Annotated in this window: 58 protein-coding genes and 2 tRNA genes (1 of these 60 only partly in view); 24 read left to right on the plus strand and 36 right to left on the minus strand. The window is 66.9% G+C overall.

Going from position 1 to position 55,131, the window contains the following annotated elements; genetic code table 11:
• The 7 genes from ELY12_RS00680 to ELY12_RS00710 all read left to right on the plus strand — a co-directional run.
• On the plus strand, positions 1–1,250 hold a 1,250-nt coding region (locus ELY12_RS00680), incomplete at its 5' end, for a UdgX family uracil-DNA binding protein (protein WP_126174785.1).
• A gap of 9 nt (positions 1,251–1,259) precedes the next feature.
• A complete protein-coding gene (locus ELY12_RS00685) occupies positions 1,260–4,865 on the plus strand; it encodes an error-prone DNA polymerase (RefSeq protein WP_126174786.1) in 3,606 nt (1,201 codons plus the stop codon).
• Positions 4,866–4,933: 68 nt separating this feature from the next.
• Positions 4,934–5,347, plus strand: coding sequence for a hypothetical protein (locus ELY12_RS00690; protein ID WP_126174787.1), 414 nt, complete (start codon positions 4,934–4,936; stop codon positions 5,345–5,347).
• Between the two features lie 39 nt (positions 5,348–5,386).
• Entirely contained in the window at positions 5,387–6,013 is a 627-nt protein-coding gene (locus ELY12_RS00695) for a LysE family translocator (protein ID WP_126174788.1), read from the plus strand.
• A gap of 61 nt (positions 6,014–6,074) precedes the next feature.
• A complete protein-coding gene (locus tag ELY12_RS00700) occupies positions 6,075–6,749 on the plus strand; it encodes an extensin-like domain-containing protein (RefSeq protein WP_241229664.1) in 675 nt (224 codons plus the stop codon).
• A 46-nt stretch (positions 6,750–6,795) separates the two neighbouring features.
• Positions 6,796–7,488, plus strand: a complete 693-nt coding sequence (locus ELY12_RS00705; RefSeq protein ID WP_241229665.1) for a DUF47 domain-containing protein — start codon at positions 6,796–6,798, stop codon at positions 7,486–7,488.
• 13 nt (positions 7,489–7,501) lie between these two features.
• Positions 7,502–8,500 carry an inorganic phosphate transporter gene (locus ELY12_RS00710; RefSeq protein WP_126174790.1) on the plus strand — a complete coding sequence of 333 codons (999 nt, stop codon included), beginning with the start codon at positions 7,502–7,504 and terminating at the stop codon, positions 8,498–8,500.
• Between the two features lie 34 nt (positions 8,501–8,534).
• Here the strand turns inward: ELY12_RS00710 and ELY12_RS00715 are convergent.
• From ELY12_RS00715 to recJ, 4 genes are all read right to left on the minus strand, one after another.
• Positions 8,535–8,609: transfer RNA gene (locus ELY12_RS00715), tRNA-Glu, on the minus strand.
• Between the two features lie 26 nt (positions 8,610–8,635).
• Positions 8,636–8,710, minus strand: a tRNA-Glu gene (locus tag ELY12_RS00720).
• Between the two features lie 64 nt (positions 8,711–8,774).
• A complete protein-coding gene (locus tag ELY12_RS00725) occupies positions 8,775–9,158 on the minus strand; it encodes a VOC family protein (protein ID WP_126174791.1) in 384 nt (127 codons plus the stop codon).
• 13 nt (positions 9,159–9,171) lie between these two features.
• The gene (recJ, locus tag ELY12_RS00730) at positions 9,172–10,959 is read right to left on the minus strand and encodes a single-stranded-DNA-specific exonuclease RecJ (RefSeq protein WP_126174792.1); all 1,788 of its coding nucleotides are present in this window, start codon (positions 10,957–10,959) and stop codon (positions 9,172–9,174) included.
• A 136-nt stretch (positions 10,960–11,095) separates the two neighbouring features.
• Between recJ and ELY12_RS00735 the strand changes: the two genes are divergently transcribed.
• From ELY12_RS00735 to ELY12_RS00745, 3 genes are all read left to right on the plus strand, one after another.
• Complete coding sequence (locus tag ELY12_RS00735; RefSeq protein ID WP_126175234.1) at positions 11,096–11,524, plus strand: flavodoxin family protein; 429 nt, start codon at positions 11,096–11,098, stop codon at positions 11,522–11,524.
• A 158-nt stretch (positions 11,525–11,682) separates the two neighbouring features.
• Positions 11,683–12,405 carry a hypothetical protein gene (locus ELY12_RS00740; RefSeq protein ID WP_126174793.1) on the plus strand — a complete coding sequence of 241 codons (723 nt, stop codon included), beginning with the start codon at positions 11,683–11,685 and terminating at the stop codon, positions 12,403–12,405.
• Positions 12,402–12,953 carry an AHH domain-containing protein gene (locus ELY12_RS00745; protein ID WP_277600232.1) on the plus strand — a complete coding sequence of 184 codons (552 nt, stop codon included), beginning with the start codon at positions 12,402–12,404 and terminating at the stop codon, positions 12,951–12,953. The genes ELY12_RS00740 and ELY12_RS00745 overlap by 4 nt, the downstream gene beginning before the upstream one ends.
• Here the strand turns inward: ELY12_RS00745 and ELY12_RS00750 are convergent.
• Together ELY12_RS00750 and ELY12_RS00755 are read right to left on the minus strand one after the other, a co-directional pair.
• Positions 12,914–13,888: an NAD(P)H-dependent flavin oxidoreductase gene (locus ELY12_RS00750; RefSeq protein ID WP_126174794.1), complete on the minus strand. Its 975-nt coding sequence runs from the start codon at positions 13,886–13,888 to the stop codon at positions 12,914–12,916. The genes ELY12_RS00745 and ELY12_RS00750 overlap by 40 nt on opposite strands.
• A 59-nt stretch (positions 13,889–13,947) precedes the next feature.
• Positions 13,948–14,991 (minus strand): amidohydrolase family protein, encoded by a 1,044-nt coding sequence (locus tag ELY12_RS00755; protein ID WP_126174795.1) that lies wholly within the window; start codon positions 14,989–14,991, stop codon positions 13,948–13,950.
• A gap of 214 nt (positions 14,992–15,205) precedes the next feature.
• On the opposite strand from ELY12_RS00755, the gene ELY12_RS00760 reads away from it, so the two are divergent.
• Complete coding sequence (locus ELY12_RS00760; RefSeq protein ID WP_126174796.1) at positions 15,206–16,279, plus strand: calcium:cation antiporter; 1,074 nt, start codon at positions 15,206–15,208, stop codon at positions 16,277–16,279.
• Here ELY12_RS00760 and leuA read toward each other — a convergent pair.
• The 7 genes from leuA to miaA all read right to left on the minus strand — a co-directional run bounded on the left by leuA (position 16,252) and on the right by miaA (position 24,043).
• Entirely contained in the window at positions 16,252–17,964 is a 1,713-nt protein-coding gene (gene leuA / locus ELY12_RS00765; RefSeq protein WP_126174797.1) for a 2-isopropylmalate synthase, read from the minus strand. The two genes, ELY12_RS00760 and leuA, sit on opposite strands and share 28 nt — an antisense overlap.
• Positions 17,965–18,161: 197 nt before the next feature.
• Positions 18,162–19,031: an I78 family peptidase inhibitor gene (locus tag ELY12_RS00770; RefSeq protein WP_126174798.1), complete on the minus strand. Its 870-nt coding sequence runs from the start codon at positions 19,029–19,031 to the stop codon at positions 18,162–18,164.
• A gap of 24 nt (positions 19,032–19,055) precedes the next feature.
• Positions 19,056–19,490: an I78 family peptidase inhibitor gene (locus tag ELY12_RS00775; RefSeq protein WP_126174799.1), complete on the minus strand. Its 435-nt coding sequence runs from the start codon at positions 19,488–19,490 to the stop codon at positions 19,056–19,058.
• 68 nt (positions 19,491–19,558) lie between these two features.
• On the minus strand, positions 19,559–20,578 hold the full coding sequence (ilvC, locus tag ELY12_RS00780; protein WP_126174800.1) for a ketol-acid reductoisomerase: 1,020 nt from the start codon (positions 20,576–20,578) through the stop codon (positions 19,559–19,561).
• A gap of 125 nt (positions 20,579–20,703) precedes the next feature.
• Complete coding sequence (gene ilvN / locus ELY12_RS00785; protein ID WP_126174801.1) at positions 20,704–21,219, minus strand: acetolactate synthase small subunit; 516 nt, start codon at positions 21,217–21,219, stop codon at positions 20,704–20,706.
• Positions 21,219–22,964 (minus strand): biosynthetic-type acetolactate synthase large subunit, encoded by a 1,746-nt coding sequence (gene ilvB, locus ELY12_RS00790; protein ID WP_126174802.1) that lies wholly within the window; start codon positions 22,962–22,964, stop codon positions 21,219–21,221. The genes ilvN and ilvB overlap by 1 nt, the downstream gene beginning before the upstream one ends.
• A gap of 119 nt (positions 22,965–23,083) precedes the next feature.
• Positions 23,084–24,043 (minus strand): tRNA (adenosine(37)-N6)-dimethylallyltransferase MiaA, encoded by a 960-nt coding sequence (gene miaA, locus ELY12_RS00795; protein ID WP_126174803.1) that lies wholly within the window; start codon positions 24,041–24,043, stop codon positions 23,084–23,086.
• Positions 24,044–24,077: 34 nt separating this feature from the next.
• On the opposite strand from miaA, the gene serB reads away from it, so the two are divergent.
• The gene (serB, locus tag ELY12_RS00800; protein WP_206435744.1) at positions 24,078–24,920 is read left to right on the plus strand and encodes a phosphoserine phosphatase SerB; all 843 of its coding nucleotides are present in this window, start codon (positions 24,078–24,080) and stop codon (positions 24,918–24,920) included.
• On the opposite strand, the gene ELY12_RS00805 is transcribed toward serB, so the two are convergent.
• Positions 24,917–25,516 carry a cytochrome b family protein gene (locus ELY12_RS00805; protein ID WP_126174805.1) on the minus strand — a complete coding sequence of 200 codons (600 nt, stop codon included), beginning with the start codon at positions 25,514–25,516 and terminating at the stop codon, positions 24,917–24,919. The genes serB and ELY12_RS00805 overlap by 4 nt on opposite strands.
• A gap of 72 nt (positions 25,517–25,588) precedes the next feature.
• Here ELY12_RS00805 and ELY12_RS00810 point away from each other — a divergent pair, with 72 nt between their 5' ends.
• A complete protein-coding gene (locus tag ELY12_RS00810) occupies positions 25,589–26,437 on the plus strand; it encodes a Coq4 family protein (protein ID WP_126174806.1) in 849 nt (282 codons plus the stop codon).
• Here ELY12_RS00810 and ELY12_RS00815 read toward each other — a convergent pair.
• Genes ELY12_RS00815 through ELY12_RS00830 form a run of 4 tightly spaced genes read right to left on the minus strand, consistent with a single transcriptional unit; the run spans position 26,434 to position 30,213 of the window.
• Positions 26,434–26,913, minus strand: a complete 480-nt coding sequence (locus ELY12_RS00815; protein WP_126174807.1) for a hypothetical protein — start codon at positions 26,911–26,913, stop codon at positions 26,434–26,436. The genes ELY12_RS00810 and ELY12_RS00815 overlap by 4 nt on opposite strands.
• Positions 26,914–26,937: 24 nt before the next feature.
• The gene (locus ELY12_RS00820; protein WP_126174808.1) at positions 26,938–27,342 is read right to left on the minus strand and encodes a DUF3052 family protein; all 405 of its coding nucleotides are present in this window, start codon (positions 27,340–27,342) and stop codon (positions 26,938–26,940) included.
• Positions 27,342–29,522, minus strand: a complete 2,181-nt coding sequence (gene purL / locus ELY12_RS00825; RefSeq protein WP_126174809.1) for a phosphoribosylformylglycinamidine synthase subunit PurL — start codon at positions 29,520–29,522, stop codon at positions 27,342–27,344. Before purL ends, ELY12_RS00820 begins: the two co-directional genes overlap by 1 nt.
• 34 nt (positions 29,523–29,556) lie before the next feature.
• The gene (locus ELY12_RS00830; RefSeq protein ID WP_126174810.1) at positions 29,557–30,213 is read right to left on the minus strand and encodes a hypothetical protein; all 657 of its coding nucleotides are present in this window, start codon (positions 30,211–30,213) and stop codon (positions 29,557–29,559) included.
• 68 nt (positions 30,214–30,281) lie between these two features.
• Between ELY12_RS00830 and ELY12_RS00835 the strand changes: the two genes are divergently transcribed.
• The 5 genes from ELY12_RS00835 (at position 30,282) to queA (ending at position 33,818) form a co-directional block, all read left to right on the plus strand.
• Positions 30,282–30,533: an exodeoxyribonuclease VII small subunit gene (locus ELY12_RS00835; protein ID WP_126174811.1), complete on the plus strand. Its 252-nt coding sequence runs from the start codon at positions 30,282–30,284 to the stop codon at positions 30,531–30,533.
• Positions 30,526–31,437 (plus strand): polyprenyl synthetase family protein, encoded by a 912-nt coding sequence (locus ELY12_RS00840; protein ID WP_126174812.1) that lies wholly within the window; start codon positions 30,526–30,528, stop codon positions 31,435–31,437. Before ELY12_RS00835 ends, ELY12_RS00840 begins: the two co-directional genes overlap by 8 nt.
• Positions 31,438–31,947 carry a pantetheine-phosphate adenylyltransferase gene (gene coaD / locus ELY12_RS00845; RefSeq protein ID WP_126174813.1) on the plus strand — a complete coding sequence of 170 codons (510 nt, stop codon included), beginning with the start codon at positions 31,438–31,440 and terminating at the stop codon, positions 31,945–31,947. It begins immediately after the preceding gene.
• A 72-nt stretch (positions 31,948–32,019) separates the two neighbouring features.
• Entirely contained in the window at positions 32,020–32,748 is a 729-nt protein-coding gene (locus tag ELY12_RS00850) for a peptidylprolyl isomerase (RefSeq protein ID WP_126174814.1), read from the plus strand.
• Between the two features lie 41 nt (positions 32,749–32,789).
• On the plus strand, positions 32,790–33,818 hold the full coding sequence (queA, locus tag ELY12_RS00855; protein WP_126174815.1) for a tRNA preQ1(34) S-adenosylmethionine ribosyltransferase-isomerase QueA: 1,029 nt from the start codon (positions 32,790–32,792) through the stop codon (positions 33,816–33,818).
• On the opposite strand, the gene ELY12_RS00860 is transcribed toward queA, so the two are convergent.
• Together ELY12_RS00860 and ELY12_RS00865 are read right to left on the minus strand one after the other, a co-directional pair.
• Positions 33,819–34,214, minus strand: a complete 396-nt coding sequence (locus ELY12_RS00860; protein ID WP_126174816.1) for a cupin domain-containing protein — start codon at positions 34,212–34,214, stop codon at positions 33,819–33,821.
• 25 nt (positions 34,215–34,239) lie between these two features.
• Positions 34,240–34,821, minus strand: a complete 582-nt coding sequence (locus ELY12_RS00865) for a TetR/AcrR family transcriptional regulator (RefSeq protein ID WP_241229666.1) — start codon at positions 34,819–34,821, stop codon at positions 34,240–34,242.
• Between the two features lie 57 nt (positions 34,822–34,878).
• Between ELY12_RS00865 and ELY12_RS00870 the strand changes: the two genes are divergently transcribed.
• The 3 genes from ELY12_RS00870 to ELY12_RS00880 are packed head-to-tail and all read left to right on the plus strand — an operon-like array spanning position 34,879 to position 38,054.
• Positions 34,879–36,303, plus strand: a complete 1,425-nt coding sequence (locus ELY12_RS00870) for an 8'-apo-carotenoid 13,14-cleaving dioxygenase (protein WP_126174817.1) — start codon at positions 34,879–34,881, stop codon at positions 36,301–36,303.
• 48 nt (positions 36,304–36,351) lie between these two features.
• Complete coding sequence (locus ELY12_RS00875) at positions 36,352–37,293, plus strand: ABC transporter ATP-binding protein (RefSeq protein WP_126174818.1); 942 nt, start codon at positions 36,352–36,354, stop codon at positions 37,291–37,293.
• A complete protein-coding gene (locus ELY12_RS00880) occupies positions 37,290–38,054 on the plus strand; it encodes an ABC transporter permease (RefSeq protein ID WP_126174819.1) in 765 nt (254 codons plus the stop codon). The genes ELY12_RS00875 and ELY12_RS00880 overlap by 4 nt, the downstream gene beginning before the upstream one ends.
• On the opposite strand, the gene ELY12_RS14190 is transcribed toward ELY12_RS00880, so the two are convergent.
• Positions 38,044–38,214, minus strand: a complete 171-nt coding sequence (locus ELY12_RS14190; protein ID WP_164549364.1) for a hypothetical protein — start codon at positions 38,212–38,214, stop codon at positions 38,044–38,046. The two genes, ELY12_RS00880 and ELY12_RS14190, sit on opposite strands and share 11 nt — an antisense overlap.
• A gap of 191 nt (positions 38,215–38,405) precedes the next feature.
• Between ELY12_RS14190 and ELY12_RS00885 the strand changes: the two genes are divergently transcribed.
• Together ELY12_RS00885 and tgt are read left to right on the plus strand one after the other, a co-directional pair.
• Positions 38,406–39,266 carry a DUF481 domain-containing protein gene (locus ELY12_RS00885; protein WP_241229667.1) on the plus strand — a complete coding sequence of 287 codons (861 nt, stop codon included), beginning with the start codon at positions 38,406–38,408 and terminating at the stop codon, positions 39,264–39,266.
• A 9-nt stretch (positions 39,267–39,275) separates the two neighbouring features.
• Complete coding sequence (gene tgt / locus ELY12_RS00890; protein WP_126174821.1) at positions 39,276–40,397, plus strand: tRNA guanosine(34) transglycosylase Tgt; 1,122 nt, start codon at positions 39,276–39,278, stop codon at positions 40,395–40,397.
• Here the strand turns inward: tgt and ELY12_RS00895 are convergent.
• Both ELY12_RS00895 and rpsD read right to left on the minus strand, forming a co-directional pair.
• The gene (locus ELY12_RS00895) at positions 40,394–41,155 is read right to left on the minus strand and encodes a helix-turn-helix domain-containing protein (RefSeq protein ID WP_126174822.1); all 762 of its coding nucleotides are present in this window, start codon (positions 41,153–41,155) and stop codon (positions 40,394–40,396) included. The genes tgt and ELY12_RS00895 overlap by 4 nt on opposite strands.
• A 291-nt stretch (positions 41,156–41,446) precedes the next feature.
• Positions 41,447–42,061 (minus strand): 30S ribosomal protein S4, encoded by a 615-nt coding sequence (gene rpsD, locus ELY12_RS00900; protein ID WP_126174823.1) that lies wholly within the window; start codon positions 42,059–42,061, stop codon positions 41,447–41,449.
• A 199-nt stretch (positions 42,062–42,260) separates the two neighbouring features.
• Between rpsD and ELY12_RS00905 the strand changes: the two genes are divergently transcribed.
• Positions 42,261–42,572: a chorismate mutase gene (locus tag ELY12_RS00905; RefSeq protein WP_126174824.1), complete on the plus strand. Its 312-nt coding sequence runs from the start codon at positions 42,261–42,263 to the stop codon at positions 42,570–42,572.
• Here ELY12_RS00905 and ELY12_RS00910 read toward each other — a convergent pair.
• The 13 genes from ELY12_RS00910 to ELY12_RS00970 all read right to left on the minus strand — a co-directional run.
• Positions 42,569–43,288: an RNA methyltransferase gene (locus ELY12_RS00910; protein WP_241229668.1), complete on the minus strand. Its 720-nt coding sequence runs from the start codon at positions 43,286–43,288 to the stop codon at positions 42,569–42,571. The genes ELY12_RS00905 and ELY12_RS00910 overlap by 4 nt on opposite strands.
• Positions 43,289–43,724: 436 nt before the next feature.
• Positions 43,725–43,979 carry a hypothetical protein gene (locus ELY12_RS00915; RefSeq protein ID WP_126174826.1) on the minus strand — a complete coding sequence of 85 codons (255 nt, stop codon included), beginning with the start codon at positions 43,977–43,979 and terminating at the stop codon, positions 43,725–43,727.
• A 77-nt stretch (positions 43,980–44,056) separates the two neighbouring features.
• Positions 44,057–44,521 (minus strand): transcriptional regulator NrdR, encoded by a 465-nt coding sequence (gene nrdR, locus ELY12_RS00920; protein ID WP_126174827.1) that lies wholly within the window; start codon positions 44,519–44,521, stop codon positions 44,057–44,059.
• A 12-nt stretch (positions 44,522–44,533) separates the two neighbouring features.
• A complete protein-coding gene (locus ELY12_RS00925) occupies positions 44,534–44,761 on the minus strand; it encodes a hypothetical protein (protein ID WP_126174828.1) in 228 nt (75 codons plus the stop codon).
• A 3-nt stretch (positions 44,762–44,764) separates the two neighbouring features.
• Positions 44,765–46,102 (minus strand): serine hydroxymethyltransferase, encoded by a 1,338-nt coding sequence (gene glyA, locus ELY12_RS00930; protein WP_126174829.1) that lies wholly within the window; start codon positions 46,100–46,102, stop codon positions 44,765–44,767.
• Positions 46,099–46,548 (minus strand): ribose 5-phosphate isomerase B, encoded by a 450-nt coding sequence (gene rpiB, locus ELY12_RS00935; protein WP_126174830.1) that lies wholly within the window; start codon positions 46,546–46,548, stop codon positions 46,099–46,101. Before rpiB ends, glyA begins: the two co-directional genes overlap by 4 nt.
• 50 nt (positions 46,549–46,598) lie before the next feature.
• On the minus strand, positions 46,599–46,952 hold the full coding sequence (locus tag ELY12_RS00940) for a response regulator (protein ID WP_164549365.1): 354 nt from the start codon (positions 46,950–46,952) through the stop codon (positions 46,599–46,601).
• On the minus strand, positions 46,952–48,397 hold the full coding sequence (locus tag ELY12_RS00945) for a sensor histidine kinase (protein ID WP_126174832.1): 1,446 nt from the start codon (positions 48,395–48,397) through the stop codon (positions 46,952–46,954). Before ELY12_RS00945 ends, ELY12_RS00940 begins: the two co-directional genes overlap by 1 nt.
• A gap of 42 nt (positions 48,398–48,439) precedes the next feature.
• Complete coding sequence (gene rpoD / locus ELY12_RS00950) at positions 48,440–50,482, minus strand: RNA polymerase sigma factor RpoD (protein WP_126174833.1); 2,043 nt, start codon at positions 50,480–50,482, stop codon at positions 48,440–48,442.
• Between the two features lie 11 nt (positions 50,483–50,493).
• Positions 50,494–52,383 carry a DNA primase gene (gene dnaG / locus ELY12_RS00955; protein ID WP_126174834.1) on the minus strand — a complete coding sequence of 630 codons (1,890 nt, stop codon included), beginning with the start codon at positions 52,381–52,383 and terminating at the stop codon, positions 50,494–50,496.
• Between the two features lie 135 nt (positions 52,384–52,518).
• A complete protein-coding gene (locus tag ELY12_RS00960; protein ID WP_126174835.1) occupies positions 52,519–53,244 on the minus strand; it encodes a hypothetical protein in 726 nt (241 codons plus the stop codon).
• A 124-nt stretch (positions 53,245–53,368) separates the two neighbouring features.
• A complete protein-coding gene (locus ELY12_RS00965) occupies positions 53,369–54,952 on the minus strand; it encodes a Na+/H+ antiporter (protein WP_126174836.1) in 1,584 nt (527 codons plus the stop codon).
• Positions 54,953–54,961: 9 nt separating this feature from the next.
• A protein-coding gene (locus tag ELY12_RS00970; RefSeq protein ID WP_126174837.1) for a GatB/YqeY domain-containing protein crosses the window boundary here: on the minus strand, positions 54,962–55,131 show its 3' portion. Its footprint extends 283 nt past the window's final position; 170 of the gene's 453 nt are visible here — the last part of the coding sequence; the start codon falls outside the window, past its right edge; the stop codon is at positions 54,962–54,964.

Genomic DNA, 55,131 nt, shown 5'->3' on the forward strand with positions numbered 1-55,131 from the left:
CGCCGCCCGCCGATGCCGCGCCGGTGCGCGCGAGCCGCGCGTTTGTGCAACTCGCCAAAAGCGCGATCTGCCACTCCGATCCGGAGCGGTTCTCGCTGCTCTACTGCCTGTTGTGGCGGCTGCAGGCGAACCCGCGGCTGCTGGAGGATGGCGCCGATCCCGACGTGCGCCGGCTGGAGGACTTGGCCAAGGCCGTGCGCCGCGACATCCACAAGATGCGCGCGTTCGTTCGCTTCCGGCTCGTCGAGGGCGAGGCGGATGGCGAGGAACACTACGTCGCGTGGTTCGAGCCCGAGCATCACATCCTGCGCGCCAACGCTGGGTTTTTCGTGCGCCGCTTCGCCAACATGAAGTGGTCGATCCTGACCCCCAAGGGCTCGCTTCACTGGGATCGCACCACGCTGGAGGAAGGTCCGCCCGCCCAGCGCTCCGATGCGCCGTCGGGCGATCCGACCGAGGACTTGTGGCGCAAATACTATGCATCGATCTTCAATCCCGCGCGTTTGAAGATCGGGGCCATGCTCAAGGAGATGCCCCGCAAGTATTGGAAGAACATGCCCGAGGCGGCGCTCATTCCCGAGCTGGTCGCTGGGGCGCAGGCGCGGGAGTCGCAGATGGTCGCCGCCGGCACGCTGGATATGGGCGAGCGCCCCAAGTCATTGAGCGGCATCGACAAGGCGATCCACGCCTGCCGGATGTGCCCAATCGGCTTGCTCGACAACCAGGCGGTGATGGGCGAGGGCCCACAGGATGCCGCGCTGATGATTGTCGGCGAGCAGCCCGGAGACCAGGAAGACATTGCCGGTCGCCCGTTCGTGGGACCCGCCGGACAATTGCTCGACCGGCACCTCGAACGCGTGGGGATCGATCGGCGCAGCGCGTACGTCACCAACGCCGTCAAGCACTTCAAGTTCGTCCAGCGGGGCAAGCGGCGGCTGCACCAGTCGCCAACCTCGAAGGAAATCGACATCTGCCGTTTCTGGGTGGAAGGCGAGCGCGAACTGGTCCAGCCCAAGCTGATCCTGGCGATGGGCGCCAGCGCGGCGCGTGGGATGCTCGGCAAGACGGTCAGCATCTCCAAGGCGCGTGGGCAGGCCCACATGCTGGAAGACGGCAGCGAGCTGTGGGTGACCGCGCACCCATCCTACCTCCTCCGTCTCGACGGCCCCGCCCGCGAGGAACAAGCCCGCCTGTTCGACGCCGACCTCGCCGCGGTGAAGGAGCGGCTCGAGGAACTGGCCCAAGCCTAGGCCCGTGATGTGCCCGAAAACGATCTTCAAGTCCCTCGGCGAAGGATTGATCTCGATCCCGACCTGATCCCGCCGCCGGCGTGGTCCCCGTTCGTCGAATTGGGATTGGTCAGCTGCTTTTCGTTCCTGCGCGGAGCGTCGGACGCGGTCGATCTCGTCATTACTGCCCGCACGCTCGGCTACGACACCATCGCGGTCGCCGACGTGAATTCAATGGCGGGAGTGGTGCGCATCCACACCGAAGCCAAGAAGCTCCGCCTGCGTCCCTTGATCGGGTGCCGGATCGAGACGGTCGAGGGGCTCGCTTTCCTCGCCTACCCGGTCGATCGCGCCGCTTATGGCCGACTGTGCCAACTCATCTCGGCCGGCCGGATGAACACGCCCGAAGGCAAATGGCAGGAAAAGGGTGCGTGCGACATCACGCTGGCGATGCTCGCTGCGCATGCGGAGGGGGTGCAACTGATCCTCGTTCCGCCGCGCGACCTCGATCAGCAACTGACCATTGCGGTGCCGAGCAACGTGATCCCCTTTCCGGGCGCCGTGCAGGATCAGGCGCACACGGCCGAGATGGCGGTGACCCGCCCATTCCCCGACCTGCTCCCCTACCTCGCAGACCGGTTGCCCACGCTGCGCCACCTCGCGGCGAGCTATCTCTACAGCGAGGACGACATCGCCCTGATCGACCGGTTGGACGCCTTGGCCAAGGCCAACGGCCTGAAGCTGCTGGCCACTAACGATGTTCTCTATCATCTCCCGGAACGGCGCCCGTTGCAGGATGTGATGACCGCGATCCGGCACAAGACTACCGTCGCCGACGCTGGCCTGCTGCTCAATCCCAACGCCGAGCGGCATCTGAAGTCACCGCGCGAGATGATCGCGCTGTTCGCACGCTGGCCGCACGCGATCGAGGCAGCGCGCGAAGTCGCCAACAAGTGCCGGTTCAGCCTCGACCAGCTGAAGTACGAGTATCCGGAAAAGAAGTATCCCGACGGCCTGACGCCGCAGGCCTACCTGCGCCGCCTCACCTGGCAGGAAGCAAAGCAGCGCTATCCCGTCCGCCTGCCGCCGAGCGTCAAGAAAACGCTCAAGCGCGAACTGCGGCTGATCGGGCAACTGCAGCTCGCGCCCTATTTCCTCACCATCAAGGAGATCGTCGACTTCGCGCGCGGGGAGGGCATCCTGTGCCAGGGGCGCGGTTCGGCGGCCAATTCGGCGGTCTGCTATTGCCTTGGCATCACCGCGGTCGATCCCGCCAAGCACCAGGTCCTGTTCGAACGTTTCATCACCAAGGAGCGCCGCGAGCCGCCCGACATCGACGTCGATTTCGAGCACGAGCGGCGTGAGGAGGTGATCCAGTGGATCTACCAGACCTACGGCCGTCAGCATGCCGGCCTGTGCGCCACCGTGATCCACTACCGCCCGCGCATGGCGATCCGCGAGGTCGGCAAGGCGATGGGCCTGTCGGAAGACGTCACCTCAGCGCTCGCCCGCACGGTGTGGGGAGGACACGGCCGCGCGATCGACGAAGAGCATGTGCGGCGCGAGACCGGGCTGGACCTGTCCGATCCCCAGCTCACCCGCGTGCTCAAGCTGACCGAGCAGATGATCGATATGCCGCGTCACCTGAGCCAGCACGTCGGCGGCTTCATCCTCACCGACAAGCTGCTCACCGAGACGGTCCCGATCGGCAACGGTGCGATGCCCGATCGCACCTTCATCGAGTGGGACAAGGACGACATCGACGATCTCGGCATCTTCAAGATCGACGTGCTGGCGCTGGGCATGCTGACCTGCATCAGCAAGACGCTGAAGATGCTGCGCGACAGCCATGGGCAGGGTTACGAGCTGGCGACGATCCCCAAGGAGGAGCCGGCGGTCTACGACATGCTATGCCAGGGCGATTCGCTTGGCGTGTTCCAGGTCGAAAGCCGGGCGCAGATGAACATGCTGCCGCGCCTGCAGCCGCGGGAATTCTACGACCTGGTGGTGCAGGTGGCGATCGTCCGCCCGGGACCGATTCAGGGTGACATGGTCCACCCGTACCTCAAGGCGCGGCGCGAGTACCGGGCGGGGCGGCGTGATTTCAACCTGCCGTCCCCCGCGCCAGAACACGGCCCACCGGACGAGCTATCATCGATCCTCAGGCGCACCTTCGGGGTGCCGATCTTCCAGGAACAGGCGATGAAGATCGCGCTCGACGCGGCCAAGTTCTCGCCCGCCGAGGCCGATCGGTTGCGCAAGGCGATGGCGACCTTCCGCAGCCGCGGGATGGTGCACGAGCATCAGGACATGATGGTCGGCAACATGATCGCGCGCGGCTACGATGCCGAGTTCGCGCATCGCTGTTTCAACCAGATCAAGGGCTTCGGCGAATATGGCTTTCCCGAGAGCCACGCGGCCAGCTTCGCGCACCTCGTTTACGTTTCAAGCTGGCTCAAATGCCATTACCCAGTCGCCTTCGCCGCAGGGCTACTCAACTCGCAACCGATGGGATTCTATGCCCCGGCGCAGATCGTGCGCGATGCGGAGGAGCATGGCGTCGTGGTGCTGCCGATCGACGTCAATCACTCGGATTGGGACTGCACGCTTGAGCAGGTGGAACACGATCACCCCACTCGGCGCGGTGACGACGAATGGCGTTCGGACACAGGCTGGGCGCTGCGCCTCGGCTTGCGGCAAGTCGATGGGTTTCCCAAGGCCGTCGCGGAGCATCTCGTGCAAGTCCGCCGGAAAGAGGGACCGTTTGCCGATGTGCTCAGCTTGCGCGATCGGGCGAAGCTGCAGCCTTCGCATATCGAGCTTCTCGCCGCCGCAGATTGCTTCTCGTCGCTGTCGCTGAAGCGCCGGCAAGCGCTGTGGCAGGCGCGCACGCTGGTGGGTGGCGAAGACCTGCCGCTGTTCACCGCCGCGCGCGAGCGGGAAGAGGGGGCGGAGCGGGAGACTACTCGGTTGCCGGCGATGGCGCTCGCCGAGGAAGTGGTCGCCGATTATCAGACCCACCGTCTCAGCCTGAAGGCGCATCCGTTGAGCTTCCTGCGACCCTCGCTCGCCGCGCGCGGATTTGTCCGGGCGGACGAGCTGCGGCAGCGCAAGTTCCGCTCGCAGGTGCAGGTCGCGGGGGTCGTGCTGATCCGCCAGCGGCCGGGCAGCGCCAAGGGTGTGTGCTTCATCACGCTCGAGGACGAGAGCGGGGTGATCAACCTCGTCATCTGGCCCGACACGATGGAGAAGTACCGCAAGGTCATCATGGGCGCGCGGCTGATGGAGGTGCGCGGGCGGGTCGAATACGACGAAGAGGTTATCCACGTGATCGTCCATCACCTGGCCGACGCGACCAGCGAGCTTCACCGCCTGTCGGACGACCTGATGCCGATCACCATCGCTCGTGCGGACCACTGCAACAATCCGCTGCCCAGCCGCTGGGGGCCGCACGGGGTGCTGCTCAAGGACAATGACGAAGAGACCAAGCCCGCCGGCGAGCCTCAGCCATGGCAACCGCCGGGGCCGGGCAATCGCGACTGCGGCTTCCACGGTCCGGTCTCGGGCGGCCATCCGCGCGATGTGCGAATTGTGCCCAGGTTGTTGCCGCTGCCGCCCAGCCGGGACTTCCATTGATGTCCCGATCCGGTGCGCCCCGCCGATTGCCGCGTGCCCCACCGACCATGCAGGAGTAGACTTCCCCGATGCGCACTCTGCTCACTGCCGCCATGCTCGTCTTCGCCGCCAGCGCGGCGGCTGCGTACGATCCGATTGTCCTCAAGCGCGGGTGGTACCGGGTCGATTCATTCGACAACGGCGAGTGCGCGGGCGAGGTTGGCACGAATGGCCAGTTCTACGTGATCTCGGTCAGCGGCCTCGCTCACAGTGAGCCGGCGTTCCTCACGATCACCAACGGCGACATGCGCCCGATCGGACGCGCCGTGCAGGCCGATGGCGCGGGGCGCTGGCAGGAGTATTACATCCCGTTCCGGTACAATCGCGGGGAGGGCGATCTCGTCACCGTAACCGTCACAGGCGAGCGTTGCACTGTGCCGCTCGACTTCAAATGGCGCCGCGCCAAGGGGTGGGACGAGCCCGCGCCGCTGCGCCCGCGCTGACCGTTTCGCGAATCCCCCGGCGCGGCTAGCGCGTCCCGGATGCTCGATCCCGAACGCCTCGCCGCCTTCGCGCTGATGACCGCCGCCACGAGCATCGTCCCTGGGGTGTCGATGCTGTTCGTCGTCGGCCGCACGATCCGACACGGCGTAAAGAGCGGCGCCGCGGCGCTGGCGGGGATGCAGGTCGGCTACATAGGCTGGTGGCTGCTCGCGGGCCTTGGCCTCGGGACGCTCGCGCTCGCGTTTCCGCTCGGCTTCCGCGTGCTGACCGTGATCGGCGCGCTCTATCTTGCATGGCTGGGCATGCTGTCGATTCGCGACGCGGGGCAGCATGCCAAGCTCGATGCGTCGTCGGCTGGGCGGTCGGGCAACGCCTTTCGCGACGGCGTGCTGGTGGCGCTCTCCAACCCCAAGTCGCTGATCTATATCGTCGCCCTGCTCCCGCCGTTCGTGGACCCCCGGCAGCCAGTCGGACCACAACTCGTTGTCCTCGCGGTGGTGGCGATGGTGATCGATGTCGTGGTCGGCGCGGTTTACATTGCCGCGGGCTCGCGGTTGGCTGCCGCCATGGCGCGTCCGACGACACGCAAGCGGTTCGACCTCGCAGTGGGCATTCTCTTCATCGCCATCGCGGCCGGAATCCTGATCGATATCGCATCGCGGTGAGCCGATCGCGCGACCGGATCGTTATGTGAAGATGCGAGCGTCTCTCTTCGATCACCTCGCAATGTTCGCGCTGATCCTGCTCGCGCTCGGCCTGACCGCCAAAGGCTGGCTCGACGCTCATCCAGAGCACAACCCGTGGGCGCCGCTCGACCTGCGCGATCCCCCGGGCTGGGCCACCGAACGGAAGCTTGCAGCGCTTCGCGACGATCCAGCAGGATGCCGAGCCGTTCTCGCGCGCAGCGGAGTGCAGTTCACGACGCTTGAGCCGGCGGGCGAGGGCACGTGCCTGCGGCCGGACCGGACGATCCTGCCTGAATATCCGCTCAGCCCCAAGGCACCGCTGACCACCTGCGCGCTCGCTGCCGGGCTGGAGCTCTGGCTGCGCGACGGCGTGCGCCCGGCGGCGACGGAGTTGCTCGGAACCAAGGTGGTGCGGATCGAGCACTTCGGCGCCTTCTCGTGCCGCCGCCTCTACGGCCGCGCCGGAGGTCGCTGGAGCGAACATTCGACAGGAAATGCGATCGACATCGCCGCGTTCGTGCTCGCGGATGGCCGCCGCATATCGGTCCTTCAGGATTGGAAAGGCGCCGGGCCGGAAGCCGCGTTCCTGCACCGTGTGCGCGACAACGGCTGCAAAGTGTTCGGCACCGTGCTGAGCCCCGACTACAATACCGCCCACCGCGACCACCTGCACCTCGATCAGCAAGCGCGCGGGTTTGGCAGCGTCTGCCGATAACGGCTTGCCCACAGCGCCAGCTTGCGCGGCGGACGCGGATGGGGCAGTGGCCCTCGCCGATACGCACCGCCGATCATACGGAGTAATGCTGGTGTTCGACTGGTTCCGCCGCCTGGTGCCGAAATCCGCGGATTTCTTCATTTTGTTCGAACGGCATTCCGCCTCGACCGTGGCCGCCGCCGAAGCGCTGTCGAAGCTGGTACGCGGCGAGGGTGAGCATGCCGCGCTGGTCGCCGCCATTCGCGACCATGAACATGACGCCGACGACGTCACTCGTGAGGTGCTTACGCAGGTCAGGCAGACCTTCCTGACGCCCTTCGACCGGGGTGCGATCATCGGTCTGATCGCCGCGATGGATGACGTGACGGATGAAATCCAGTCATGCGCCTCGGCTATCGAAACCTACGATTTCAAAGACTTCGCCCCCGATATGCAGGAAATGGCTGCGCATATCTGCCGCGCCCTGCACAAGATCGACGAGGCGCTGCCGCTACTGCGCGATGTGCCGCGCAACGGCTCGAAACTGCACGACCTCACGGGCGAGATCGTCCGCGCCGAAGGAGAGGTGGATATCGTCCACGAACGCGGGCTCAAGGCCAACTTCGCCGCCGCGAATGCCAACGGCAATACGGTGCAGTTCATCGTCAACCGCGAAATCTTCAAGCACCTCGAAAAGGTCGCCGACGCGTTCGAGGATGTCGCCAACCAGATCGACGGCATCGTGATCGATTACGCCTGAGGGGCGACAGGACATGCACGACCTCGCGCTCCCGCTGCTCGTCGCGCTGATCGCGCTGGCGTTGATGTTCGATTTCCTCAACGGGCTGCACGATGCGGCCAACTCGATCGCCACCGTGGTGTCGACGCAGCTCCTATCGCCGGTGATGGCGGTGCTGTTCGCCGCGGTCGGCAACTTCCTCGCTTACTGGATCGTCGGGCTGCATGTGGCAGAGACGGTCGGCAAGGGGATCATCAACAAGGATGTTGTGACCCCCGCGGTGGTCTTTGGGGCATTGGTCGGGGCGATGTTCTGGAACATTGTCACCTGGATCAAGGGCATCCCGTCATCGTCCAGCCACGCGCTGATCGGCGGCCTGCTAGGCGCCGGCATCGCCGCCAGCGGGCTAGGAGCGGTGGAGAGTTCGGGCACGCTCAAGACGCTGTTCGCGATCTTCCTGTCGCCGATGCTCGGCTTCGTTATCGCGATGGCGCTGATGCTGCTGACCAGCGTGATCTTCCAGGCCTCAACCCCGCGCAAGGCGAACAACACCTTCAAGGTGCTGCATCTGTTCTCCTCGGCGGCCTATTCGATCAGCCACGGCGGCAACGACGCGCAGAAGACGATGGGGATCATCGCGGTGCTGCTCTATTCGACCGGGCATCTACGCGGCGAGTTCCATGTGCCCGAGTGGGTCGTGCTGAGCTGCTATGCGGCGATTTCCCTCGGCACGTTGTCGGGTGGCTGGCGCATCATTCGCACGATGGGCACCGGTCTCACCAAGCTCAATCATCACTCGGGGTTTTGTGCCTCGACCGCAGGCTCGATCGTGGTGTTTGGCGCCAGTGCGCTCGGCATCCCGGTTTCGACCACGCACGCGATCACTGGGAGCGTCGTTGGCACCGGCGCCGCCCGCCGCACCAGCGCGGTCCGCTGGACGGTGGCCGCGCGGGTCGTCACCGCGTGGTTCATCACCATCCCCGCCAGCGCCGTGGTCGGTGCCGCGTTCTACCTGATCACCCGATTGTTCTGAGAGTTCGCAGCTCGGCCATGGGCCGGCGCGAAGTTGGTGACCCCTACGGGAATCGAACCCGTGTTTCAGCCGTGAGAGGGCCGCGTCCTGACCGCTAGACGAAGGGGCCATCCTTGCCAGATGGCGCGCAGAAGTTGGTGACCCCTACGGGAATCGAACCCGTGTTTCAGCCGTGAAAGGGCCGCGTCCTAACCGCTAGACGAAGGGGCCACGCCCGAAAGCGTGGCGGGCGCCTTAGGGGGGCAAAATTGCCCGGTCAACCCCGTCCCGCCCGCTATCCGTTCGCCGAGTGACAGACCGCCTGCAGCTTGTTACCGTCGGGGTCGCGTACGTAGGCGCCGTAGTAGTTCGGATGGTAGTGCGCGCGCAGTCCGGGTGCTCCTTCGTCGCTGCCGCCATGCGCGAGTGCGGCGGCGTGGAAGGCATCGACGGTTGCGCGATCGGGAAGGAGGTAGGCGATATGCACGCCGTTGCCGGCTCGCGCTTCATGGCCGTCGAACGGGGGGCCGATGAAGGTCTTGGGGCCTGTCGGCAGACCGAATGCGATCTCGCCGTCGCGCTCGAACATCACCGGGTGGCCAAGCACGTCCATCACCGCGATCCAGAACGGCCGTGCGCGCTGCCAGTCGTTGGTGCCCAGGGTAACGTGGCTGAACATGCGTGAAGCCCTCCTAATCGGCCCAGGCGGCATCTTCGAGATGAAGCTCGGCCTGCGGGCGGTCGCCCCAATCGTCGATCTTCGCGCGTCCCGCTAGCCACAGACTGCGTCCGCGCGATCCGTGGAGCAGGGCCTGGCCCAGCGCGCTTTCGGCGGCGCGGAAGGCGATCGCCTTGAAGCTCTTGCCGTCCATCCCGCTCGCCACAAGCCGCACGTGATCGGTGCCGACCACCTCCGCGCGGACCAACCGCACAGGGCCGACTGCGAGCCGCGGACCGGGCCAGCCCATGCCGTAGGGACCGGCGCCATCGAGTGCTTCCACTAGCTCCGGCGTCAGGCCGCCAGGGGCGAGCGCGAGGTCCATCGGCATCGCGCCGCCTTCCATCGCCCGCGCGACTTGCGCACCGAGCCGCTCGTCCAGCCAATCGGCGAGCGCACCGAGCTGCGCGGCATCGATCGTGAGACCGGCGGCCATGGCGTGCCCGCCGCCCGCGACGAGGAGCCCGCTCTCGCGCGCGGCGATGATCGCAGCGCCGAGGTCGATACCGGCGATCGAACGCCCGGAGCCCTTGCCGGTCTCGCCATCGAGCGCGATGACCACCGCGGGCTTGCCGGTCTTCTCCTTGATCCGCCCCGCGACGATCCCGATTACACCGGGGTGCCAGCCGCGCCCCGCCAAGACGTGGACCGCGCGGTTGTGCTGGCCCTCGAGCATCGCCTCGGCGGCAGCCTGCACTTCGGCTTCGATTGCCCGGCGTTCCTCGTTGAGAGCCGAAAGCTGCTGGGCGATTGCGGCGGCTTCGTCGGGGTCCTCAGTCGTCAGCAACCGCACGCCGAGCGTCGATTCGCCGACGCGTCCACCAGCATTGATGCGGGGCCCAAGTGCAAAGCCGAGATCGCTGCACGCGGGCGCGCGCTTTAGGCGGCTTGCGTCGATCAGCGCCGCCATCCCGACGTTGGCGCGGCGCGCCATGACCTTGAGCCCCTGCGCGACGAACGCGCGGTTGAGCCCGCGGATTTGCGCGACGTCGGCGACGGTGCCGAGTGCGACCAGATCGAGCAGGCTCATCAGGTCGGGCTCGGCGCGGTCTGTGAAATAGCCATGGGCGCGCAAGGTGCGGACCAGCGCAACCGCTAGGACGAACGCGACGCCGACCGCCGCCAGGTGCCCATGCTCGGCGCCGATCTCGCTTTCATCGAGCCGGTTGGGGTTCACCAGCGCAGCGGCGAGCGGCAACTCGTGCGCGCATTTGTGATGGTCGACCACAATCACATCGACCCCGGCGGCATGCGCCTGCGCCAAGGCGTCGTGCGCCATGGCCCCGCAATCGACCGTGACGATCAGGCTGGAGCCTTCCTCCGCCAGCCGCACCAACGCCTCGCCGCTGGGGCCGTAGCCCTCGAGCAGACGATCGGGGATGTAGTAGCGGGCGTCGTGGCCGAGCATGCGCAGGAGGCGGATCATCAGCGCCGCACTGGTCGCGCCGTCGACGTCGTAATCGCCGTAGATCGTCACCGTCTCGCCGGTCATGACCGCCTGCGCGAGGCGCTCGGCAGCGGCGTCCATGTCGCGGAAATGCGAGGGATCGGGAAGGAAGGCGCGCATCGTGGGGACGCGATGACGATCGAGATCGTCCCGCGCCACGCCGCGCGAGAGCAGAAGCTGGGTCACCACGTCGTCGAGCGCGCCGGTGCTTTCGCCCCACGAGGCGCTGACGTCCATGTTGCCGCCGCGCCAGTGCCAGGCCTTGCCAGACAGCGAGCGGTCGACGCCGAAGACGGTGCTGATGGTGGAAGCCATGGCGCGGGTTCTAGAGCAGCGCGGACTCGGCGGCAAATCCGCCGGCGTTGACAATCGACAGCGGTGCGCGATTCTCGCTCGCGTGAATGCGCAGCTCCTGATTGCTTGGCACAGCCGCACCGGCGCGGCGGAAGCGATGGCGCGTGCGGCGTTCGACGGAGCGGGCGAAAGCGCGCTTCTGCTCACCGCACAAGAGGTTCAACCTGATCATTTGCTCGCCGCGGCAGGCTACCTGTTCGTGTGCCCCGAGAACCTCGCGAGCATGAGCGGCGCGATGAAGGAGATGTTCGACCGCTGCTACTATCCGGTGCTCGGCCGGATCGAAGGGCGGCCTTATTCTACTGCCATCGCCGCCGGCTCCGATGGCACCGGAGCGCAGCGGCAGATCGATCGGATCGCGACCGGCTGGCGTTTGCGGCGCGTGGCGGAGCCGGTCATCGTGAACCTTGCGGCGCAGACTCCGGAGGCGATCTTGGCGCCCAAGACTGTCGGCGATGCGGAGCTGCAAGTCTGCCGCGAGCTGGGCGCGGCGCTGGCCCAGGGCCTGGCGGAAGGCATCTTCTAACCGGATTACCGCCGAATCGCGTCGGAAACGGATGGAACTGCCCGTGGAAGACTCGACTAGGCGCTTGTTTCACGTCACAAAATCACAGCAGAGGCGATCGCGGGACTATTTCGATTTCGGGCGGAAACGACAAAGCTGTTCGCGCGGGGAAGGGGGCCTTGCTGCTGCTGTTCCCGCGCGGGGATCGGCCCGATGTCACCACGCTGCGTGCGACGGTAACCGGAACCGAGCGGATCGCCGTCACCAACACCTTGGGTGAAGAAGACCCCGCGCTGCCACAAGGCATTGAGCTGCTGCGCGACGGGATGACCTATGACCTCGTCGGCGCCGCTCCTGGTCCCGGGATCGCGCTGCCGACGCTCGAATACCGCCTCGGTGTGTCGCACGAGATGGCGGACGGGGCGCATGAAGCGCTCGCGCTCCAGCCCGGGCCCCACCTGGCTCCGGGGGCGCGGACGATGCCGGTGGTGCGCACGATGATGGGGGGCGCTGCGATGATCGTGGCGCACCTGCCGGGCTTGCGCGCGGTGGCCTGGCCCGCCGCCGGGACGGTGATCGGGCCCGACTTCTTCGTGTCGAGCATGACCGCGTGGCTCGCCGGAGGGGCGTTTCCCGCGCTCGGCCTGACCGCCTTTTCGCCGGTGGCGGGTGGCGGCTTGCGGAGCGAGGGGCTGGCGTTCTTCACCGGGCAGGAGCTCCAGCTCGCGACCGAACTGGCGGAGGACCGCGCGGCGGGCACGCGCCTTGGGGTGCGGCTGGTCAACCAGTTGGTCGGGCAGGGCCAGGTGACCGCAGCGGAAGCGATCATCGGGCCCGAGGGCGAGCGGCTGACTCTCGAGCCTTCGCCAGATGCCCGCACGGTCCGCGTCCGCCGGGGGTGACGGGCGCGAGGGTTGAGCGGGCGCGGCTGCCATTCCGCGCGGTCAATCGCGCCGGTACGCCGGGGCACGATCCGGAGCTGCAACGGCACCACCTGCTCCCCTGCCAACTGCGATCGCGCGCCTGTTTCCGGCGTATGTTCGGGGGCATCGACCCAGTGCGGCTGGGGTTCGGCGACTTCCGCCGCAACGGCCTGCTGCTGCCTGCCGGGAGCGCGGCGGCCCGGCGGCTGGGCCTTCCGCTCCACCGCGGGCCGCACCGCGACTACAACGCGATGGTGATCGAGCGGGTAGGGCAGATCGAGCACCGCTGGGCGAGCCGCCACCCGCGCCGGCCGGAGGAGGCGGGAGAGGAGGCCCTGTTCCGGCTCGCGCTGCTCCAGCGCACCCTGCGCCGGCGACTGCTCGACCCGCCGGGAAAGCCGCTCCGCCTCAACCGCAACGATCCGCTCGGCGCCGGGTTCGACTTTACCGAGCTCGATGCGATGGCGGCGTCCCTGTGGGACGATACTCAGACGGTCTTCGCGGCAAGCTCCGCCTTGGCCTGCTGATATTCGGCCTCAAGCCGGTCGACCCGCGCCGCCACGCTCTCGACCGCGCCCACCATGCCGACACCCTGGCCCGAGCCCCAGATGTCTTTCCACGCCTTCGCCTCGGTGTTTCCGCCCGAGCCGAAGTTCATCGCGGAAGGGTCGCTCACCGGCAGGTTGTCCGGGTCCATCCCGTTCGCCTCGATAGACGAGCGCAAGTAGTTGCCGTGCACCCCGGTGAAGAGGTTCGAATAGACGATCCCGTCCGCCCGCGCGGCGACGATCGCGTCCTTGTAGCCCTGGTCGGCGTTGGCCTCCTCGGTCGCGATCCAGGGTGAGCCGATGTAGGCGAAGTCCGCCCCCATCGCCTGCGCCGCCAGCACCGAGCGGCCGTGCGCGATCGAGCCCGAAAGCGCCACCGGCCCATCGAACCAGGTGCGGATCTCCTGCATCATCGCGAACGGCGACAGGGTCCCGGCATGCCCGCCCGCACCGGCGGCGACCGGGATCAGTCCGGTTGCGCCCTTCTCGATCGCTTTCCTCGCAAAGCGGTCGTTGATCACGTCGTGCAGCGTGATCCCGCCCCAGCCGGCGACCGCGGCGAACACATCTTCGCGTGCGCCCAGTGAGGTGATCACCATCGGCACCTGCCACTTGGCGCAAACCTCCATGTCCTCGTCGAGCCGGTTGTTCGATTTGTGGACGATCTGATTGACCGCATACGGCGCGGCGGGCCGGTCCGGGTTGTCGCGATTGTGCTGCGCGAGCTCCTCGGTGATCCGGTGCAGCCATTCGTCGAGCACGCCTGAAGGCCGGGCGTTAAGTGCCGGGAATGAGCCGACAATCCCCGCCTTGCACTGCGCGATGACCAGCTCCGGCCCGGAGACGATGAACAGCGGTGAGCCGATGACGGGCAGGCGCAGGCGATCGAACGGGGCGGGCAGGGTGGTTGGCATCGGATACTCCGGTTGCGATTCGAAACCGGCTTATCGCGTGCCGGAGAGGCTGTCGAGCGTCAGGCCGCGAGCAGGTGCTCGAGCCCGTAAACCCGCGCCGCGGTGCCGGCGAACAGGTCGCGCTTCTCGCTGTCCGAGGCGCCGCTGGCGAGGCGCTTGAATGCGTTCCACAGCACCGGATAGCTCGCGCCCCAGCGGTCGACCGGGTAGTTGCTCTCGAACATCGCACGCGCCGGGCCGAAAGCCGCGATGCAGGTGTCGATGTAGGGCTCCCACAGTTTCGCCAGCTCCTCCGAGCCGAGCCCGGCGGCCGGACCGTTGTCGGGCAACTGGCAGAACGCCATCGCCAGGCCGCCCAACTTGACCGAGACGTTCTCGCACTCGGCGATCGCCTGGATCGAGTTGCGCCAGCGGCCGAAGTTCTCGGTGAGCTTGCCGCGATGGCTGGCGATGCCGAGCGGGGTGCCGCAGTGGTCGAGCACGATCGGCTGATCGGGGAACGCGCGCGCGAGATCGAGCACGTCACCCAGTTGCGGCTCGAGCAGCCAGGCATCGAAGGTCAGCCCGCGCTTGCCGAGTTCGGCGAACCCTTCGCGGAAGGTGCTGTCGAGGTAAAGCCCCTGCGGCGCGTGGAACGGCGGGCCGAGTACTTCGGGATCGGCATCCCACGCCGCGGCATGGCGAATGCCGACGAAGCGCGGGGAGGCCGCTTGCAGCGCATCGAGTACCTCGCCGGCCTTCGCACCGAGGGTGAGATCGGCATGGCCGACGATCGCCGCGCACGGGCGGTATCCGCCGTACAGTCCGCTCGCGCCTTGCGCCGCGACGCCGTTGACGAACTCGACCTCGCCGACGACCTTCAGCGCCTCGCCCCGGCTGGCATCGTAGAACGCGCCGCATTCCATGAACACGGTGCCGACCACGTTGTGGCCCGAGTGCGTGTCCGCCTGCAGCTGGTCGAACGTGTAGTGCGCCGCGCCGGCCAGCGTTTCGAGAAAGTCGTGCCGCGGCTCGGGGAAGGCGGGCAGCACAGGCCGCAGGTCCCACAAGTGGTGGTGCGGATCGATGATCGGCAGCTCGGGTTCGAGAATCGCTTCGTTCATGCTGGCACCTCTCAAGCTGTCGATCGCGTAGGACTTGTCACACTTGTCACACTGTCCTGAAGCAAAAAATTTCGGCCCCCACGGAGCAAGTCTGAGTTGCGAGAATGAGGAGGCAAGGATCGCTCATAGGGTTATCTATGCCGAAAGCGCCGAGGTAGGAAAGCGGCGGCGTGCGCGGTTGCGGCTGGCGGTGAGTCCCCTAAGAGGGTGGCTGATGACCGGCATACTGCGACACTGGACCTGGCTGGCGCCGCTGTTCGCCTGGCTCCTTTTCCTGCTCAGCACCGGCACCACCGTATCTCCGATCCTGTTGGCCGCCGGATTGATCGCGACCGTGCTGGCGGCGGTGCATCACGCGGAGTTGGTGGCGCACCGGGTGGGGGAGCCGTTCGGGACGTTCCTGCTCGCGATCGCGGTGACGGTGATCGAGCTGGGGCTGATCCTGACGCTGATGTCGGCCGGCGGAGAGAGCGCGGCCACGCTCGCCCGCGACACGGTGTTCGCGGCGGTGATGATCATTCTCAATGGCCTGATGGGGATTTGCATCCTCGTCGGTGCCATCCGGCACAAGGAGCAGGCGTTCCAGCAGACCGGCGTCAGCGCCGCGCTGGCGACGATCTGCGCGCTGACCGTGCTGACGCTCGTTCTGCCCAACTTCACCGTCAGCGAGCCCGGGCCGCTTTATTCACCGTCGCAGCTCGGCTTCGTCGCGGTGGTTTCGTTCCTGCTCTACGCGACCTTCGTGGCGGTGCAGACGGTGCGGCATCGCGACTACTTCCTGCCCGACAAGACGATTGCGGCCGATCACGACATCCACGCCGATCCGCCGACGAACGCGCAGACCGTGCGCTCGGCGTTGCTGCTGATCGCCTGCCTCGGTGCGGTCGTGCTGCTGGCCAAAGCGCTGGCACCGCCGATCGAGAGCGCGATGGAGGATCTCGGCGCACCGCGCGCCATCGTCGGCGTGATCATCGCCGCCTTGGTCCTGCTGCCCGAAAGCGTCGCGGCGATCCGCGCGGCGCTCGCCAATCGCCTCCAGACGAGCCTGAACCTCGGGCTCGGTTCTGCCCTGGCGACGATTGGCCTGACGATCCCGGCGGTGGCCGCCCTGTCCGTTATCGTGGGCCTGCCGATCGCACTGGGGCTCGATACCAAGAGCATCGTGCTGCTGTTCCTGACGCTGGTCGTGGCCACCCTATCGCTGGGCACCGGGCGCACCACGGTCCTTCAGGGGGCGGTGCACCTCGTCATCTTCGCGGTCTATCTGTTCACCACCCTGGTGCCCTGAGCATCGGGCGCTGCGACCGCCGAATTTGCCGCGCTGACCACCGCACGCACGCTCGCGGTCGCGACGTCTTCGTCGATGCCGCAGCCCCACACGAAGCGGCCGTCAGGAAGCGCGCACTGGACGTAGGCGGCGGCGCGGGCGTCGGAGCCGGTGGAGAGGGCGTGCTCGGAGTAGTCCGCCACTTCCATTTTTACTCCGAACGCCTCGTCCAGTGTGGCGACGACCGAGGAGATTAGGCCATTACCGCGGCCGCTGACTGATTGTTCTTTGCCCTCGACCGCGATGGTCCCGGCGAAGACGCGGGTGCCGTCGGCGGCGCGCGTTTCTTCGTAATCGACCAGCTGGAACGGGCGCGTGGGTTCGCCGACGTGGTAGGTTTCGCGGAACGCCTGCCAGATGTCGGCGGCGTTGAGCTCGCGGCCCAATTCGTCGGCGATGCGCTGGACGGCCCTGGAGAAATCGGCCTGCATCGCCTTGGGCAGCTTGAGGCCCTGGTCCTGCTCGAGGACCCAGGCGAACCCGCCCTTGCCCGATTGCGAGTTGACGCGGATTACCGCTTCGTAGCTGCGGCCGAGGTCGGCCGGGTCGATCGGCAGGTAGGGCACGCGCCAGCGCTCGTCGTTCTGGGTAGCGGCCGCCTCGAAGCCCTTCTTGATGGCGTCCTGGTGGCTGCCCGAGAAAGCGGTGAACACCAGCTCGCCGCCATAGGGATGGCGCTGGTGGACGGGGATCTGATTGCAGTACTCGACGGTCTCGATGATCCGGTCGATGTCGGAGAAATCCAATCCTGGATCAATGCCTTGGGTGTACATGTTGAGAGCGACTGTCACCAGGCAGCAGTTACCGGTGCGCTCGCCGTTGCCGAACAGGCAGCCCTCGACCCGGTCGGCGCCGGCCATCAGGCCGAGCTCGGCGGCGGCGACCCCGGTGCCGCGGTCGTTGTGGGTGTGGAGCGAGATCACCGCGCTCTCGCGGTTCGGCAGGTTGCGGCAGAAGTATTCGATCTGGTCGGCGTAGATGTTGGGCGTCGCCGCCTCGACCGTCGCGGGGAGGTTGAGGATGATCGGGCGGTCGGGCGTGGGCCGCAGGACCTCCATCACCGCCTCGCAGACCTCGATGCTGAAATCGAGCTCAGCGGTGGAGAAGGTCTCGGGGCTGTACTGGAAGTGCCAGTCGGTGCCGGGGCGGGCGGCGGCCTCGTCGCGCATGACCTTGGCGCCGGCGACCGCGATCGCCTTAACTTCCTCGCGGCTCATGCGGAAGACGATGTCGCGCCACGCCGGACTGACGGCATTGTAGAGGTGGACGATCGCCGCCCTGGCGCCGTGCAGGCTGGCAAATGAGGTGCGGATCAGGTCCTCGCGGCTTTGGGTGAGCAGCTGCACCGTGACGTCATCGGGGATGCGTCCCGACGCCACGAGGCCTTGGATGAAGTCGAACTCGGTGGCGCCGGCGCTGGGGAAGCCGATCTCGATCTCCTTGACCCCGATCTCGACGAGGAGGTCGAAGAAGCGGTTCTTCTTCACCGCGTCCATCGGGTCGACGATCGCCTGGTTGCCGTCACGCAGGTCGGTCGAGAGCCAGCGGGGCGGGGCGGTGATCGTGCGGGCGGGCCACTGCCGGTCGGGCAGGGGCACTTGCGGGAAGGCGCTGTACTTGGCGCTCGGTTGGCTGAGCATGGGCATCGGGAATACTCGTAACGGTGTCTGCTGGGGTGCGGCCTATCCCTTGGGCGCCGTGCGCGCCCATCAGGTCGCGCGCAGGCTCACGCCCAAGGGCGTGTAAGTCGAAGCAGAATAAGCGCGTTACGGATCACGATTTGCTGCATGCGCGAAAAGGCGCAGGGCTGCAAATGTTACAATTGCAACTAGGGCGTGCAGGCTCAGCCGCAGCGGGCGGAGCGGATGACGTCGGTGCCCTTGTCCATCGTGACATTGAGCCGGTCCGTCCGCAGATCCTGCGTGACGATGCTGTCGGGATAGAGCCACCGGGTCGATTTCGCGCCTGTGGCGGCCTCGACCGCCGTGCGCACCGCAGGGGTCGCCTTCTTGCCGAACCACGCCTTGGCCTTGTCGGCGTTGCAGGCGTTCGGGCCGGGCATCGGCGCGGGCTCCGGCTCAGCCGCCTGCTTCATGAAGGCGGCGGTGAGATCGAGTTCGACTTCGTCCGACACCAACGGAATGCCGGTGGTGAGGCCGAAGTCCGAGCGCTTGATCAGCGCCCGGCCCGAAAAGCCGACCTGCTCCGATCCCATCATCGATCCCGCGCCGGTGAAGCGCGCCTGGATCGCTACCGGGCGGGTGTGACCGTTCAAGGTCAGGTTGCCGACGATATAGGCGCTCTGACCGTCCACACCGGGCGCCACGCTGGTCGAAACGAAGTGCGCCGGCTGCGGCGTGGGGCCGAAGAAGTCGGGCGCAGCGCCGTCCTTGCCGGGCCGCAGCAGGTGATCGTGCAGCCCCTGGCTCGCGACCACCGGGTTGATCGGGATGGTCACGTCGACCTTGGCCGCCGACAGGTTGGCCGGATCGATCGTCAGCGTGCCCGTCACGTCGCCGAACAGCCCGAAGTAATCGCTGAAGCCGAGGTGGTCGACCCGCCAGCCGACGAGGGTGTGGTTTGGATCAGCCTGGTAGGTGCCGCCGGTAACGCGCGAGGGATCGGCCGCGCCGGGCTTCTCGGTCGGCATCTGGGCGTAAGCGGCGGCGGTCATCGCCAGCGCGGCGGCGCAAGTGGTCAGCAGCAGGCGCATTCGGGTCCCCTCCGTTCGTCGAGCTCAGCCGCAGCGGAACAGCTTGATCCGCCCATCCTTGCCCAGCTCCACATTGAGGCGCTGGGGGCTGAAGTCCATCGTGATCGCGTCGCCCTCTCCATAATAGCGGATAGGGCGCTCGCCTACCGCCTTGGCGATGGCGGATTTTACATCGGCCGTCGGCAAAGAGTTGAGCCAGCGTTCGGAGACTTTGTCCGCCCCGCAAGTGTCCTCGCTCTTGGCGGTATCGGGCCCGGAGGTGGCCGTGGCACCGGGTTTGACCGGGCTGACCAGGACCGAGTCCGTGCTCGTCGGCGTGGCGCTGCTGGAAGCCGGCGCGGCGGAGGGCTCGACCGCCCCCGGCGCCTCGCTCGCCTCCGGACCAACCGGAGTGTCCGCCGGTTGGCAGGCAGCGAGGCCGAGTGCGAACGCGAGGGCGAAGGGCAGGGGGCGGGTCATGGCGAAACTCCGGGTGATGCGCTCTCACAACGGAGCGTAAGCACCCACAGTTCCTAGTTGATCGCGCCTTAGTTAATCGTCTGGTCGACCAGCTTGTTCTTGCCGATCCACGGCATCATCGCGCGCAGCTTGGCACCGACCTGCTCGATCGGGTGCGCCGCGGCGGCTTTGCGGGCGGCTTTCAGCTCCGGCTGGCCGGCGCGGTTGTCGAGGACGAAGTTCTTCACGAACCGGCCCGACTGGATGTCCTTGAGCACGCGGCGCATCTCGGCCTTGGTCTCGTCGGTGATGATGCGCGGGCCGGTGGTGATGTCGCCGTACTCAGCGGTGTTGCTGATCGAATAGCGCATGTTGGCGATCCCGCCTTCGTAGAGCAGGTCGACGATCAGCTTGGTCTCGTGGAGGCACTCGAAGTACGCCATCTCGGGCGCGTAGCCGGCCTCGACCAGCGTCTCGAAACCGGCCTGGATCAGGTGAGTGATGCCGCCGCACAGCACCGCTTGCTCGCCGAACAGGTCGGTCTCACATTCTTCCTTGAAGTTGGTCTCGATCACCCCCGAGCGGCCACCGCCGACGCCGCTGGCATAGGCGAGGGCGATGTCGTGTGCGTTGCCGGTGGCGTCCTGGTGGACCGCGATCAGGCACGGCACGCCGCCGCCGCGCTGGTACTCGCTGCGGACGGTGTGACCCGGCCCCTTGGGCGCGATCATAATCACATCGATGTCGGCGGGCGCCTCGATCAGCCCGAAGTGGACATTGAGGCCGTGCGCGAAGGCGATCGCGCTGCCGGGCTTCATGTTGCCCTTGAGGTCGTTCTCCCAGATCGCCGCCTGGTGCTCGTCGGGCGCGAGGATCATGACGATGTCGGCCCACTTGGCCGCGTCCGTGTTCGACATGACCTGGAAGCCGGCGGCCTTGGCCTTCTCCGCGGTGGCCGAGCCCTCGCGCAGGGCGATGGCGACGTCCTTCACCCCGCTGTCGCGCAGGTTCTGCGCGTGGGCGTGGCCCTGGCTGCCGTAGCCGACGATGGCGATTTTCTTGTCGGTGACCAGGTTCAGGTCGGCATCGGCGTCGTAGTAGACTTTCACGGTTACAATCCCTCGCTACGTTTGCGTCGGCCCGGACTCGATCCGGGCCAGTGCTTTTCTTCGGGCGTCGAAAAAGGAAGCCCAGCCCCGGCTCAAGGCCGGGGCGACGAAAATAAATGCGTTTCCTAAGCCCCTTCGGCCCCCCGCATCATCCCGACGATGCCGGTACGGCCCACTTCGACCAGGCCCAGCTCGCGCATCAGGCCGACGAAGCTGTCGATCTTCTCCGGCGCGCCGGTGATCTCGAAGATGAAGCTCTCGGTGGTCGTGTCGACCGGCTTGGCGCGAAAGATGTCGGCGAGGCGCAGCGCCTCGACGCGCTTCTCGCCCGTGCCGGCAACCTTCACTAGCGCCAGCTCGCGCTCGACGTGCGGGCCTTCCTCGGTGAGGTCGACGACCTTGTGCACCGGGATCAGCCGTTCGAGCTGCGCGCGGATCTGGTCGATCACCGCCGGCGGCCCGTTGGTGACGATGGTGATCCGGCTGACCGCGTGGTTTTCGGAGATATCGGCCACCGTCAGGCTGTCGATGTTGTAGCCGCGCGCGGTGAACAGCCCGGCGATCTTGGCGAGGATGCCCGCCTCGTTATCGACGGTGACGGCGAGCACATGGCGCTCGGCTTCGGCCTGTTTGATGTGCATCAGACGAGCGCCTTCGCTTCGTCGTCCAGCGTGCCTTCGACCCGGTCGCCATAGAGCAGCATGTCGGTGTGCGCCGCGCCGCTGGGGATCATCGGCAGGCAGTTCGCCTCCTGCGCTACGCGGCAATCGACCATCACCGGCCCGTCGTGGTCGATCATCGACTGGATGCCTGCATCGAGGCCCGCCTGGTCTTCGATCCGGAGGCCCTTCCAGCCGTAGGCTTCGGCCAACCTCACAAAGTCTGGCAGGGAATCGCTGTAACTATTGGAATAACGGCTCTCGTAGGTCAGCTCCTGCCATTGGCGGACCATACCCATGTACTGGTTGTTGAGGATGAACACCTTGACCGGCAGGCGGTACTGGCTGGCGGTGCCGAGCTCCTGGATGTTCATCTGGATGCTCGCCTCGCCCGCGACGTCGATCACCAGCGCCTCCGGGTTGCCGAGCTGCGCGCCGATGGCGGCGGGGAGACCATAGCCCATCGTGCCGAGGCCTCCACTGGTGAGCCACTTGTTGGGCGCCTCGAACTGCAGATACTGCGCCGCCCACATCTGGTGCTGGCCGACTTCGGTCGAGATAATCGGCGCGCGGTCCCTGGTCAGCGCATGGAGCCGCTCGATCGCGAGCTGCGGCATGATCTCGGACTTCGAGGGCGGATAGGCGAGGCTTTCGCGCGCGCGCCAGCCGGCGATACGCGCCTTCCATTCACCGAGGTCCTGCGCGCGCCGGTCGCCCCACGCGGCGATCAGTTGCTCGAGCACTGCGGCGCAGTCGCCGATCAGCGGCAGGTCGACATTGACCGTTTTGTTAATGCTCGCCCGGTCGATATCGAGGTGAATTTTCTTGGAGTCGGGGCTGAACGCATCGAGCCGCCCGGTCACCCGGTCGTCGAACCTCGCGCCGATGCAAACCATCAGATCGCACCGGTTCATCGCCATGTTGGCTTCGTAGGTGCCGTGCATGCCGAGCATGCCGAGCCAGTCGGGATGGTCGGCGGGGAACGCGCCGAGGCCCATGAGGGTGCTGGTGACCGGCGCACCGGTGAGGTCCTGCAGCTTGCGCAGCAGTTCGCTCGCGCGCGGTCCGGAGTTGATCACCCCGCCGCCGGTGTAGAGCACCGGGCGCTCGGCGGCAGCGAGCAGCTCGACCGCGTCGAGCACCGCTTCGAGCGGCGCGGTCGAGGGCGGATTGTATCGCGACGATGGCAGGGCGGGTGCCTCGGCGCCGTCCCAGCTCGCCAGCGCGACCTGCACGTCCTTAGGGATGTCGATCAGCACCGGGCCCGGGCGGCCGGTGGTGGCGATGCGGAACGCCTCGGCGATGGTCGCCTGCAGCGCCGCCGGGTCCTTCACCAGGTAGTTGTGCTTGGTGCAGTGGCGGGTGATGCCGATGGTGTCGGCTTCCTGGAACGCGTCGGTGCCGATCAGCGGCGTCGCGACCTGGCCGGTGATCACCACCAGCGGAATCGAATCCATGAAGGCGTCGGCGATGCCGGTGACCGCGTTGGTCGCGCCCGGGCCGCTGGTGACGAGGACCACGCCGGGCTTGCCGGTCGAACGCGCGTAACCTTCGGCCGCGTGCGCCGCGCCGGCTTCGTGGCGGACGAGGATGTGGCGGATCCGGCTATGCGCGAACAGTTCGTCATAGATCGGCAGCACCGCGCCGCCGGGGTAGCCGAACACGAATTCGACGCCCTGCTGCACCAGGCTTTCGATCAGGATCTGCGCGCCGCTGCGCTCGGTCACCGTCCATTCCTCCTGCGTCGCCGCCTAACCCGCGGCACCTAAAAAATCGACCCGGTGCGGGGGGCTCGCACCGGGTCTATTTCTTATCGAGACAAAGCTCTCCTATGCGACAGGATATGTCAGGTCAAGCGCAAATTTGGGAATAAAGTTTCAATCGACCGGGCCTGAAGCAAATCTTCTGCGTGCGCGCGGGGCCACTCCGACGGGGGCTGGTTGCGAAACCAGGTCGCCTGCCGCTTGGCGTACTGGCGGGTTGCGAGCTGGCCCGCGGCGAGCGCCTCGTCCTTGCTTGACCTGCCGGAGAGCCAGTCGGCGACCTCGCGCACCCCAATCGCGCGCATGACCGGGAGCGCGGGATCAAGGCGCCGGGCGAGCAGCGCCTCGACCTCCGCAGCCGCCCCATGATCGAGCATTGCGGCGAAGCGCCGGTCGCAGCGTTCTCCCAGCCATTCGCGCGAAGCGGTCAGGATCAGCGGGTGGAGTTCCACCCGGTCGCCGATCCCGCCTTCCCGCGCGGCTTGCCAGTGGGCCAGTGGACGGCCGGTTGAGCGGACAACCTCCAGTGCTCGCGCCACGCGCGTCGTGTCGGCTGGCGCCAGTGCTGCCGCGCGGGCGGGGTCCTCGGCCTGGAGCGCGGCATAAGCCTCGGCTACCGGCATCCCGCGCACCGCTGCGCGAACTTCGGGGTCGATCGGCGGCACGGGGGCAATGCCGTCGAGGAGAGTTCGCAAGTAGAGCCCGGTACCGCCGACGAGGATCGGCAGCCGTCCGGCGGCGTGGGCCGCAGCGATCTCTTCGCGCGCCGCCGTGGCCCAGTCGGCTGCCGAGCAGGCAGCCGGGCCGTCCCATGCGCCGAACAGGCGGTGTGGTACGCCGCGCATCTCCTCTTCGGTCGGCCGCGCGCTGAGGACTTGCAGGTCGGCATAGACCTGCGCGCTGTCGGCGTTGACGACTACCGCGTTGCCGTGGGCGAGGGCGAGGCGCACCGCGAGATCGCTCTTGCCGCTCGCGGTGGGCCCTGCGATGAGCGCGACCGCTGGCTTGGCGCCTGGTCCCGTGGGAGAATTCGCAGTGCTCATCGCCCGGCTGATAGCAGAGCCTGCGGGACTGGAAATGCGACTCGACGCGGCCAGCGCGGCGCTGGAAGCCGAAGGCCTGCGCATCGCTGCCGCCGCGATGCTCGATTTCTGCGGCGATGTCCTGCAGCTCTCGCTGCCCGACGGTGACCCGGCGGTCCTGCGGCGGGTGCTCGACGAATACTTCACCCCCGCCGACCTGCTGGTTTCGACCCAAGAGATCGGCATTCCGCGGCTGTTCGTCTCCGATATGGATTCGACCATGATCGGGCAGGAATGCATCGACGAGCTGGCCGATTTTGCCGGGCTCAAGGACCAGGTCGCGGCGATCACCGAGCGGGCCATGCAGGGCGAGCTCGACTTCGCCAGCGCGTTGACCGAGCGGGTCGGACTGCTCGGCGGGCTGGGCGAGGACGCGATCGCCACCTGCCTCGCGGATCGCATCCGGCCGATGCCGGGCGCCAAGCGGCTGGTCGCGACGCTCAAGGCGCACGGCTGCCGGACGGTGCTGGTCACCGGCGGATTCCATCATTTCGCCGATCCGGTGGCGGAGAAGATCGGCTTCGAGCACGTCGTCGCCAACCGGCTTGCGGTGGCGGACGGCAAGCTGACCGGCGCGCTGGTCGGCGGCATCACAGACAGCTCGGTCAAGCGCCGTGTGCTGCTCGACGAAGCCGCCGCGCTCGAAAACGGCGTCGCGACCTTGGCGATGGGCGACGGGGCAAACGACATCCCGATGCTCGAAGCGGCGACCTGGGGGATAGCCTACCACGCTAAGCCCAAGGCACGCGCGGCCGCCGACGGCTGGATCGACCGCGGCGACCTGACTTCCGTGCTTTCGCTCCTCGGTGTCCCGCGCGAGGAATGGGTGAGCGTCTAGGCCGGCACCGCGCGCGCTGCGTGCATGCGCCGGACCTTGATCCACGCGGCAAAACGGATCGCGGCGGCTGCGAAGGCAATCGGGGTGAACAACGCGCCGATCACCCAGCGGTCGGGATCGGACAGGCGCCCCGCGTAGCTCGAGGCGAACACGAACCACAGCCAGTGGATGCCCACCTTGTGCAGCACCTTCCACCACCGGCCCATCGCCCGCTTCGCCGCGTCGGTCGAGGTCAGCGCCATCGCGTAGAGCAGCACGTAGGCCGCGCCGCCGCCGACCAGCGTGGTCGTCTGCGGCGGTTGGTTGGTGATCGTCAGGAAGGTCGTCAGTGCGGCGAGATGCACGGTGTGGCTCGCCGCGAAGCCGAGGCCGAACCATTTGCGCCTTGCGAGCAGGCCCTTGGCGAGCTCGGACGGCGCCAATTGCACCAGCGGCCGCGCGACATACGCGGCGATCAGCAGCGGGAAGCCCGCGCGCGCGGTCCAGCGGGCGGCGAGGTGCCAGCGCTCGATCGTATCGTCGCCGATCGCAAAGCCGAGCACCAGCGCGCTCAAGCCGAGTATCACGCCCGCAAGGAGTGGCCACCGCGTGCCCATCTTAACCCCCTTTTCACGCGCCCCGGTCATGTATATACTAACATCAGTGTAAGTAGAACGGATTTCGTCCGCATGACCGCTCACCAGCCGATTCCGAGTGCCGATCCGAACCTCGCCTGCGCGGCGGACGGAACCGTGTTCCGCAACCCGGAGCGCAAGGATCCCAAGCGCGATATTGGCCGAGCGATCTCCAAGTTTCGCGAGCTGATCAAGGACAAGGAGAACACCGCGCTGGTGTTCGAGATATACGAATCCTTGCCCTCCAAGGACTTCCTTCCGCGCGCCCGCAACGCGACGCTGAGCGAGCAGGGCCAGCGGCTGCGCGAGGAAGAGCCGTTCCTGCCGCCGATGCTCGACGATCACGCAGCGCTGCGCAAGCTGCCCAAGGGCTCGGTTGCGCACGCCTATTGCGACTTCATGGAGAGCGAGGGGCTGTCGGCCGCCGGTCTGGTTGCCGAGTCGGAGAAGATGGGCCGGCCGAAGTACGGCGACCTCGTCGAATGGTACGGCTTCCGCCAGCGCGACACGCACGACCTGATGCACGTACTGACCGGCTACGGCCGCGATGCGCTGGGGGAGCAGTGCGTGCTGCTGTTCACTCACGGGCAACAGCCGGCGGCGGGGCACCTGCTGCTCGGCTATGCGGGCGCCTACAACATCACCAAGCAGGTCAAGAGCAAGGCCCCGGTGTGGCGCGCGGTGCGCGAGGCGCATCGCCGCGGCAAGAGCTGCCCGCCGCTGGTCGAGATGTCGATCCGCGAGCTGCTCGCGATGGACCTCCACGAAGCCCGCGCCCGCTTCAACATCGGCGAGCCGACCTGGTACCGCCGCTGCCACGAAGTGTGGAAGGGCGAGGGCGTCAATCCCTACGACCTGCTCGGTAAGGCAGCCGAGGCGGCCGAGGAAAAGCTCGCCGCCTAAGCCGCCCGGCGCCGCGCCCGGCGCGCGGTGATCCACGCAATCGGAATGCCGACCAGCACGCAGTGCGAGAACAGCGCATTGCTGATGCTCCACGCGACTTTGCCCGGCGGCATCGGCGCCCAGGCCGACGGCAGCGCCATCTCCGGCCAGCGCAGCGGGCGGACGATCCAGTACATGATCAGCCACAAGAGCACGCCGTAGGCGATGCCGGCGACGATGGGATGGCGTATCAGTGCGGGAAACCGCGGGGTGATCGCGACGTAGGTGAGCACCATCACCAGCATGATCGCGTAGTGGGTTGCAAGGCCCAGCGGCACGCCCACCGAGCTGGTCTTCATCGCCTCGCCGAACGGGCCGCTGGCGACGAACTGCAGCACCCCGCCGGGCGACATCCCCGCCATGCCGGCGAACACGAAGGCGGACAGGATGTCGAGCGTGCCGGCCACCAGCCAGGCGAGCAGTACCGTCCGTGCCATCGCATCTCTCCCTTTTTGTCGAGGCTATCGCAGCTCCTTGCGGATCACCAGCTTGAGGCCGGACCAGGTCTCGTCGATCGCGCAGACCTTGGTGTCGACGTAGCCCATCGGCAGCGCGACCTCGCGAATGGTGTCCTCGGTGATGTCGGTCGGCACCTTGGTGGCTTTTTTGGGCCAGCTCACCCAGACCTGACCGTTGGGCGCGATTTGGTTGCGCAGTGTCGCGAGCTTGGCCTCAAGATCGGCGCGCTCGGTGACGAACACGTGCGCGGCGTCTATCCCTTGCGCCGGGTCCACAAAGGTCAGGTCGAGCGCGTACTCGCCGATCTCGTCGGCGACGTCATCGGGCATGTTGTCGAACCAGACGCGCTGACCGTCGCGCAGAGATAACTTCTTCGCCAGCGGCGTGCCGGAATATCCGGACGCCATCAGCTCTCCATCCAGTCGCGGAAGAAGCTATCGCTCGCTTCGCGCAATGCGGCGAGCGGCACCGATTGCTCACCGACCACCAGCCCATCACCGCCGGTCGTCCCGATGCGTTCGAAGGGCACCTTGCTGCGGTCGAGCTCCACGCCGGGCGCGACCGTGACGATGTAGCGCGCCTGGCTTTCGTTGAACGCGAACTCGCTGGTCATCGCGTCGATCTTCGCGCCGATGCCGCCGGCGAGCGCCATCTCCGCGAGCGCGACCAGCAGCCCGCCGTCGCTCATGTCATGCACCGCGGTGACTTTGCCCTCGGCGATCAGCTGGCGGACGATCTCGCCGTTGAGGCGTTCGTCGGCGAGATCGACCCGCGGCGGATCGCCGTCTTCGCGGCCGTGGATTTCGCGCAGCCATAGCGATTGGCCGAGCTCGGGGTAGTGCGGGCCGATCGCGAGGATCGCCTGGCCCTCTGCCTTGAAGCCGATCGTCGCCATCTGGCCGTAGTCGGCGATCACGCCGACGCCGCCGATCGCGGGAGTGGGGAGGATCGCGCTGCCGCCGCCGGTTGCCTTGCTCTCATTGTAGAGCGAGACGTTGCCGCTCACGATCGGGAAGTCGAGCGCACGGCAGGCGTCGCCCATGCCCTCGAGGCAACCGGTGAGCTGGGCCATGATCTCGGGCCGCTGCGGGTTGGCGAAGTTGAGGCAGTTGGTGACGGCCAGCGGCCGCGCACCGACCGCGCACAGATTGCGGTATGCCTCGGCGATCGCCTGCTTTCCACCTTCGTAGGGGTCGGCGTAGCAATAGCGCGGCGTGCAATCGGTGGTCATCGCCAGCGCCTTGCGGGTGCCGTGCACGCGCACGACCGCCGCGTCGCCGCCCGACAACTGCAACGTGTCTGCACCGACCTGGCTATCGTACTGCTCCCAGATCCATCGGCGCGAGGCGAGGTCGGGGCTGGCCATCAGCTTGAGCAGGTCGGCGCCCAAGTCGGTGCTGGCCGGCACATCGCCGAGCGGCGCGACCTTTGCCCACGCCTTGTAGTCCTCACGACTGAGCGACGGGCGATCGTACAGCGGGGCGTCGGCCGCGAGCGGCCCAAGCGGGATGTCGCACACCACCTCGCCGCCGAACTCGAGCACCATGTGCCCGGTGTCGGTCACTTCGCCGATGACCGCGAAGTCGAGCTCCCACTTGAGGAAGATTGCCTCGGCCTCCGCCTCGCGGCCGGGCTTGAGGACCATGAGCATGCGCTCCTGGCTTTCCGACAGCATCATCTCGTAGGGCGTCATGCCCTCTTCGCGGCAGGGGACGTTGTCCATCACCAGCCGGATGCCGGCCTTGCCGTTGGTCGCCATCTCGACACTGGAAGAGGTGAGGCCCGCTGCGCCCATGTCCTGGATCGCGACGATCATGTCGGTCGCCATCAGCTCGAGGCACGCTTCGATCAGCAGCTTCTCGGTGAAGGGATCGCCGACCTGGACGGTGGGGCGCTTGGCCTCGGCATCCTCGCCGAAGTCGGCGCTCGCCATCGTCGCGCCGTGGATGCCGTCGCGCCCGGTCTTGGACCCGACGTAGACGATCGGGTTGCCGACGCCGGTCGCCGCCGAATAGAAGATGCGGTTCGCATCGGCGACGCCCACGGTCATCGCGTTGACCAGGATGTTGCCGTCGTAAGCCTTGTGGAAGTTGGTCTCGCCGCCGACCGTCGGCACGCCAACGCAGTTGCCGTAGCCACCGATCCCCGCGACCACGCCCTGCACGAGGTGCTTCATCTTCGGGTGGTCGGGCCGCCCGAAGCGCAGCGCGTTCATGTTGGCGACCGGGCGCGCGCCCATCGTGAACACGTCGCGCAGGATGCCGCCGACCCCGGTCGCGGCGCCTTGGTACGGCTCGATGTACGAAGGGTGGTTGTGGCTTTCCATCTTGAAGATGGCGGCTTGGCCATCACCGATGTCGATCACGCCGGCGTTTTCGCCGGGCCCGCAGATCACCCACGGCGCCTCGGTCGGCAGCTTCTTCAAGTGGATGCGCGAGCTTTTGTAGCTGCAGTGCTCGGACCACATGACCGAGAAGATGCCGAGCTCGACCAGGTTCGGCTCGCGCCCTAGCGCGTGCAGCACGCGCTCGTATTCCTCGGGGCTGAGGCCGTGGGCCTCGACGACGTCCGGAGTGACTTCAGCCATGGCCCGCGCCCTTAGCGGGGGGACGGGGCAGGGGCTAGCCCCGTGCGGGCACCCGCCGGCGAGTCTTCCCCAGCCACCACGCAGCAAGCGTCGCCAGACCGTAGGCGAAGAAGGCGAGGTAGCTGGTCGCGGATGTCACCGCTTCGGGTTCCGGGGCGAACCAGTTGAAGGCCTGGAGGCAGGCCAACACCACGCCGAGCACGATCGCCGGCAGGGCGGGTCCGCGCGTTCGGGCGAGGTAGAACCATAGAGCACCGAAGGTCAGGCCCAGCTCCAGCGGGATCTCGATCCAGGGATGGTTCCACAAGCCGAACCCAAGCCGTGGCGGCATCCCGGCCAGGGTCAGGTCCGGCCGATGGACCAACAGGTCGAGCAGCCAGTGGCTCATCACCACCGCGGCTGCCAGCAGGGCGAATCCCAGATCGCGCCGCCAGACCAGCACGAGCGCGCCGAATCCCGCCGCCCAAGCCGCGCTGCCGGCCAGGCTGTGCGTCCACGGCATGTCGTAGAGGTCCATCGCGTTCATCGCGGTGATCCCCGGCACTACGCGCATATGCTCGGTCCCGGTGAGCAGGAAGGCGAAGAACGCCCAGTCGACCAGTTGCGCGGCGACGAACAGTGTCGCCAGGCCCGGTTCGCGCTTGCTGACTGCCGCGGCGGCGAGCGCCGGCGCCCAATGCCCGATGAACATCTCACTCTCCCCCGTCCGCGCCCACGTGCCAGCTTGACCGCCAGCGGCCGCACGGTCAATCAGGCGCGATGCAAGAGGCTGCTCCCGAAATCGCGTCGCTGAGCTTCGAAGACGCACTGCGCTCGCTGGAGGATGTGGTTCGGCGGCTCGAAAGCGGCGAAGTCCCGCTCGACCAGTCGATCGAACTCTACGAGCGCGGCGAGGCCTTGCGCGCGCACTGCCAGGCACGGCTCGACGCGGCGCAGGCCCGGATCGAGAAGATCGTCGCGGGGCCCGATGGGCGCGCGAGCCACTCGGTGCCGTTCGACAGCGATGGCTGACCCCGCGCCGGGTGCCGGCAACCTGCTCGGTGAGGCGCTCGCGCGCATTCAGCAAGAGGTCGATGTTGCGTTCGACGGCTTTCTGCCTGTCCCCGAAGACGCGCGCAAACCGCTGGTCGAGGCTATGCGCTACGCCACGATCGGCGGAGGCAAGCGGATTCGTCCGTTGCTCACCGCGGCGGTTGCCGGGCTGTACGCGGTCCAGCGCGATGCCGCCGTGCGTGCGGGCTGCGCGGTCGAGGCGATCCACGTCTATTCGCTGATCCACGACGATCTGCCGTGCATGGACGACGACGACACGCGCCACGGCAAGCCGACACTGCACAAGGTCTATGACGAGGCAACCGCGGTGCTGGCCGGCGATTCGCTCCACGCGCTGGCGTTCGAGATCCTCTCGATGCCCGAGACCGCGGGCGACCCGTTCGTGCGGGCCGAACTGATCGCCACTCTCGCCGCCGCGAGCGGGTGGAACGGCATGGCCGGCGGACAGATGATGGACATCGTCGCCGACGGGCAGGGTTACGATCTGCCGACGATTACCCGCCTGCAACAGCTTAAGACCGGCGCGCTGCTCGGCGCCGCGGTGGAGATGGGCGCGATCCTCGGCCGGGTGCCGGACGAGGGCCGCACGCACCTGCGCAACTACGCGCGCGACATCGGCCTCGCCTTCCAGATCGCCGACGACCTGCTCGACGTCGAAGGCGACGAGGCCGCCGCCGGAAAGGCGCTGCGCAAGGACGAAGGCGCGGGCAAGGCGACCTTCGTCAGCCTGATGGGCGTCGACGCCGCCCGCATGCAGGCCCGCGCCCTGGTCGACCAGGCGATCGGCCATCTCGCGGCTCACGGCCAGGAAGCCGACCTGCTCCGCGCGCTGGCGCGCTACATCGTCGAAAGGGACCGGTGAATGACTGAACGCATCGGCATCTACCCGGGCACCTTCGACCCGATCACGCTCGGCCACATGGACATCATCGAGCGCGGGGCGAAGCTGGTCGACCGATTGATTATCGGGGTCACCACCAACATCGCCAAATCGCCAATGTTCTCCGATGAGGAGCGCATTGAGATCGTTCGACGTGAGGTCGATGCGCTCGACCGCGACATTAAGGTCGTCGGGTTCAACTCGCTGCTGATGGACTTCGCCGAAGCGCAGAACGCGTCGGTGATCATCCGTGGCATCCGCGGCGTGACCGACTTCGAATACGAATACCAGCTCACCGGCATGAACCGGCAACTCAACGACCGGATCGAGACGATATTCCTGATGGCCGACGTGGCGCTGCAGCCGATCGCCAGCCGGCTGGTGAAGGAGATCGCGCTTTACGGCGGCGACATCTCGAAGTTCGTCACCCCGGCGATCCGCGCCGACGTCATAGCCAAAGTCGATGGGCTGGGCCGCAAGGGCTCACGCTAACCATTCATTGAACCGACAGTCCGCGCCCGCTAAGGCGCGCGGCTGACGGAATACTCACAAGACTGGATTTCCATGTTGAACCGCCTGCTCGTCGCCGGGGCGCTTTGTGCGCTGGCGTTTGCTTCCGCCTCCGCGATTGCCCAGGACGATACCGCCGCGCCTGCTCCGGCCGCGACCGAAGCCGCGCCGGCGCCCGCCGCCGCCACCGACGATATCGAGGCGAAGCGCACGTTCGGGCCGGTCGATTTCGACATCACCCACGATCCGGAAAACATACTCCTGCTCGACCTGTCGAATGGCCGGCGGGTGGCGATCCGCCTGATGCCGAGCTGGGCACCGCTTCACGTGGAGCGGATCAAGACGCTGACCCGCGAAGGCTTCTACAACGGAGTGAAGTTCCACCGCGTGATCGAGGGCTTCATGGCGCAGACCGGCGACCCGACCGGGACCGGCCGCGGCGGTTCTTCGCTTCCCGACCTCAAGGCCGAGTTCAACCCGATGCCGCACCTGCGCGGCACGGTGTCGATGGCCCACGCGGCGAGCGACGATTCGGCGAACAGCCAGTTCTTCATCACCTTCTACCCGCGCTTCAGCCTCGACCGGAAGTACACCAACTTCGGGCGGGTGATCGCCGGCATGGATGCGGTCGACGCGATCCAGCGCGGCGAGCCGCCGGCCAATCCGACCGTGGTGCTGCAAGCGTCGATCGCCGCCGACGGCAAGCCGCAGATGATGGCGCCGGTGCCGGTGCCGGATGCGACCATCACCGCCGACATGCTGAACGCTCCCCAATCCAACTAGGATAGTCGAACTGACCGCGCACTTCGGCTAGCGCGCGTGCCATGCGCGTTGACCTGTTCGATTTCGAGCTCCCGCCCGAGCTGATCGCCCTGCGCCCGGCCAGCCCGCGCGATGCCGCGCGGATGCTGGTGGTGGCGGGTGAGGAGCCTTTTGCCGACCGAACGGTCCGCGACTTGCCGTCACTGCTGCGCGCGGGCGACGTGCTGGTGTTCAACGATACGCGGGTGATTCCGGCGCAGCTCGAAGGGATGCGGGGCGAGGCGCGGGTCGGCGCGACGCTTCATAAGCGGATCGATCTTCGGCGATGGCAGGCGTTCGTGCGCAACGCGAAGCGGCTGCGCGAAGGCGACACGATTGCGTTCGGTTCAGACGTTGAAGCGGTGGCCGAAGTGCGCCACCCGGACGGCTCTTGGACCCTGGCGTTCACGGGCGACGAGCCGGTGGAGGTCCTGCTCGAGCGCGCGGGCCGGATGCCGCTGCCGCCCTACATCGCCGGCAAGCGCCCGACCGACGAACGCGACAGGAGCGATTACCAGACGATGTTCGCCGCGCGCGATGGGGCCGTGGCGGCGCCGACGGCTGCTCTGCACTTCACGCCGGAGTTGATCGCCGCGCTCGACGATGCCGGGATCGGCCGCGAGACGCTGACGCTCCACGTCGGCGCGGGCACCTTTCTGCCGGTGAAGGCAGATGATACCGACGACCATGCGATGCACGCCGAGTGGGGCCGGATCGATGCCGCCACCGCCGACCGCCTCAATGCGGCCAGAGCGAACGGGGGCAGGGTGATCGCGGTCGGTACGACCTCGCTCCGCCTGCTCGAAAGTGCTGCCGGCGAAGATGGCGTCATCCGTCCATTCCAGGGAGACACCTCGATCTTCATCACCCCCGGGTACCGCTTCAAAGCGATCGACGGGCTGATGACCAACTTCCACCTGCCGAAGTCGACGCTGTTCATGCTGGTATCGGCGCTGATGGGGCGCGAGCGGATGCAAGCGGCCTATGCCCATGCCATCGCGCAGGGCTATCGCTTCTATAGCTACGGCGATTCGTCGCTGCTGCTGCCCTAGTTACTCGGTCGTCTTGCCATCGAAGTGCTCGTGCGCGGCATGGGCATCGTCGGCGGTCTTGTGGACCGTGCCGTCGATATGCTCGGGCGGTCCGTAGATCGTGTACATCTTGAGCGGCTCGCTCCCCGTGCAGCGAACGTTGTGGCGCGCTCCCTGCGGCACGATCACGGCATCGTCGGCTTTTACGCGGTAGGTGTTGTCGTCCACTATCACCTCGCCTTCGCCAGCCTCGAAGCGGAAGAACTGATCGCGGTCGTCGTGCACCTCCGCACCGATTTCACCGCCCGGCGGAATGCTCATCAGGACAAGCTGGAGGTTGTGTCCGGTGTAGAGCACGCGGCGAAAGTCCGTGTTCTCCTCGGTCGCCGCCTCGATGTCACCGTGATAGCCCTTCATTCGATACTCCTGTCGTTCATAAGACTTACGAAGCTGCCTGCGCGCCGTTCCCCAGCTCCAGAAACGAGCCGGAGCAGATCAGCCGATCGATAAGCGCATCGTCCGCCGGAATCCGCTTGTCGAGCATGAGCATCGCAATGCCGTGGCCGAGCGACCAGGCCTGCAGCGCGAGGCGCTGCGCCTCGGGCCCGTCCGATCCGGTTAACTCGACAGTGGCATCGTGCAGCAATTCCGACGCAGGATCGGACTTGTCCGGTACCGGCTCGCCGTGCGCGAACACCAGTCGAAACAGGGCAGGGTGGGCGAGCGCGAAGCGGACGTAGGCACGGCCGGTCTCGACGAAGCCCGCCGCGCCTCCGCCCGCCCCGTCGTAACCCTTCCGCTGCGCCGCACCCAGCATCTCCAGGCCCTCGCGCGCCAGGGCGGCGAGCAGCGCGTCCTTATTGGGAAAGTGGCGATAGACTGCGGTGGGCGAGACCCCGACCGTGCGCGCCAGTTCGCGCAAGGACAGGTCTAGCCCGCTGAACCCTTCCAGCGCGGTCATGCCCGCCGCAATCAGCGCATCGCGCAGCGAGCCGTGATGATAGGTCGATTCCGATGTTGACACTGTTTACATAGCCGCTAAGTTGACGCTGTTCACATTGGCTAGGCCGAGGAGTCCACAATGGCAAGCGTGCTGGAGAAAACCATTCGCGGAGCAGTCACCGCCGGGGTCACCGGACTGGCCGGACTCAATCGCAAGCGGCTGAGCGGTGACAACGCCTTCATGACGGGCATCCACACCCCGATGGATGGGGAGAAGTCGCTCACCGATCTCCAGGTCACCGGCACGATTCCCGCGGAGCTCGACGGCCGCTACGTCCGCATCGGCCCGAACCCACAGTACGCGGAGGCCAAAGGCCACCACTGGTTCACCGGCGACGGGATGGTCCACGGCATCAAGCTGAAGGACGGCCGCGCCGAATGGTACCGCAACCGCTACATCCGCTCGAACACGCTGGAAGCGGCGAGCGGCATGGCCGCCGCGCCGGGCCCGCGCCGCGGAATGGGCGATACGGTCAACACCAATGTGATCCAGGTCGCCGGCAAAACGCTCGCGCTGGTCGAGGCGGGCTCGTACCCGGCCGAACTGTCGGACGAGCTCGAGACGACCACCTACAGCGATTTCGGCGGCGGCCTCGCCGGTTCGTTCACCGCGCACCCGCACGAGGACCCGGCGACCGGTGAGTTCCATGCGATCTGCTATGATGCCGGCAACCCGAGCCAGATCACCCACGTCGCGCTCGATCGCGCGGGCCGGGTGCTGCGCGAGCTGCCGATCGCGGTGCAGAACGGCCCCTCGATCCACGACTGCGCGCTGACCAAGAACTACGTGGTGATCTTCGACTTGCCGGTGACGTTCTCGATGAAGGCGCTGATCGGCGGGCACAAGTTCCCCTACCGCTGGAACCGGGAGCACCGCGCCCGCGTGGGCCTGCTGCGCCGCGACGGCGATGCGAGCGACCTGACCTGGCACGATGTCGAGCCCGCATATGTGTTCCACGTCTCCAACAGCTATGAGGACGACGAGGGCCGCTTGGTGATCGATGCCTGCGCCTATGACACTATGTTCGACGGCGATGTGGGTGGCCCGGTCGGGCGCAGCCTCGGCCTGGAGCGCTGGACCATCGATCCCGCCGGCGGCCCGGTCGAACGGAGCACGATCGACGCGCAGCCGCAGGAATTCCTCCGCCCCGACGAGCGCTTCTTCGCGCGGCCCTACCGCTATGCCTGGGCCATGGGCCTGCCGAACGAGGAAAGCGCGGAATTTCTCGGTGAGGCGCCGCTGATCCGTCACGATCTCCTGACTGGCGACAAGGTCACACGCGACTTCGGCGTTCATGCAGTGCTCGGCGAATTCGTGTTCGTCCCGCGTAGCGCCAATGCACCCGAAGGCGACGGCTGGGTGATGGGCTATGTCATCGACCGCGCGAACGGCACCACGGATCTCGCCATCCTCGACGCCGCCACGCTGGCCGACGTCGCGCGCGTGCACGTGCCGCACGTCATCCCGCCGGGCTTTCACGGAAACTGGCTGCCGTCTGTTTGAGCTGGGCGGTTTGACGCAAGGCCTTCGCCACCCCACAAACGGTGGCGAATGGAAACGATTCTCGACATCGCCGGGCTGACCAAGGTCTATCCCGGCGGGCTCAAGGCACTCGACGGGGTGGACCTGCAAATCCGGCGCGGCGAGATCTTCGCCCTGCTGGGGCCCAACGGCGCCGGCAAGACCACCCTGATCGGCGCGGTCTGCGGGTTGGTGCGGGTGACCGGCGGGACGATCACCGCGTTCGGTCAGGACCTGGCGCACAACTGGCGCGACGCGCGGAGGCGGATCGGGCTGGTGCCGCAGGAGCTTGGTTTCGACATGTTCGAAACGGTCGAGCGCGGCGTTCGGTATTCGCGCGGGCTGTTCGGCCTCCCGCCGGATGCGGCGAGGATCGAGGTAGTGCTCCGTTCGCTCAGCCTGTGGGACAAGCGGCACGAGCAGATCCGCGCGCTATCGGGCGGGATGAAGCGCCGGGTGCTGATCGCCAAGGCGCTAGCGCACGAGCCCGAACTGCTGTTCCTCGACGAGCCCACGGCCGGCGTCGACGTCGAACTGCGCCGAGATATGTGGCGCCAGATCGATCGGCTGCGCGATCAGGGTGTGACGGTCATCCTGACCACGCACTACATCGAAGAAGCCCAGGAAATGGCCGACAGGGTGGGCGTGATCGACAAGGGCCGCCTGCTGCTGGTCGACGAAAAGGACGCGCTGATGGCCAAGCTCGGCCGCACCGAGGCGCGCTTTCGTCTCGCCCAGCCGCTTGCCGCAGTGCCCGACAGCCTGTGCGCCTTTCCGCTGCACCTTGAGGATGACGGCCTGACGCTCGCCTACCGCGGCGGCGATGGGGCGGGGAAGGGCAAGGCGGAGATCGCCGCGATCGCCCAGGCTCTGCCGCACCAAGGCATCGCCTACACGGCGCTCGACCAGAAGGAGTCGAGCCTCGAGGACATCTTCGTCGACCTCGTCGAGCGCGAGGAGGCGGCGGCATGATCAACTGGCGCTCGACGTACGCGATCTATCGCAACGAGCTGATGCGCTTCATGCGCACCGTGTTCGGCTCGCTGGTGTCGCCGGTGCTCACCACCAGCCTCTATTTCATCGTCTTCGGCGCCGCGATCGGCGGGCGGATGAACGCGGTCGGCGGGGTCGACTACGGTGCGTTCATCGTGCCTGGCCTGTTGATGCTGACCCTGCTCAGCGAGAGTACCAGCAACGCCAGCTTCGGGATCTACATGCCGCGCTTCACCGGCGCGATCTACGAGCTGCTATCGGCGCCAGTCGGAGTGGCCGAGACCCTGCTCGGCTTCGTCGGTGCGGCGGCGACCAAAAGCCTGATCCTCGCTGCGGTGATCCTCGCGACGGCCAAGATTTTCGTCGACTACGAGATCGCGCACCCGCTCTACGCGCTCCTGTTCATCATCCTCGTGTCGGCGAGCTTCTCGCTGCTCGGCTTCATCCTCGGCGTGTGGGCCGAAGGGTTCGAGAAGCTGCAGCTTGTCCCGATGCTGATTCTGACCCCGCTGACTTTCCTCGGCGGCACGTTCTACTCGATCGACATGCTCGCCGAGCCGTGGCGCACGGTCGCGCTGGCCAATCCGATCGTCTACCTCGTCAATGGCCTGCGCTGGACCTTCTACGGCCAGGCCGACGTCAGCATCGGCGTGTCGCTCAGCCTGACGCTGGTGTTCCTGGTGATCGACATCGCGGTGATCGCGTGGATCTTCCGCACAGGCTGGCGGCTCAGGAGCTGAAGTCGGCGCGCTCGAGCCGGGTATCCTTGTAGGCGACGAACCGGCGGGTCATCCGCTCGAAAAAGCCCGCGCCGATGCGGTGGGCAAACCGTTGGGCCTGCTCCAGATCGGTATACCATTTGCCGGTGCGGGTAGGGGTGACGAAGCGATATTTGGTCATCTCGTCCGAACAATGACTATCCCACCCGCGCGTTCCTTTGTTGCTCGAAGTTAAAACATCTAACGCCAAGCGGGGTGGCGGCGGCCCGCCTGATTCGCTAGGCAGCGGCCATGCATCGCGTCCTGCCTTGCCTCTTGGGTCTAGTTCTCGCGGCGCCGGCGGCGGCGGAGATTCCCCAGCCGGTACGGGCGATGATTGACGCCGCGATCGCCACCGGAGACCGCGGCAAGGTCGATGCGGTGATCGAGGCCGCCAAGGCGACCAACCCGGGCGACGAGGGGGAAATCGATGCCCTGCGCAGCGGGTTCCTGGCGGCGCAGAACGAACCAGCCAAGCTCCGCGCCGAACGGCAGCGCGCAGCCCGACAAGGTGCCGGGCTGCTCAAACTGTGGAGCGGCAAGGGCGAGCTGAGTGGCTTTCGCGCAACCGGCAATTCGGACAGCGAGGGGCTGACCGGGGCGCTGACGCTGACCCGTAAGGGCGCCGACTGGACGCACAAGCTCGCGGTGCGCGCCGACTTCCAGCGATCGCATGGCCAGGCCGCGCGCGACCAGCTCGTCGCGTCCTACGAGCCCCGCTACCAGATCAGGGACGACCTGTTCGCTTACGGCTTGGCCCAGTACGAGCGCGACCGGTTCCAGGGCTTCGCGGCGCGCTACTCACTGTCGGGCGGGCTGGGGTACCACGTGTTCGACGGACCGCGGCTGGACATGTCGATCAAGGCGGGTCCCGCGTTCCGCTACACCGCCTACACCGATGGCGAACGGGACCGGCGGCTGGCCGGACTGGTCGGCCTCGATTTCGATTGGAAGATGACCGACGCGCTCAAGCTGACGCAGACCGCGAACGCGGTGACCGAGACCGGCGGGGCCGCTGTCGCGATCATCGATTCGCGCAATACGACGCTCAACCTCGTGACCGGGCTGGAGGCGAAGGTCACCGATCGCCTGAGCACGCGCGTGTCGTACGCGGTCGATTACGACAGCAACCCCGCCACGGGCCGGGCGACCACCGATACGATGACCCGCTTCGGGCTCGTCTACGGTTTCTGATCGCGCCCCGTGACCCGTTTCCAGTTCTCGATCCACGCGACCGACGGCAAGGCGCGTACCGGCACGATCCAGATGCGGCGCGGCGAGATTAGCACGCCCGCGTTCATGCCGGTCGGCACCGCGGCGACGGTCAAGGCGATGAAGCCCGAAAGCGTGCGTGCGACGGGCGCCGACATCCTGCTGGGCAACACCTACCACCTGATGCTCCGCCCTGGCGCGGAGCGGGTCGCGCGGCTGGGCGGGTTGCACAAGTTCATGAACTGGCCGCGGCCGATCCTGACGGACAGCGGCGGGTATCAGGTGATGAGCCTCGCTTCGCTGAGGAAACTCAACGAGGAAGGCGTGTCGTTCTCCAGCCACATCGACGGGTCGAAGCATCTGCTGACGCCCGAACGCTCGATGGAGATCCAGCGCCTGCTTGGCAGCGACATCGTCATGGCGTTCGACGAATGCCCGCGTACCGACCGCCCCTTCGCCGAGATCGAGGCGAGCATGGAGCTGTCGATGCGCTGGGCGCAGCGCAGCCGCGATGCGTTCGACGCGGGCGGCGAGCACGCCGAGGCGTCCGCGCTGTTCGGCATCCAGCAGGGCGCGCTCGACGAAGGCCTGCGCGCCCGCTCCGCCGCGGCGCTGCAGGAGATCGGCTTCGACGGCTATGCGATCGGCGGCCTCGCCGTGGGGGAAGGGCAGCAGGCGATGTTCGCCACCCTCGACGTCGCCCCTGGCCAGTTGCCCGCGGACCGCCCGCGCTATCTGATGGGAGTCGGCAAGCCCGACGACCTCGTCGGCGCGGTGCTGCGGGGAGTCGATATGTTCGATTGCGTGCTGGCGACCCGCTCGGGCCGTAACGGCCAGGCCTTCACCTGGGCCGGCCCGGTCAACCTGCGCAACGCGCGCCATGCCGAGGATCCCGAGCCGCTCGACCCGCGTTGTGGGTGCGAGGTCTGCGGCACCTACAGTCGGGCCTACCTTCATCACCTGACCAAAGCTGGCGAGATGCTCGGCGCGATGCTGCTGACCGAGCACAACCTGTCGTTCTACCAGCAACTGATGCAGGCGATGCGCGATGCGATCGGGGAGGGGCGGCTGGAGATGTTCGCGAGCGATTTCCGCCGCGATTATTGCCGCTAGCCGGCTGTCAGCCGGAGGGCATTCGCGGGCAGGCCGAAGGTCCGGCGGAAGGTCCGACTGAGATGCGCCGAATCGGCGAAGCCCGCCTCGTGCGCCGCCTCGGTAAGCGAGGCGCCGCTGGCGTAGAGCGAGACCGCGCGCTCGATGCGCAGCCACAGGACGAACGTCTTGAATGGCAACCCCGTGGCGGCGACGAAAACGTGCCGCGCCCGATCACGCGACAGGCACGCTTGGCTCGCCGCCGCGGCAAGCGACAGCGGCCCTTCGATGCCCTTGCGGGCATAGTCGATCATCGCCGCAGCCCGCGGGTCAGGGAGCGAGGCCGGGTCCGGCGAGGGCAGACGATCGAGCAGGGCCCGACCGATACGTTCCAGGTCGCTGGCCGGTGAGTCGTTCGTCCAGCATAGTTGCAATGCCGCACGCGTGTCGCCGAACACCGCGCCGTTCGGCGAGATGACCGCTGCCCCGCCGAGCTGCCGCGTCAGAGCCCGGCCAGCAGGGCTTTCGGGCTCGATAAACAGGAACGCGGCGGTTCCCCTGCCGTGGAACGTGTGGGGCGCATCGGCTGCGACAAGCGCGATCGGGCCGAGCAATGTACGATCCCCGGCCGCGATCTCGAACGCGCCGTTGAGCGAGAAAGTGACCTGGATGGCATGATGCGCGTGCGGCGCGACATCGGCCGGCGAGCCGCCCCCTTCGACCAGCCACAGCGCGGCGCCTTGCCACACCGCGATCCTGCCCCTGCCGACTACCGCCATGATTTAGCCGCTGCGTTCAATCTTCGATCGAGCACGCGCCGTATCGCAATGGCCGTCGAAAACGAAGGAGACGTTCGATGAGCTGTGAATGCAACCCTTGCACCTGTGCCCCCGTCTGCCGCTGTGGACCCGCTCCGCGGGCCTGCGCGTGCGGTCCCGCGTGCCGCTGCGGCCCGGCCTGCCAGTGCGGCAGCGAGTGCAAGTGCGCCGAGTAGCCGATCCCGGCACGGCAAAAAAAGAAAGGGCGGCCCTGCGGGACCGCCCTTTCGCTTGTTCGGTAATGGCTGCCGATCAGCGCGAGTAGAACTCGACGACCAGGTTCGGTTCCATCGTCACCGGATAGGGCACTTCGTCCAGCGTGGGCACGCGGGTGAAGGTGATCTTGTCGGTGCCATCGGGGCTGACGTAGTCGGGGATGTCGCGCTCGGGCAGGCTCTGCGCTTCGATGATCAGCGCCATTTCCTTGGCCTTGTCGCCCAGGCTGATGACGTCACCGGCGGCGACGCGGCGGCTGGCGATATTGCACTTCACGCCGTTGACGCGGATGTGGCCATGCGAAACGATCTGGCGGGCGGCGAAGATCGTCGGCGCGAACTTGGCGCGATAGACGATCATGTCCAGCCGGCGCTCGAGCAGGCCGATCAGGTTCTGGCCGGTGTCGCCCTTCATGCGCGCGGCTTCCTGGTAGGTCGCCTTGAACTGCTTCTCGGTGACGTCGCCGTAGTAGCCCTTGAGCTTCTGCTTGGCGCGCAGCTGGAGGCCGAAGTCGCTGGTCTTGCCCTTGCGGCGCTGGCCGTGCTGGCCCGGGCCGTACGAACGGCGGTTGACCGGCGAGCTGGGGCGGCCCCAGATGTTCTCGCCCATGCGGCGGTCGAGTTTGTGCTTGGCGCTCTTGCGCTTCGACATGGTATGTCCTTCAATTTGCTGGATTGCCCCAGTGGCAACCGTTCAACCCGGCATCGCCCGGCGGACATAGCATGTCCGCCGCGATCTCCGCTTCACCGGGATACGGGATCAAATGCGAGGCGCGCGCATAGCAGGATGCGGGTGAAGGTCAAGGCTCGCGCTCTCGACAAATGCGCGCCGAGCCGCCAACCGGCGCGGCATGATGGATACGCTGACCCTTCCCGACGATTGCCAGACGATGCTGGAGGTGCGCGCGGGCGTCGACCAGACCGACCGCGAGCTGGTCGACCTGCTTGCGCGCCGCTTCGGCTACATGCGCGCCGCGGCGCGGATCAAGCAGGATCGCGCCACGGTGCGCGACGAAGCGCGCAAGGCCGCTGTCATCGCAGCCGCCGCCGATCGCGCCGCGAATGCGGGCATGCCGCGCGAGGCGATCGCGGATCTGTGGGAGCGGCTGGTCGAAGCTTCGATCGCGTACGAGCTGATCGAATGGGACCGCCTGCGGCGCTAGTCGCGGTCAGGCTTGGCGAGGTGGCTCAACACCCCGCGCATGGTCCGCACCTCCAGGTGATTCCAGCCAGGCTTGGTAAGCAAGCTGCGTAAGGTGCGGCGGGTGTGCGGCCGCCGATCCTCCGGACGGAAAAAGCCCTTCGGCTCGAGCATGCTCTCGAGCTGTTCGATCATTCCTTCCAGCTCGGCCTGTGGCGCGGGCGGGAGCAGGTCCTCGGCGGTGGGCGACGCGAGTGCCTCGTGCTTCGACCACTCATAGGCCACCAGGATCACGGCTTGCGCGAGATTGAGTGAGCCGAATTCCGGATTGATCGGCACCGTCAGGATCGCGCGGGCGAGGGCGACGTCGTCGGTTTCGAGACCCGAGCGCTCCGGCCCGAACAGGATCGCGCTGCGACCGGACTGAGCCCGCATTTCGCGCGCTGCTGCCTCGGGTGTGAGGACGGGCTTGGTCACCCCGCGCTTGCGCACCGTGGTGGCATAAACGTGGGCGCAATCCGCGACTGCCTCCGCCGTCGTTGCGAACACGCGGGCACTCTCCAGCACCACATCGGCGCCCGAGGCCGCAGGGCCGGCGGACGGATTGGGCCAGCCGTCGCGCGGCTCGACCAGGCGCATCTCGGCCAGCCCGAAATTGAGCATCGCGCGCGCTGCCTTGCCGATGTTCTCGCCCAGTTGCGGGCGGACGAGGACGATGATGGGATGACTGTTGTTCACGCTGGCGAGGCTACTGACGGCGCGGGCCTGACGGCGCAAGTCACTTCGGATCCGGTATTCTCACCATGTCCTGCCCGATGACTGTCGAGGCCGGGGGGCGGTCCCGTCGCTCTTGTGCATTGCGCAGCTTCCATTGAGCTGCGGTGAGGCATGTGCGGCGGGGCATGACGCTGCCGGTCGCGGTCTCCTGTACGCAAATTCTTTTGCCGTCCGCTGGGGCCGCCGGAGCGGCGGAGTCGCTCCGCTCAGGATCGGCGGCACTTGCGGGAGCGGCGGCTGCCGAAGCGACGTACGTAACTGCCAGCAACACAGGCGTCATTCGCATAGGGCTCTCCCATTAGGAGCAATCCTATCACAACTGGTTAGCCCGGACGATGATGATGTCGGGAGGCGGCGGCGGGCCACTCAGGACGTGGCCGCTCCCCCGCGATCAGCGTCAGCGGTCGCCGCTATCCCGCTCCTGCACGTTGCGCTTGTCCTGCTCTTGCTGGGCGCGCCACTGGGCTTCGGTCTGGCAGACCTTCTTGTAGCCGCGGCTGCCCATTTCGGTGATCCGCTGACAGACCATCTTTTCCTTGGGCTTGGCGGTCGCATCGGCAGCGGGCGTGGCATCATCGTCGGTGCCAGCGGCATCCGCCGGGACGGCAAGGGTGACGCACGCGAGCGCGGCGAGAACGGAAAACTTGGTCATAGCGGATCCTTGAAACTCGGCATGCGACCCCCGCATCCGAAATTGCCCGCGCTCGATACCTATCCAAAGATGGGTTTTCAATCCCTGAGCGCCGCGTCGCGCACGCTACTGGCGAATTCCTCGAAGTCGCGCGCCTCGCCAAAGTCGCGGTAAACGGACGCGAACCGGATGTAGGCGACGCTGTCGAGCTGGCGCAGGCCCTCCATGACCAGCTCGCCGATGCGCGCCGAAGGGACCTCGCTCTCGCCTGAGGTTTCCACCTGCCGCTGGATGCCGCTGACCAGCTGGTCGATCCGCTCCTGCTCGATGCCGCGCTTGCGCACCGCGAGCGCGACCGATTGTTCGAGCTTGCTGCGATCGAACGGCTCGCGCCGGTCTCCCGACTTGCACACCACCACCTCGCGCAGCTGCACGCGTTCGAAGGTGGTGAAGCGCGCGCCGCAGCCTTCACATTGGCGGCGGCGGCGGATGGCCGCGTTGTCCTCGGTCGGGCGGCTGTCCTTGACCTGCGAATCGTCGTGGGCGCAGAACGGACAGCGCATCGGGTCTCGCGCTTACTTCTTGATGCGGTTGTAGAGCATGAAGCCAGCACCGGCGATGAGGCCGATGGGCCAGCTCACCAGCGGCAGCACGGCACCCGCCACCGCACCCACCGCGGCGCCGGTCAGCACCGGCTTGGTCGAGGGGTGGTGCATGCCTTCCTTGGCCATGCCGGTGACTTCGGCCTTCACGTCCTCGACCCAGTCCTGGCCGCCGCCGCTGTTGTTGTTCTGGTCCACCATTGATCAGTTCCTTCCGGGATAGACTGGAAATGCCTCGCACAGCTCGCTGACGCGGCGGCGGACGCTTTGTTCCACTTGCGCATCGCCTTCGGGCCCATTGCGCGAAAGGCCGTCGACCACTTCCGCAATCAATCCGCCAATCGCGCGGAACTCGTCCGGGCCGAACCCGCGCGTGGTCCCCGCGGGGGTGCCGAGGCGGATGCCGCTGGTGACGAACGGGCTGCGCGTATCGTAGGGAATGCCATTCTTGTTGCAGGTCAGATAGGCGCGGTCGAGGCCGTGCTCGGCGGCCTTGCCGGTCACGTCCTTGGGGGTGAGATCGACCAGCATCGAGTGGTTGTCGGTGCCGCCGGAGACGACGCGTAGGCCGCCGGCCTCGACCCCTGCGGCGAGCGCACGGGCGTTATCGACCACGCGCCGGGCGTAGTCGGCAAAGTCCGGCCGCAGCGCCTCACCGAAGGCGACGGCCTTGGCCGCGACGACGTGCATCAGCGGGCCGCCCTGCAGGCCCGGGAACACCGCCATGTTGAGCGGCTTCGTCAGCGCCTCGTCGTTCCACAGGATCACGCCCGAGCGGGGGCCGCGCAGGCTCTTGTGGGTGGTCGTGGTGGTCACGTGCGCGTGCGGAACCGGCGAGGGATGCGCGCCGCCTGCGACCAGCCCCGCGATGTGGCTCATGTCGACCATAAGGTAGGCGCCGACCTCATCCGCGATGCGGCGGAAGGCTTCCCAGTCCCATACCCGCGAATAGGCGGTGCCGCCGGCGATGATCAGCTTGGGCTTGTGTTCGAGCGCGGTGGCGCGGACCGCGTCCATGTCGATCAGCTCGTCTTCGCGGCGGACGCCGTAACTGACGGGATTGAACCACTTGCCGCTCATGTTGACCGGCGATCCGTGGGTCAGGTGCCCGCCCGAGTTCAGGTCGAGGCCCATGAAGGTGTCGCCGGGCTGCAGCAGAGCCAGGAACACCGCCTGGTTCATCTGGCTGCCGCTGTTCGGCTGGACGTTGGCGAACTCGCACCCGAACAGCTGCTTGGCGCGCTCGATCGCCAGGTTCTCGACCACGTCGGCGTATTCGCAGCCGCCGTAGTAGCGCTTGCCCGGGTAGCCTTCCGCGTACTTGTTGGTGAACACGCTGCCGGTTGCTTCGAGCACCGCGCGGCTGGTGATGTTCTCGCTCGCGATCAACTCGATGCGCGTGCGCTGGCGATCGAGCTCATGGCTGATCGCCTCGGCGATCGCGGGATCGGCGGTGGCGAGATCGTCGCCCCAGAAGCGAGTCAGCGGATCGGCAGCGACTTGGCGGTCGAGTGTAGAGTCGGAAACATCGGACGGGGTCATGCCGTCTCCTTGAAGGGCGGGGCGGAAAGCTTGTCGACGCGGCGCTGATGGCGACCGCCGGCGAAATCGGTGACGAGGAAGGCGGAGACGCACGCCTTGGCCATGTCGATGCCCGTCAACCGCGCGCCGAGCGCGATCACGTTGGCGTTGTTGTGCTCCCGCGCGAGGGCGGCCGAGAGCGGCTCCGACACCAGCGCGCAGCGGACCTGGGCATTGCGGTTGACCGAGATCGAAATGCCGATGCCCGACCCGCACAGCGCCACGCCGCGCTCGGCGGTGCCGTCGGCCACGACCGACGCCAGCTTGTAGCCGAAATCGGGGTAATCGACGCTGTCGTGGCTGTCCGGGCCGAGGTCCGCGACCTCGTGCCCCTCGTCGATCAGCCACTCGCGAAGGACCGTCTTAAGGTCCACGGCGGCATGATCAGAGGCGATGGCGATGCGCATACCGGGCGCACATAGGCGTTCGCTCGCGCGCTCGCTACCTCTAACCCGGGCTATCCCCGATTGGGAAATAGCGCGCGGGTGATCGTCGGAAGGTCGTAAGGCTTGGTCACCGTCGGCACGTGCGCGAATTCGTCAGGGTTGAGCGTATCGCCATAGCCCGAGGCGAACACGAACGGTACTCCGCGTTGCAAGAGCACCGCAGCGATGGAATAGCTCTTCTGTCCGTGGACGTTGATATCGAGGATCGCCGCGTCGAAGGTCGCGTGTACAAGCGCGTCGTCCGCCTGCTCGAGCGAGGAAGCGACCGTCGGGATGGCGCGCTCATCCTCGAGCAGCTCTTCGAGCACCATCGCGATGATCGGTTCGTCCTCGACCACGAGGATTTTGAGGCCGGCCAAAGTCATCAGCTGGCGTGCTCGATGCGCATGACCAAAATGCATCTGACGCCTTCGGGAAGAAACTCCAGCGCGACGTTATTGCGACCCTCGGCGGACAGCCCGCGCTCGATCAGACGGGTTCCGAAACCACGCCGGGAGGGCGGGGTAACCGGGGGTCCACCGCGTTCTCGCCATTCTAGGTTGACCGCAGCGCGATCGCCGTCCGGCTCGAGCGACCATGCAATGGATACGGTGCCCTCGGAGGTCGACAAGGCGCCGTATTTGATCGCGTTGGTGCTCAGCTCATGGACGATCATCGCGAGGGAGACGCCCGTCTGCGGCGACAAGGTAAGATCGGGTCCGGCAAAGCTGAAGCGGCTGACGTCCAAGCCGGCGGTAGCCTCTACCGCTCTCCGGACCGTTTCGGCGAGTTGCGCCGGCTCCCAGTTGCGCTCGGTCAGGAGGCTGTGCGCCGCCGCCAGAGCGTGTAGTCGCGCGTCAAAGGCAGCCATCGCGTCTTGCGCGCCGTCGAGCTTGCGGAACGACTGCGCCGCGAGGCCCTGCACGATTGCGAGGGTGTTCTTCACCCGGTGATTGAGTTCGTTGATCAGCAAGCGCTGGCCTTCGGCAGCCAGCACTTCATCCGTCACGTCGTGACCCTGGACCAGGATCGCGGCGACCTCACCATCCTCGATGAGGGGCTGATAGGCGAAGTTGAGGAAGCGGCGGCTCGGCTCATCCGAATCATCGTTGAGCAACAATACCTCGGCCCGCTCACCCAGATAGGTCTTGCGGGCGGCGCGGACCCGGTCGAGCAGGTCGACAAAGCCCTGCTCGACGACTTCAGGAAGCGCTTCAGCGAGCGGCTTGCCGATCAGTTCCCGTCCGCCGGTCAGCCGCCGGTATGCGGCGTTCGCCATCATGAACACGTGGTTGGGCCCGCCCAGCACCGCGACAAATCCGGGCGCCTGCTCGAAGAACATGCGGAAACGATCGCGCTCTTCCGACAGGTCGCGATTGCGCGATTGGATCGCATCCGCCCTCCGCACCAGGCCCATTTCATCCCGCAGCCGCCTGAGACCGTGCAGTTCGGTCACGTCCACCGTGTGTTGCAGGATGAATTGCAGCTCGCCCGCTTCGTCCGTCAGCGGCGTATGCGTGGCGCTCCAGTAGCGCTCATCCATTTCGCCGGCGGCGTTGACGATGTCGTAGCGAATGAGGGCCAGCTCGTCGGACTCCCCTGACCGGAGTACCCGGGCGAAGGACGCTTGTAGCAACCGGTGGCTTTCGCTGTCGGGATCGCTTGGAAACGCCTCGAACATGGGCCGGCCGGCTATGTCCTCGCGCCGACGCATGGTGGCGGCGAGGTAGGCGTCGTTCATCCACACGATCGTCAGATCGCGATCGACCACCACGTACGGGTTCGGCGACTTCGCGAACAAGCTCGCGAAATCGATCGCCGGCACGGTCATGCGCGCTCAACCACTAAGGATTACGACCCCCCGGCTATCGCGTTACTGGTCGAGGAAGCTGCGCATCTTGCGGCTGCGGCTCGGGTGCTTGAGCTTCCGCAGCGCCTTTGCCTCGATCTGCCGGATGCGTTCGCGGGTGACCGAGAATTGCTGCCCGACTTCCTCCAGCGTGTGATCGGTGTTCATGCCGATGCCGAAGCGCATGCGCAGCACGCGCTCCTCACGCGGGGTGAGGCTGGCGAGAACGCGGGTGACCGTCTCCTTGAGGTTCGACTGGATCGCCGCATCGACCGGGATGACCGCGTTCTTGTCCTCGATGAAATCGCCGAGGTGCGAATCTTCCTCGTCGCCGATCGGCGTTTCGAGGGAGATCGGCTCCTTGGCGATCTTCATCACCTTGCGGACTTTCTCGAGCGGCATCGACAGACGCTCGGCCATTTCCTCGGGCGTGGGCTCGCGGCCCTGCTCGTGGAGGAACTGGCGGCTCGTGCGGACCAGCTTGTTGATCGTTTCGATCATGTGGACCGGGATGCGGATCGTGCGCGCCTGGTCGGCGATCGAGCGGGTGATCGCCTGCCGGATCCACCAGGTGGCATAGGTCGAGAACTTGTAGCCGCGGCGGTACTCGAACTTGTCGACCGCCTTCATCAGGCCGATGTTGCCTTCCTGAATGAGATCAAGGAATTGCAGGCCGCGATTGGTATATTTCTTGGCGATCGAAATCACCAACCGCAGATTCGCCTCGACCATTTCCTTCTTGGCGATGCGCGCCTCGCGCTCGCCCTTCTGGACCATGTTGACGATGCGCCGGAACTCGGGGAGCGACATGCCGGTGGCGGTCGCGATGTCGGCGATTTCGGCGCGGATGCGCTCGACCGCGTCGGCTTCCTTCTCGGCGAAGGCGGCCCACTTCTTGTCCTTCTTGGCGTTCGCCTGCAGCCACGAATCGTCGAGCTCGTTGCCGACGTAGGCGCCGAGGAAGTCCGCGCGCTTGACGCGGTGGCGCTCGGCCAAGCGCAGCATCTGCCCGCCTAGCGCGGTCAGGCGGCGGTTGAAGGCGTAGAGGTTGTCGACCAGGAATTCGATCTTGGTCGCGTGGAACTGCACGCTCTCGACCTCGGCGGTGAGCTGCTCGCGCAGCTCCTCGTACTTCTTTTCCTTGGCCTTGGGGAATTCGTCGCCGCGGCCGAGCACGTCGACACGCTCCGCCTGCAGCTTCTCGAACTTCTTGAACAGATCGGTGATGCGGGCAAATGTCTCGAGCGCTTCGGGCTTGAGCGCCGCTTCCATTTGCGCGAGCGAAAGAGTGTTGTCCTCTTCCTCCTCTTCTTCGACCCGGCGGGTGCGGGGCTCGCCGTCCTCGTCCTCGTCGCTCTCCTCCTCTTCCTCCTCGACCTCTTCTTCTTCCTTGTAGGTCGGGCCGGCGGTCGCCTCGGAGATCTCAGGCTCCTCGTCGTCGTCCTCGGCGTCGTCGGTCATCTTCTCGACCGGCGGCTCCTTCGACAGCATCGCGTCGAGATCGAGGATCTCGCGCAGCTGCATTTCCTCGTTGTTGAGGGCTTCGGACCACAGGATGATCGCGTGGAAGGTGATCGGGCTTTCGCACAGGCCCATGATCATCATGTCACGGCCCGCCTCGATGCGCTTGGCGATGGCGATCTCGCCCTCGCGGCTGAGCAGCTCGACCGCGCCCATTTCGCGCAGGTACATGCGCACCGGGTCGTCGGTGCGCTCGACGGTTTCCTTCTTCTTAGCGGCGGCGGCCGGCTTCGAGGGCTTGTTCGACGCGCCTTCGTCGTCGTCTTCCTCGTCGCTGCCGACTTCCTCGACATCGTCGTCGTCGTTGTCGGCTTCGGCCTCGGCATCCTCATCGGTCTCGACGATGTTGACGCCCATTTCGCTGATCGCGGACATCACATCCTCGATCTGCTCGCTGGAGAGCTCGTCCTGCGGCAGCGCTTCGTTGAGTTCGTCGACGGTGACGTAGCCGCGGCGCTTGGCCTTCATGATCAGCTTTTTCACCGACGCTTCGTTGAGGTCGATGAGCGGGGCGTCGTCCTTGTTGCCGTCTTCTTGGGTGGCCATTTGATCTCGTGTCATTTGCGGGTCTCGTCCTGTGCGCCGGGGTCTGCCACGGACAAGTCAATTTCGGGTTGAGCCGCGCGCGCGGCCCTGCGGCTCGCCATTAGCCCGAGTCGTTTCTCGAACGCCAGCTTTCGTTTGAGCAGCCGCTGCTGCTCCGCGAACGCGGCTTCGGGGTCGGTTTCGAACCGCGCCGTCGCTGCCGCTAGGGCAGCATCCAACGCGGGCCGCTCGACCAGGAGCGACACGGCTTCGGCCAGGTCTTCGCGCGCGCCCTGCGGATCGGCGCCTTCATCGAGGAAGGCAAAACGGCTTTTGTCCGGCGGAGGGGCGAAACCCTGCGGCGTGCATATGGGCGTTTCCTCCCCCGGTTCAAGCAGTTCCGCGGCCTCGATCAGCGATTCGAGGGCGGGGCCGTTGCGGCCGTCGCCGGCGGCAAAGCGGCCGAGCGGTTCGGCGTGCACCAGAATTTGGTCGGGAAAGCGCAGCAGGCCGGCGATAACAGCGCCCGCCAACGTGTCGCGCGAACCGCCATCAGCCGACTTGCGCAGGCGGCCGGCGACTGCGGGATCGAGCAAGGGTTTCGCTGGCTTGGCAAAGCCGCTCTTCCAGTCGCGCTTTTCGCGCGGGGCGCGGGGCGGGAAGGCGAATTCGGAGAACTTCTCCAGCAGCTCGCGGCGATAGAGCGACTTGATATCGGAGTGCTGGATCGCGTCGCAATGCGCGATCAGGCGCGCCTTGAGGCCGGCCTTGTCCTCGGGGGTGCGCAGCGGTGCGGAGTCGCGCTCGAAACGCCACAGGGTGTCGATCAGGCTGGCGGGCTCGCTCAGCAGCGCCTCCATCGCCTTGGCGCCCTGCCGCTTGATGAGGTCGTCGGGATCGAGGCCGGGGGGCAGACCGACGATCGACAGCGTTTTGCCCGGCGCGAGCAGCGGTAGCGCACGGCCGATCGCACGTATCGCCGCGCGCTGACCGGCGTTGTCGCCGTCGAAGCACAGGATCGGCGCGTCGACCATGCGCCACAGCAGGCCGAGTTGAGTCTCGGTAAGCGCGGTGCCCATCGGCGCGACCGCTTCCTCGAACCCGGCGGCAGCCATCGCCACCGCGTCCATCTGGCCCTCCACCACCACCATCCGCCCACTCTTGCGCGAGGCGGGGCCGGCGCGATGGAGGTTGAACAGCGTCCGCCCCTTGTCGAACAGCGGGGTGTCGGGCGAATTGATGTACTTGGGCGCGTCCTTCTTGTCCGCGTCGAGGATGCGCGCGGCGAAGCCGATCACCCGCCCGCGCGGGTCGTGGATCGGGATGGTCAGCCGGTCACGGAAGCGGTCGTAGGGCTCCTTGTCGTCGACCGCGATCAAGAGGCCCGCCTCGATCAGCATGGCGCGGTCGAACTGTTTGAGAGAGTTCGCGACGCCATTGCGCGCGTTCGGCGCGTAACCGAAGCCGAACCGCTCCATCGTGTGCGCGTCGAACTTGCGACTCGCGAGGTAGTCGCGCGCTTTTGTGCCAGCCGGCGTGTCGAGGCTGGCGCGGAACCAGTCCTGCGCCGCCTGCATCACTTCGTGCAAGCCAGCCTGCTGCTCGGCGCGCTGGGCGGCGCGCGGGTCGGGGGCAGGGACCTCCATCCCGGCTTCGGCCGCCAATTCCTTGACCGCATCCATGAACGCGAGTCCGCGCTGGTCGGTCATCCAGCGGATCACGTCGCCGTGCGCGCCGCACCCGAAGCAGTGGTAGAACCCCTTCTCGTCGCTCACGGTGAAACTGGGCGATTTCTCGTTGTGGAACGGGCAGCACGCCTTCCACTCGCGCCCCGCGCGCTGGAGCTTGGTGGTGCGTTGGACCACCGCGCTCAGCGTCACCCGCGCGCGCAGTTCGTCGAGCCATTGCGGGGAGAGCGCCATGGCCGCGTTTTAGGGCGTGCGGGCGATTCGAGTCGAGCGCCAGAGCAGCACCAGCCCCCGGATCAAGTCCGGGGCGACGAAAAGAGACTGACTTTCGATATCGTCGGCCCGGACTTGATCCGGGCTGGTGCTTTCTTAGACGCAGGCGTTCTTTGCGTCCTGCCTCGCCGTCGGATAAAGCCCGCTGCCCACCGCTTCGGTACTGTCGGCATCGAAGGCATAAGCCGCCGCGAGTCCCGCCGGTGGCAGCGTGCTCTGCCAGTAGAAGGTCAGCGGTTCCTTCTGCTCCCACTGATTGCCTCCGTCGCCCGCGCTGACGGTCCACACGAGCTTGCCCGCGTCGCATGTGACAATCACGTCGGCCTTTGGCCCGATCGCGGCGAGCGCCTCGGGCTTGGCGTAGCCTGCGTTGCCCGTGAAGCCGTGCGCCGGCATGACCATCCGAAACGCAGTCGCGCGCTCGATGTCGCTGGCGGTGTTGCCGGGGCCGATGCCGGTGTCGTCATCGTTGTCACCGCCCGGATAGACCACCATCACGTAGGTATAGACCGTGCCGGCAGGCGCGGTCTTGGGATCGCACGGGTCCATGCCCTTCGGACAGGCGACGAAGCTGCGCAGGTCGGCGAAGTTGCCCGCGCTGTTGCGCATCGCCTGAGTCTTCTCCGTGATCCGACCGCCGAGGGTAAACTCGGTGAAGTCGCCCGCCAGCAAGGCCTTGGCGGCCGCGACCGCCTCGCCGTCGCTGTCGACGCGGTTGAGATCGGTGACTTCCTGGTCCTTCACCTCACGCGGTGTCGGATCGTCCGAGCAGGCCGCCAGTGCGAAGGCCGCGATCAGCGCGGCAGTCGATAGAGTCCTCATGCCATCCCTTTCCGGCGTGTTCGCCGCTTGTCTTGCGGGCGAACAGTGCGGTCAGGCGCCGATTGTTCCGGCAGATTTCAATATGTTGGTTAACGGCGCTGGCGGGAAATAGTTACCGCCGGTGCTAGAAATCGCGCTGCGCGAACAGGGTCATCTCCTCGATGTCGAGATCGCGTTCGAGGTTGTGCAGGGTCTCGTCCTCGATCTTCCCCTCGCGGTGCTGGCGGATGAGCTCTGCGCGACCGGCGGCGATCGCCTTGTGCATCAGGCCGAAGTGCGCATCGAACTTGTCCATGTCGATGGTCTCCTGCGCGGAGAATGTGCGCGTGCGGCGCACCTGCGTCTCGAAATGCGCCAGCAGCTGTGGATGAACCGGCTCCCCGCTGGGCGAGAACGCGTGCTCCTCCGCCTTGCAGTACTTGGCCTCGGCCACCGCGACCTCGCATTCGAGCAGCGAGACGGGCGCGGGCGGATCGGTATCGATCGGCTTCACCCGGCGAATGATCCAGCCGAGGCTGGTGCCCTGGCCGATCACGGTGACGAGGATCACCGCGAAGGCGGTAAGGATCATGATGTCGCGGCCCGGCATCGTCGCCGGCAGACTCAGCGCGGCGGCTAGCGTGACCACACCGCGCATGCCGGCCCAGCCGAGCACCACCGACTGCCGCCAGCCGAGCGGCCGCGCGCGCTTGAGGCCGAGCCGCTTGAGGGTCACCAGCAGCGCCTCGCTCGCTACGATCCAGACAAAGCGCGAGACCAGCACCGCCGCAACGACGCCGGCGATGATCGGCAATGTCGCGTCGAGCGCGCTGCCGAAATCGCCCAACCGCTCGACGATGTTGCGCATCGTGAAGCCGATCAGGATGAATACGATCGCCTCGAGCAGGAAGTTCACAGTGGCGTGGATCGCTCCCGCACGGAGGCGCACCATCGCCGGGAACACGACGTGTTGGTACCAGCCGAACATCATGCCGGTGGTGACGGTGGCGATCACGCCCGAAACGCCGAGCCGCTCGCCGGCGATGTAGGACAGCCACGAGAGCACCAGCGAGCCGACGATCATCAGGCTTTGGTTGCCGATCCGCCGCACCGCGAACAGCCACAGCGCCCCGATTACTAGGCCGACCGCGACGCCGCCGAGCGCCAGCCAGGCGAAGCTCGCGCTCGCGGCGGAGAGGCTGAACGCGCCGCTGACTGCCGCCACCACGGCGAAGCGAAACAGCACCAGACCGGTCGCGTCGTTCAATAGGCTCTCGCCCTCCAGCAGGGCGTTTAGCCGGCGCGGCAAGCTCACTCTGGCGAGCACGGCGCGCGCCGAGACTGCGTCCGGTGGCGAGACGATCGCGCCCAAGGCAAGACAGGCAGCGAGCGGTAGCTGCGGCATGATCGCGTGCGCTACCAGTCCCACGGCGACGGTCGTGAACACCACTGCGCCGATCGCCAGCGACAGGATCCCCGGCAGGTGCCGCCGGAACCGGCCCATCGCAGTGTGGTACGCGCCGTCCATCAGCAGCGGCGGCAGGAACAGTACCAGCGCCAGCTCGGGATCGAGTGTGATGCTCGGCAGACCCGGCGCAAAGGCAAGGGCGATGCCGCCGAGTAGCAGCGCGGTCGCCGGCGGCAGACGGACCTTGTCTGCCAGCCAGGTGAGTGCGAATACGCCCAGCAGCAGTCCGAGGATCAGTTCGAAGGATTCGACCGCGGACAACGGCGCGGCTTACCCTAGCGCGGCTTTGACCAGCGCGCTGGCCTTGCTCATGTCGAGCTCGGTGCCGTGGCGCGCCTTCAGCTCGGCCATGACCTTGCCCATGTCCTTGAGCGACGACGCGCCGAGCTCGCCCTTGATCGCCTCGATCGCGGCGCGTGTTTCGTCTTCCGACATCTGCT

The sequence above is a fragment of the Tsuneonella rigui genome (assembly GCF_003958625.1).
Lineage (GTDB): Bacteria > Pseudomonadota > Alphaproteobacteria > Sphingomonadales > Sphingomonadaceae > Tsuneonella > Tsuneonella rigui.

Bases quoted from the DNA above. Each gene is read 5' to 3' on its own strand.
- ELY12_RS00690 (WP_126174787.1), top strand. From the start codon at position 4,934: ATGCGCACTCTGCTCACTGCCGCCATGCTCGTCTTCGCCGCCAGCGCG.
- ELY12_RS00695 (WP_126174788.1), top strand. From the start codon at position 5,387: ATGCTCGATCCCGAACGCCTCGCCGCCTTCGCGCTGATGACCGCCGCC.
- ELY12_RS00700 (WP_241229664.1), top strand. From the start codon at position 6,075: ATGTTCGCGCTGATCCTGCTCGCGCTCGGCCTGACCGCCAAAGGCTGG.
- ELY12_RS00710 (WP_126174790.1), top strand. From the start codon at position 7,502: ATGCACGACCTCGCGCTCCCGCTGCTCGTCGCGCTGATCGCGCTGGCG.
- ELY12_RS00725 (WP_126174791.1), bottom strand. From the start codon at position 9,158: ATGTTCAGCCACGTTACCCTGGGCACCAACGACTGGCAGCGCGCACGG.
- recJ (WP_126174792.1), bottom strand. From the start codon at position 10,959: ATGGCTTCCACCATCAGCACCGTCTTCGGCGTCGACCGCTCGCTGTCT.
- ELY12_RS00735 (WP_126175234.1), top strand. From the start codon at position 11,096: ATGGCGCGTGCGGCGTTCGACGGAGCGGGCGAAAGCGCGCTTCTGCTC.
- ELY12_RS00750 (WP_126174794.1), bottom strand. From the start codon at position 13,888: ATGCCAACCACCCTGCCCGCCCCGTTCGATCGCCTGCGCCTGCCCGTC.
- ELY12_RS00755 (WP_126174795.1), bottom strand. From the start codon at position 14,991: ATGAACGAAGCGATTCTCGAACCCGAGCTGCCGATCATCGATCCGCAC.
- ELY12_RS00760 (WP_126174796.1), top strand. From the start codon at position 15,206: ATGACCGGCATACTGCGACACTGGACCTGGCTGGCGCCGCTGTTCGCC.
- leuA (WP_126174797.1), bottom strand. From the start codon at position 17,964: ATGCCCATGCTCAGCCAACCGAGCGCCAAGTACAGCGCCTTCCCGCAA.
- ELY12_RS00770 (WP_126174798.1), bottom strand. From the start codon at position 19,031: ATGCGCCTGCTGCTGACCACTTGCGCCGCCGCGCTGGCGATGACCGCC.
- ELY12_RS00775 (WP_126174799.1), bottom strand. From the start codon at position 19,490: ATGACCCGCCCCCTGCCCTTCGCCCTCGCGTTCGCACTCGGCCTCGCT.
- ilvN (WP_126174801.1), bottom strand. From the start codon at position 21,219: ATGCACATCAAACAGGCCGAAGCCGAGCGCCATGTGCTCGCCGTCACC.
- miaA (WP_126174803.1), bottom strand. From the start codon at position 24,043: ATGAGCACTGCGAATTCTCCCACGGGACCAGGCGCCAAGCCAGCGGTC.
- serB (WP_206435744.1), top strand. From the start codon at position 24,078: ATGCGACTCGACGCGGCCAGCGCGGCGCTGGAAGCCGAAGGCCTGCGC.
- ELY12_RS00805 (WP_126174805.1), bottom strand. From the start codon at position 25,516: ATGGGCACGCGGTGGCCACTCCTTGCGGGCGTGATACTCGGCTTGAGC.
- ELY12_RS00810 (WP_126174806.1), top strand. From the start codon at position 25,589: ATGACCGCTCACCAGCCGATTCCGAGTGCCGATCCGAACCTCGCCTGC.
- ELY12_RS00815 (WP_126174807.1), bottom strand. From the start codon at position 26,913: ATGGCACGGACGGTACTGCTCGCCTGGCTGGTGGCCGGCACGCTCGAC.
- ELY12_RS00820 (WP_126174808.1), bottom strand. From the start codon at position 27,342: ATGGCGTCCGGATATTCCGGCACGCCGCTGGCGAAGAAGTTATCTCTG.
- purL (WP_126174809.1), bottom strand. From the start codon at position 29,522: ATGGCTGAAGTCACTCCGGACGTCGTCGAGGCCCACGGCCTCAGCCCC.
- ELY12_RS00830 (WP_126174810.1), bottom strand. From the start codon at position 30,213: ATGTTCATCGGGCATTGGGCGCCGGCGCTCGCCGCCGCGGCAGTCAGC.
- ELY12_RS00835 (WP_126174811.1), top strand. From the start codon at position 30,282: ATGCAAGAGGCTGCTCCCGAAATCGCGTCGCTGAGCTTCGAAGACGCA.
- ELY12_RS00840 (WP_126174812.1), top strand. From the start codon at position 30,526: ATGGCTGACCCCGCGCCGGGTGCCGGCAACCTGCTCGGTGAGGCGCTC.
- coaD (WP_126174813.1), top strand. From the start codon at position 31,438: ATGACTGAACGCATCGGCATCTACCCGGGCACCTTCGACCCGATCACG.
- ELY12_RS00850 (WP_126174814.1), top strand. From the start codon at position 32,020: ATGTTGAACCGCCTGCTCGTCGCCGGGGCGCTTTGTGCGCTGGCGTTT.
- queA (WP_126174815.1), top strand. From the start codon at position 32,790: ATGCGCGTTGACCTGTTCGATTTCGAGCTCCCGCCCGAGCTGATCGCC.
- ELY12_RS00860 (WP_126174816.1), bottom strand. From the start codon at position 34,214: ATGAAGGGCTATCACGGTGACATCGAGGCGGCGACCGAGGAGAACACG.
- ELY12_RS00870 (WP_126174817.1), top strand. From the start codon at position 34,879: ATGGCAAGCGTGCTGGAGAAAACCATTCGCGGAGCAGTCACCGCCGGG.
- ELY12_RS00875 (WP_126174818.1), top strand. From the start codon at position 36,352: ATGGAAACGATTCTCGACATCGCCGGGCTGACCAAGGTCTATCCCGGC.
- ELY12_RS00880 (WP_126174819.1), top strand. From the start codon at position 37,290: ATGATCAACTGGCGCTCGACGTACGCGATCTATCGCAACGAGCTGATG.
- ELY12_RS14190 (WP_164549364.1), bottom strand. From the start codon at position 38,214: ATGACCAAATATCGCTTCGTCACCCCTACCCGCACCGGCAAATGGTAT.
- ELY12_RS00885 (WP_241229667.1), top strand. From the start codon at position 38,406: ATGATTGACGCCGCGATCGCCACCGGAGACCGCGGCAAGGTCGATGCG.
- ELY12_RS00895 (WP_126174822.1), bottom strand. From the start codon at position 41,155: ATGGCGGTAGTCGGCAGGGGCAGGATCGCGGTGTGGCAAGGCGCCGCG.
- rpsD (WP_126174823.1), bottom strand. From the start codon at position 42,061: ATGTCGAAGCGCAAGAGCGCCAAGCACAAACTCGACCGCCGCATGGGC.
- ELY12_RS00905 (WP_126174824.1), top strand. From the start codon at position 42,261: ATGATGGATACGCTGACCCTTCCCGACGATTGCCAGACGATGCTGGAG.
- ELY12_RS00915 (WP_126174826.1), bottom strand. From the start codon at position 43,979: ATGACCAAGTTTTCCGTTCTCGCCGCGCTCGCGTGCGTCACCCTTGCC.
- nrdR (WP_126174827.1), bottom strand. From the start codon at position 44,521: ATGCGCTGTCCGTTCTGCGCCCACGACGATTCGCAGGTCAAGGACAGC.
- ELY12_RS00925 (WP_126174828.1), bottom strand. From the start codon at position 44,761: ATGGTGGACCAGAACAACAACAGCGGCGGCGGCCAGGACTGGGTCGAG.
- glyA (WP_126174829.1), bottom strand. From the start codon at position 46,102: ATGACCCCGTCCGATGTTTCCGACTCTACACTCGACCGCCAAGTCGCT.
- rpiB (WP_126174830.1), bottom strand. From the start codon at position 46,548: ATGCGCATCGCCATCGCCTCTGATCATGCCGCCGTGGACCTTAAGACG.
- ELY12_RS00940 (WP_164549365.1), bottom strand. From the start codon at position 46,952: ATGACTTTGGCCGGCCTCAAAATCCTCGTGGTCGAGGACGAACCGATC.
- ELY12_RS00945 (WP_126174832.1), bottom strand. From the start codon at position 48,397: ATGACCGTGCCGGCGATCGATTTCGCGAGCTTGTTCGCGAAGTCGCCG.
- rpoD (WP_126174833.1), bottom strand. From the start codon at position 50,482: ATGGCCACCCAAGAAGACGGCAACAAGGACGACGCCCCGCTCATCGAC.
- dnaG (WP_126174834.1), bottom strand. From the start codon at position 52,383: ATGGCGCTCTCCCCGCAATGGCTCGACGAACTGCGCGCGCGGGTGACG.
- ELY12_RS00960 (WP_126174835.1), bottom strand. From the start codon at position 53,244: ATGAGGACTCTATCGACTGCCGCGCTGATCGCGGCCTTCGCACTGGCG.